At 66.4% G+C, this 56,240-nt stretch carries 53 protein-coding genes (2 of these 53 only partly in view); 21 read left to right on the top strand and 32 right to left on the bottom strand.

Annotated elements, in window-relative coordinates; genetic code table 11:
* Together fliM and fliL are read right to left on the bottom strand one after the other, a co-directional pair.
* Positions 1-290, bottom strand: partial view of a flagellar motor switch protein FliM gene (fliM, locus tag QX010_RS15865; protein ID WP_315804293.1) — the beginning only. It extends 913 nt beyond the left edge of the window; 290 of the gene's 1,203 nt are visible here — the first part of the coding sequence; the start codon lies at positions 288-290; the stop codon falls past the left edge of the window.
* A gap of 20 nt (positions 291-310) precedes the next feature.
* Entirely contained in the window at positions 311-805 is a 495-nt protein-coding gene (fliL, locus tag QX010_RS15860; RefSeq protein ID WP_315804294.1) for a flagellar basal body-associated protein FliL, read from the bottom strand.
* 376 nt (positions 806-1,181) lie between these two features.
* Here fliL and flgF point away from each other — a divergent pair, with 376 nt between their 5' ends.
* The 4 genes from flgF to flgH are packed head-to-tail and all read left to right on the top strand — an operon-like array spanning position 1,182 to position 4,629.
* Positions 1,182-1,946: a flagellar basal-body rod protein FlgF gene (gene flgF / locus QX010_RS15855; protein ID WP_316180437.1), complete on the top strand. Its 765-nt coding sequence runs from the start codon at positions 1,182-1,184 to the stop codon at positions 1,944-1,946.
* Between the two features lie 22 nt (positions 1,947-1,968).
* Positions 1,969-2,757 carry a flagellar basal-body rod protein FlgG gene (gene flgG, locus QX010_RS15850; RefSeq protein ID WP_315804296.1) on the top strand — a complete coding sequence of 263 codons (789 nt, stop codon included), beginning with the start codon at positions 1,969-1,971 and terminating at the stop codon, positions 2,755-2,757.
* Between the two features lie 22 nt (positions 2,758-2,779).
* Positions 2,780-3,844, top strand: a complete 1,065-nt coding sequence (gene flgA / locus QX010_RS15845) for a flagellar basal body P-ring formation chaperone FlgA (protein WP_316180435.1) — start codon at positions 2,780-2,782, stop codon at positions 3,842-3,844.
* A 5-nt stretch (positions 3,845-3,849) separates the two neighbouring features.
* On the top strand, positions 3,850-4,629 hold the full coding sequence (flgH, locus tag QX010_RS15840) for a flagellar basal body L-ring protein FlgH (RefSeq protein WP_315804298.1): 780 nt from the start codon (positions 3,850-3,852) through the stop codon (positions 4,627-4,629).
* Between the two features lie 358 nt (positions 4,630-4,987).
* Here the strand turns inward: flgH and QX010_RS15835 are convergent, their stop codons facing one another.
* From QX010_RS15835 to QX010_RS15815, 5 genes are all read right to left on the bottom strand, one after another.
* Positions 4,988-5,779, bottom strand: coding sequence for a 2-keto-4-pentenoate hydratase (locus tag QX010_RS15835; RefSeq protein ID WP_316180433.1), 792 nt, complete (start codon positions 5,777-5,779; stop codon positions 4,988-4,990).
* A gap of 142 nt (positions 5,780-5,921) precedes the next feature.
* Positions 5,922-6,959 carry an aldehyde reductase gene (locus QX010_RS15830; RefSeq protein WP_316180431.1) on the bottom strand — a complete coding sequence of 346 codons (1,038 nt, stop codon included), beginning with the start codon at positions 6,957-6,959 and terminating at the stop codon, positions 5,922-5,924.
* A 102-nt stretch (positions 6,960-7,061) separates the two neighbouring features.
* Entirely contained in the window at positions 7,062-9,119 is a 2,058-nt protein-coding gene (locus tag QX010_RS15825) for a sensor histidine kinase (protein ID WP_316180429.1), read from the bottom strand.
* A gap of 238 nt (positions 9,120-9,357) precedes the next feature.
* A complete protein-coding gene (dksA, locus tag QX010_RS15820) occupies positions 9,358-9,723 on the bottom strand; it encodes an RNA polymerase-binding protein DksA (RefSeq protein ID WP_170323279.1) in 366 nt (121 codons plus the stop codon).
* A gap of 228 nt (positions 9,724-9,951) precedes the next feature.
* Complete coding sequence (locus QX010_RS15815) at positions 9,952-10,563, bottom strand: NAD(P)-dependent oxidoreductase (protein ID WP_316180427.1); 612 nt, start codon at positions 10,561-10,563, stop codon at positions 9,952-9,954.
* A 143-nt stretch (positions 10,564-10,706) separates the two neighbouring features.
* On the opposite strand from QX010_RS15815, the gene QX010_RS15810 reads away from it, so the two are divergent.
* Positions 10,707-11,081: a helix-turn-helix domain-containing protein gene (locus QX010_RS15810; protein WP_316180424.1), complete on the top strand. Its 375-nt coding sequence runs from the start codon at positions 10,707-10,709 to the stop codon at positions 11,079-11,081.
* A gap of 16 nt (positions 11,082-11,097) precedes the next feature.
* Here QX010_RS15810 and QX010_RS15805 read toward each other — a convergent pair whose 3' ends face one another.
* Positions 11,098-11,511 (bottom strand): flagellar assembly protein FliX, encoded by a 414-nt coding sequence (locus QX010_RS15805; RefSeq protein ID WP_316180422.1) that lies wholly within the window; start codon positions 11,509-11,511, stop codon positions 11,098-11,100.
* Between the two features lie 271 nt (positions 11,512-11,782).
* Between QX010_RS15805 and QX010_RS15800 the strand changes: the two genes are divergently transcribed.
* The 4 genes from QX010_RS15800 (at position 11,783) to QX010_RS15785 (ending at position 14,439) form a co-directional block, all read left to right on the top strand.
* Positions 11,783-12,907, top strand: a complete 1,125-nt coding sequence (locus QX010_RS15800; RefSeq protein WP_315738786.1) for a flagellar basal body P-ring protein FlgI — start codon at positions 11,783-11,785, stop codon at positions 12,905-12,907.
* On the top strand, positions 12,907-13,293 hold the full coding sequence (flgJ, locus tag QX010_RS15795; protein WP_316180420.1) for a flagellar assembly peptidoglycan hydrolase FlgJ: 387 nt from the start codon (positions 12,907-12,909) through the stop codon (positions 13,291-13,293). The genes QX010_RS15800 and flgJ overlap by 1 nt, the downstream gene beginning before the upstream one ends.
* 56 nt (positions 13,294-13,349) lie before the next feature.
* Positions 13,350-13,835 (top strand): hypothetical protein, encoded by a 486-nt coding sequence (locus QX010_RS15790; RefSeq protein WP_316180418.1) that lies wholly within the window; start codon positions 13,350-13,352, stop codon positions 13,833-13,835.
* A gap of 217 nt (positions 13,836-14,052) precedes the next feature.
* Positions 14,053-14,439 carry a hypothetical protein gene (locus QX010_RS15785; protein WP_316180416.1) on the top strand — a complete coding sequence of 129 codons (387 nt, stop codon included), beginning with the start codon at positions 14,053-14,055 and terminating at the stop codon, positions 14,437-14,439.
* 490 nt (positions 14,440-14,929) lie between these two features.
* On the opposite strand, the gene flaF is transcribed toward QX010_RS15785, so the two are convergent.
* The 4 genes from flaF to QX010_RS15765 all read right to left on the bottom strand — a co-directional run bounded on the left by flaF (position 14,930) and on the right by QX010_RS15765 (position 20,060).
* Positions 14,930-15,295 (bottom strand): flagellar biosynthesis regulator FlaF, encoded by a 366-nt coding sequence (flaF, locus tag QX010_RS15780; RefSeq protein ID WP_315715999.1) that lies wholly within the window; start codon positions 15,293-15,295, stop codon positions 14,930-14,932.
* 372 nt (positions 15,296-15,667) lie between these two features.
* Positions 15,668-17,239: a flagellin gene (locus QX010_RS15775; RefSeq protein WP_316180414.1), complete on the bottom strand. Its 1,572-nt coding sequence runs from the start codon at positions 17,237-17,239 to the stop codon at positions 15,668-15,670.
* 229 nt (positions 17,240-17,468) lie between these two features.
* The gene (locus QX010_RS15770) at positions 17,469-19,013 is read right to left on the bottom strand and encodes a flagellin (protein WP_316180412.1); all 1,545 of its coding nucleotides are present in this window, start codon (positions 19,011-19,013) and stop codon (positions 17,469-17,471) included.
* Between the two features lie 297 nt (positions 19,014-19,310).
* Positions 19,311-20,060, bottom strand: a complete 750-nt coding sequence (locus QX010_RS15765; RefSeq protein WP_316180410.1) for a histidine kinase dimerization/phospho-acceptor domain-containing protein — start codon at positions 20,058-20,060, stop codon at positions 19,311-19,313.
* A 669-nt stretch (positions 20,061-20,729) separates the two neighbouring features.
* Between QX010_RS15765 and QX010_RS15760 the strand changes: the two genes are divergently transcribed.
* The 5 genes from QX010_RS15760 to QX010_RS15740 all read left to right on the top strand — a co-directional run bounded on the left by QX010_RS15760 (position 20,730) and on the right by QX010_RS15740 (position 25,670).
* Complete coding sequence (locus QX010_RS15760) at positions 20,730-21,452, top strand: Crp/Fnr family transcriptional regulator (RefSeq protein ID WP_315800638.1); 723 nt, start codon at positions 20,730-20,732, stop codon at positions 21,450-21,452.
* Positions 21,453-21,689: 237 nt separating this feature from the next.
* Positions 21,690-22,079 carry a response regulator gene (locus tag QX010_RS15755; protein WP_008968243.1) on the top strand — a complete coding sequence of 130 codons (390 nt, stop codon included), beginning with the start codon at positions 21,690-21,692 and terminating at the stop codon, positions 22,077-22,079.
* Between the two features lie 223 nt (positions 22,080-22,302).
* A complete protein-coding gene (locus QX010_RS15750) occupies positions 22,303-22,626 on the top strand; it encodes a response regulator (RefSeq protein ID WP_316180408.1) in 324 nt (107 codons plus the stop codon).
* Positions 22,623-25,178 carry a hybrid sensor histidine kinase/response regulator gene (locus tag QX010_RS15745; protein WP_316180407.1) on the top strand — a complete coding sequence of 852 codons (2,556 nt, stop codon included), beginning with the start codon at positions 22,623-22,625 and terminating at the stop codon, positions 25,176-25,178. Before QX010_RS15750 ends, QX010_RS15745 begins: the two co-directional genes overlap by 4 nt.
* A 246-nt stretch (positions 25,179-25,424) precedes the next feature.
* Positions 25,425-25,670 carry a hypothetical protein gene (locus tag QX010_RS15740; RefSeq protein WP_006614403.1) on the top strand — a complete coding sequence of 82 codons (246 nt, stop codon included), beginning with the start codon at positions 25,425-25,427 and terminating at the stop codon, positions 25,668-25,670.
* A gap of 128 nt (positions 25,671-25,798) precedes the next feature.
* Here the strand turns inward: QX010_RS15740 and QX010_RS15735 are convergent, their stop codons facing one another.
* On the bottom strand, positions 25,799-26,404 hold the full coding sequence (locus tag QX010_RS15735) for a helix-turn-helix transcriptional regulator (protein ID WP_315800640.1): 606 nt from the start codon (positions 26,402-26,404) through the stop codon (positions 25,799-25,801).
* 314 nt (positions 26,405-26,718) lie between these two features.
* On the opposite strand from QX010_RS15735, the gene QX010_RS15730 reads away from it, so the two are divergent.
* Entirely contained in the window at positions 26,719-27,870 is a 1,152-nt protein-coding gene (locus QX010_RS15730; protein ID WP_315800641.1) for a hypothetical protein, read from the top strand.
* A 35-nt stretch (positions 27,871-27,905) separates the two neighbouring features.
* Here QX010_RS15730 and ipdC read toward each other — a convergent pair whose 3' ends face one another.
* From ipdC to QX010_RS15710, 4 genes are all read right to left on the bottom strand, one after another.
* Positions 27,906-29,543, bottom strand: a complete 1,638-nt coding sequence (gene ipdC / locus QX010_RS15725) for an indolepyruvate/phenylpyruvate decarboxylase (protein WP_315800642.1) — start codon at positions 29,541-29,543, stop codon at positions 27,906-27,908.
* Positions 29,544-29,699: 156 nt separating this feature from the next.
* Complete coding sequence (locus tag QX010_RS15720; protein ID WP_315800643.1) at positions 29,700-29,891, bottom strand: hypothetical protein; 192 nt, start codon at positions 29,889-29,891, stop codon at positions 29,700-29,702.
* A gap of 141 nt (positions 29,892-30,032) precedes the next feature.
* Entirely contained in the window at positions 30,033-30,944 is a 912-nt protein-coding gene (locus QX010_RS15715; protein WP_315800644.1) for an acyl-CoA acyltransferase, read from the bottom strand.
* A 191-nt stretch (positions 30,945-31,135) separates the two neighbouring features.
* Positions 31,136-32,356: a hypothetical protein gene (locus tag QX010_RS15710; RefSeq protein WP_410051955.1), complete on the bottom strand. Its 1,221-nt coding sequence runs from the start codon at positions 32,354-32,356 to the stop codon at positions 31,136-31,138.
* A 147-nt stretch (positions 32,357-32,503) separates the two neighbouring features.
* Here QX010_RS15710 and QX010_RS15705 point away from each other — a divergent pair, with 147 nt between their 5' ends.
* Entirely contained in the window at positions 32,504-33,688 is a 1,185-nt protein-coding gene (locus QX010_RS15705) for a glycosyltransferase family 4 protein (protein WP_316180405.1), read from the top strand.
* Here the strand turns inward: QX010_RS15705 and QX010_RS15700 are convergent, their stop codons facing one another.
* From QX010_RS15700 to QX010_RS15665, 8 genes are all read right to left on the bottom strand, one after another.
* A complete protein-coding gene (locus QX010_RS15700) occupies positions 33,689-34,867 on the bottom strand; it encodes a glycosyltransferase (protein WP_316180404.1) in 1,179 nt (392 codons plus the stop codon). It abuts the gene before it with no gap.
* Positions 34,860-35,882, bottom strand: coding sequence for a polysaccharide deacetylase family protein (locus QX010_RS15695; RefSeq protein ID WP_316180403.1), 1,023 nt, complete (start codon positions 35,880-35,882; stop codon positions 34,860-34,862). Before QX010_RS15695 ends, QX010_RS15700 begins: the two co-directional genes overlap by 8 nt.
* Positions 35,879-37,399, bottom strand: coding sequence for a lipid II flippase MurJ (locus QX010_RS15690; RefSeq protein ID WP_316180401.1), 1,521 nt, complete (start codon positions 37,397-37,399; stop codon positions 35,879-35,881). Before QX010_RS15690 ends, QX010_RS15695 begins: the two co-directional genes overlap by 4 nt.
* A 181-nt stretch (positions 37,400-37,580) precedes the next feature.
* Positions 37,581-38,738: a glycosyltransferase gene (locus QX010_RS15685; RefSeq protein WP_316180400.1), complete on the bottom strand. Its 1,158-nt coding sequence runs from the start codon at positions 38,736-38,738 to the stop codon at positions 37,581-37,583.
* Entirely contained in the window at positions 38,735-41,005 is a 2,271-nt protein-coding gene (locus QX010_RS15680; RefSeq protein ID WP_316180399.1) for an exopolysaccharide transport family protein, read from the bottom strand. The genes QX010_RS15685 and QX010_RS15680 overlap by 4 nt, the downstream gene beginning before the upstream one ends.
* A 26-nt stretch (positions 41,006-41,031) precedes the next feature.
* Positions 41,032-42,186, bottom strand: coding sequence for a glycosyltransferase (locus tag QX010_RS15675; RefSeq protein WP_316180397.1), 1,155 nt, complete (start codon positions 42,184-42,186; stop codon positions 41,032-41,034).
* Between the two features lie 370 nt (positions 42,187-42,556).
* A complete protein-coding gene (locus QX010_RS15670) occupies positions 42,557-43,249 on the bottom strand; it encodes a DUF2848 domain-containing protein (RefSeq protein ID WP_316180395.1) in 693 nt (230 codons plus the stop codon).
* Positions 43,250-43,321: 72 nt separating this feature from the next.
* Positions 43,322-44,647 (bottom strand): DUF3422 domain-containing protein, encoded by a 1,326-nt coding sequence (locus QX010_RS15665; protein ID WP_316180394.1) that lies wholly within the window; start codon positions 44,645-44,647, stop codon positions 43,322-43,324.
* 631 nt (positions 44,648-45,278) lie between these two features.
* Here QX010_RS15665 and QX010_RS15660 point away from each other — a divergent pair.
* The 3 genes from QX010_RS15660 (at position 45,279) to QX010_RS15650 (ending at position 48,615) form a co-directional block, all read left to right on the top strand.
* Entirely contained in the window at positions 45,279-46,253 is a 975-nt protein-coding gene (locus tag QX010_RS15660; RefSeq protein ID WP_316179866.1) for an IS110 family transposase, read from the top strand.
* 821 nt (positions 46,254-47,074) lie between these two features.
* Positions 47,075-48,379, top strand: a complete 1,305-nt coding sequence (locus tag QX010_RS15655; RefSeq protein WP_316180392.1) for a sorbosone dehydrogenase family protein — start codon at positions 47,075-47,077, stop codon at positions 48,377-48,379.
* Positions 48,380-48,441: 62 nt separating this feature from the next.
* Positions 48,442-48,615, top strand: coding sequence for a hypothetical protein (locus QX010_RS15650; RefSeq protein WP_316180390.1), 174 nt, complete (start codon positions 48,442-48,444; stop codon positions 48,613-48,615).
* A gap of 153 nt (positions 48,616-48,768) precedes the next feature.
* Here the strand turns inward: QX010_RS15650 and QX010_RS15645 are convergent, their stop codons facing one another.
* Positions 48,769-49,584 carry an NAD-dependent protein deacetylase gene (locus tag QX010_RS15645; RefSeq protein WP_410051954.1) on the bottom strand — a complete coding sequence of 272 codons (816 nt, stop codon included), beginning with the start codon at positions 49,582-49,584 and terminating at the stop codon, positions 48,769-48,771.
* 110 nt (positions 49,585-49,694) lie between these two features.
* Between QX010_RS15645 and QX010_RS15640 the strand changes: the two genes are divergently transcribed.
* Positions 49,695-49,847 carry a hypothetical protein gene (locus QX010_RS15640; RefSeq protein WP_316180387.1) on the top strand — a complete coding sequence of 51 codons (153 nt, stop codon included), beginning with the start codon at positions 49,695-49,697 and terminating at the stop codon, positions 49,845-49,847.
* A 6-nt stretch (positions 49,848-49,853) separates the two neighbouring features.
* Here QX010_RS15640 and QX010_RS15635 read toward each other — a convergent pair whose 3' ends face one another.
* From QX010_RS15635 to QX010_RS15615, 5 genes are read right to left on the bottom strand one after another with little or no spacing between them, the layout of a single operon-like run.
* Complete coding sequence (locus QX010_RS15635) at positions 49,854-50,759, bottom strand: polysaccharide deacetylase family protein (protein ID WP_316180385.1); 906 nt, start codon at positions 50,757-50,759, stop codon at positions 49,854-49,856.
* A gap of 4 nt (positions 50,760-50,763) precedes the next feature.
* A complete protein-coding gene (locus QX010_RS15630; RefSeq protein ID WP_316180381.1) occupies positions 50,764-51,561 on the bottom strand; it encodes an ABC transporter permease in 798 nt (265 codons plus the stop codon).
* The gene (locus tag QX010_RS15625) at positions 51,561-52,427 is read right to left on the bottom strand and encodes an ABC transporter permease (RefSeq protein ID WP_316180379.1); all 867 of its coding nucleotides are present in this window, start codon (positions 52,425-52,427) and stop codon (positions 51,561-51,563) included. The genes QX010_RS15630 and QX010_RS15625 overlap by 1 nt, the downstream gene beginning before the upstream one ends.
* Positions 52,428-52,429: 2 nt before the next feature.
* The gene (locus QX010_RS15620; protein ID WP_315800662.1) at positions 52,430-53,500 is read right to left on the bottom strand and encodes an ABC transporter ATP-binding protein; all 1,071 of its coding nucleotides are present in this window, start codon (positions 53,498-53,500) and stop codon (positions 52,430-52,432) included.
* Positions 53,497-54,531, bottom strand: coding sequence for an extracellular solute-binding protein (locus QX010_RS15615; protein WP_315800663.1), 1,035 nt, complete (start codon positions 54,529-54,531; stop codon positions 53,497-53,499). Before QX010_RS15615 ends, QX010_RS15620 begins: the two co-directional genes overlap by 4 nt.
* A 197-nt stretch (positions 54,532-54,728) precedes the next feature.
* On the opposite strand from QX010_RS15615, the gene QX010_RS15610 reads away from it, so the two are divergent.
* Complete coding sequence (locus QX010_RS15610) at positions 54,729-55,466, top strand: GntR family transcriptional regulator (protein WP_316180377.1); 738 nt, start codon at positions 54,729-54,731, stop codon at positions 55,464-55,466.
* Between the two features lie 15 nt (positions 55,467-55,481).
* Here QX010_RS15610 and QX010_RS15605 read toward each other — a convergent pair whose 3' ends face one another.
* A protein-coding gene (locus QX010_RS15605) for an adenylate/guanylate cyclase domain-containing protein (protein ID WP_316180461.1) crosses the window boundary here: on the bottom strand, positions 55,482-56,240 show its final stretch. The gene runs 1,335 nt beyond the window's last position; 759 of the gene's 2,094 nt are visible here — the last part of the coding sequence; the start codon falls outside the window, past its right edge — the gene reads right to left on this strand; it ends in the stop codon at positions 55,482-55,484.

Below are 56,240 nucleotides of genomic sequence, written 5' to 3'. Positions count from 1 at the left end.
GAATCGATGATCGCGCGAATGCCGGAATGGTCGTCGAGACTGACCTCGCCGGCGGTGAAGCCGAGGAGGTTGTCGATCTCCTCCTGCGACAGCACCCGCTCGCCGCCATTCTTGGTCGCGCCGAAATCGCGGCTGCCGTCCTCGACCATCGCGGCCCATTGCAGGGCCATCGATTCGGTGAGTTCGTTGGCTGCTGCGGCTTCCGCGGCCTCTGTGGGATCCTCCGAGTCGAGCGAGGCTTCCCATTGCGCGGCTATCGCATCTTGGTCGACTTGATCGTTGCCAGCCATGATCGTTGCGCTTCTTTGCCTTACTGGACCACGATTTCCTTGAACAACACCGCGTTGACCTGGTTGGGCGCCAGCGCGACGTTGACCCGCTTGGTGAGCTCCTCCTTGAGCCGGAACAGGCCCGCCGAGCCGTTGAGGTCGCTCGGCCGGAGCTCGCGCAAATACGTCTGGAAGATGTCGGTGACGCGCGGAAGCGTCGGCTTGATCGTCTCGACCTGCTTCTCCTCCTTCACCTCGAGCACGATCTTCACTTTCAGATATTGGACGCGGTCACCGGGATTGCCGACCAGGTTGACGAGAAGGTCCGGCACCTCGACGAAGGCCGGCGGCTTCGGCGGCGGCGCCGCCTCGGCGTGATGCTCGTCGTTCTTGTGGCTGAAGAAGAAGAAATAGGCCGCGCCGCCGACGCCGAGCAGCGCCAGCGCGCCGACGACCATGATGATCAGCTTGAGCTTGCTCTTCGGCGAGCCTGCTTGCTCCTCGCCTTCGCCTGCTCCGGCTTCGTTCTCGGCCATAGCTTTCGGATCCTTCCGGAAAATCGAGCCGATGCCGCCAGAAAGCTTAATGACGCGAAACCAACGCTCCCAGCGCATCTGCGCTTTGTTGAGGGAACGCTACGGTAACAATGGTTAACGGAAGCTTTCTTTTGCCGAGGCGGTGGGAAAAACTTGCCGGGCAATTATGGTTAGCGAGACGTTATTGCCGGGTGTTCCGAACCCGCACTGAAATACAAACCGTTGATTTATCGATAGTTTCAGAGTTGGCACGGCTTTCGCTGTACCCCTTGCGAACCCGCCGGCTTGGGAGAGCTGAAAGGTTCTGGAAGACCCGGTCGAGACCGCCTTGGGAGAGGTGCCGCGAACGGGATTCGTTAAGAGGGGAGATCGACCGGTGGAGAATGCGCTTCTCATCGGATTGTCGCGGCAGATGGTGCTGGAGCGACAACTCGACGTCGTTGCCAACAACGTCGCCAACGTCAACACCAACGGCTTCAAGGCCGATCAGCAGCTGTTCGAGGAGTATCTCTCCTCCGGCGCGCATGAGGACAATTTTCCGGTAGCCGGCCGCAGGGTCTCCTATGTGCAGGACCGCGGCACCTATCGCGACTTCTCGCAGGGCTCGATGCAGCGCACCGGCAACGCGCTCGACGTCGCCGTCACGGGCGACGGCTTCCTGACGGTGCAGACCGCGGCCGGCGAGCGCTACACCCGCGATGGCAATCTGCACATGAACAACCTCGGCCAGCTCGTCACCGCCGCCGGTGACCTGGTGCTCGGCACCGGCGGTCCGATCGTGTTCCAGCAGACCGACCACGACATCAACATCTCGCCCGACGGCACCGTGACGGTGGTCGAGGGCCTCAACCGCACCGACTCGATCCGCGGCAAGCTGCGCATCGTCAACTTCGCCGATCCGCAGGCCGCGCAGAAGCAGGGCAACAACCTCTACGCCGCCGCCGCCGGCGCCACCGCACAGCAGGACACCAAGTCGACCGTGCAGCAGGGCTACATCGAGAAGTCGAACGTCAGCGCGGTCGGCGAGATGAGCAAGATGGTCGAAGTGATGCGTGCCTACACCCAGGTCGCCAACATGCTGCAGGTCCAGAGCGACCTGCGCAAGAACGCGATCGAGAAACTCGCCGACGTTCCGGCCTGACAGATCTTGAAGGAGACGTGACATGCAGGCGCTTCACACCGCTGCGACCGGAATGGCGGCACAGGAACTCAACGTTCAGGTGATCTCCAACAACATCGCCAACCTCCGCACCACCGGCTTCAAGAAGCAGACGGTGGCGTTCCAGGACCTGATCTACGAGCACATGCGCCGCGTCGGCGCGCAGTCGTCGGACCAGGGCACGATCCTGCCCGTCGGCATCGACATCGGCGGCGGCGTCAAGACCGTCGGCACGCCGCGCTCGATGACCCAGGGCACGCTGTCGCAGACCGGCAACGACCTCGACCTCGCGATCTCGGGCGAGGGCTTCTTCAAGGTGCTGATGCCCGACGGCACCTTCCAGTACACCCGCGACGGCACCTTCCAGATGGACAATCAGGGCCGCATCGTCACCGCCCAGGGCAACCCGGTGCAGCCGACCATCACGATCCCGCAGAACGCCTCGGGCATCACGGTCAACGCGCAGGGCCAGGTCTCGGTGACGCTGCCGGGCTCGACCACCTCGAACATCATCGGCCAGCTCCAGATCACGCGCTTCATCAACAAGGCCGGCCTGCAGCCGGTCGGCAACAACCAGTTCACCGACACCCCCTCCTCCGGGCCGCCGCAGGACGGCGTCGCCAACCAGGACGGTCTCGGCAGCATCACCCAGGGCAGCCTGGAGCAGGCCAATGTCGACGTCGTCAGCGAGATGAGCGAGCTGATCGCCGCGCAGCGCGCCTACGAGATGAACGCGAAGGTCATCTCGGCCGCGGACCAGATGCTGCAGTCGACCACGGCGCTGTTCCGCTGAGGTTCGAAGGGAGATCACCGTCATGACCCGTACCGTCCGTCCCTTCCTTCTTGCGGCTGCCCTGCTCGCCTCGACTGCGCTCTCGGCGCTGGCCGGCGAGGCCGACGACCAGATCAAGGCGCCCGTGCTGCGCTCCACCGTGAACGTCACCGGCGACATCGTTCGCGTCGGCGACCTGATCGACAATGCGGGCGTCGCGGCCAACATCGCCGTCTACCGCGCGCCCGACCTCGGCACCACCGGCGTGCTGCCGGCCGCGCAGGTGATCGCGACCCTGCGCACCCACCAGGTGATCGGCGTCGAGGTCCGCGACATCAAGGAGGTCGCGGTCACGCGGCTGGCGCGCGCCGTCGATGCCAAGGAGATCGGCGCGGCGGTGGCCCAGGCGCTCGATCACCGCAACGGCCTTGGCGATGCCGCCAACCTCAGCATCAGCTTCGACCAGCCGGTGCAGGACCTCAAATTCGAGGCGTCGATGTCGGGCACGCTGGCGCCGACCAGCGTCCGGTTCGACCCACGCAGCGGCCGCTTCGACATCACCTTGGAGCTCGGCCAGGCCAATGGCGCTGGTACGACCAAGCTGCGCTACACCGGCACGGCGATCGAGACCGTCGAGGCCGTGGTGCTGACCCGCAACATCGATCGCAACGAGATGATCCGCTCCGGCGACCTGCAGACCGAGCGACGGCCGCGTGCCGAGCTCGGCGGCGGCGAACCCGCCTCGCGCGAGCTCGCGGTGGGCATGCAGATGCGCCGCCCGGCGCGCGCGGGCCAGGCGCTCAAGACCACCGACCTCGCCAAGCCCGACCTCGTGCAGCGCGACCAGGCGGTCACGCTGATCTTTCAGACCGCCGGCATCTATCTCACCACGCGCGGCAAGGCGCTGGAGTCGGGCACCGAAGGCGATGTCGTCAGCGTGCTCAATCTGCAGTCCAAGCGCACCGTGACCGGCCGCGTCTCGGGTCGCGGCCAGGTCTCCGTCGACATCGCCGTCGCCAAGCCGGCGCAGACCTCCGAAGCGGACATCGCCGCGCCCGTGGCCGTCGCCAGCCGCCTTCCCACCTCCGCCACCCCGAAAGCCGAGTAAGTTTCATGTCGAAGTTCAAGTTTGATGATCGGGGCGCATCGAGCCTGCGCCGGGTCGCGCTGATCTCGGTCTCCTTCGCGGTGCTGTCGATCGCCGGCGGATGCTCCTCGATCGACCGTCTCAGCCAGATCGGCGAGCGGCCGAAGCTGACGGAGATCGACAATCCGACCACGCAGCCGGGCTACAAGCCGGTACAGATGCCGATGCCGAAACCCGAGACCGTGTCCTACGCGCCGAACTCGCTGTGGCGTAACGGCTCGCGCGCCTTCTTCAAGGACCAGCGCGCCCGTCAGGTCGGCGACCTCCTGACCGTCACGGTCAGCATCTCCGACAAGGCCAATTTCGCCAACGAAACCCAGCGCAGCCGCACCAACAAGGAGGATTCGGGCATCACCGACTTCATCGGCGCGAAGACGCTCGGCGTGCAGGCGCAGAAGGTGCTGCCCGGCCGCATCCTGACCGCCGACGGCACCTCGTCCTCCGACGGCAAGGGCACCATCCAGCGGTCGGAGTCCCTGACCACCAGCGTCGCCGCGGTCGTGACCCAGGTGCTGCCAAACGGCAACCTCGTCGTCGAAGGCAAGCAGGAGATCCGGGTCAACTACGAGATCCGCGAGCTGATCGTGGCCGGCATCGTCCGCCCCGAGGACATCCAGAGCGACAACACCATCGACTCCACCAAGATCGCCCAGGCTCGCATCTCCTACGGCGGCCGCGGCCAGATCACCGACATCCAGCAGCCGCGCTACGGCCAGCAGGTGATGGACATCCTGCTGCCGTTCTGAGGCAAACCTCAGCATCAAGGACCGGGCGGAGCGCCGCCCGGTCGCACTGGAAGCCGCCCATGCGATGACCTCGCAAGGCGCGAATCGAAACGAGGACCAGGACACACGACCGAAATCCCTCCCCAGGCGGGAGGGTCGGACAAGGGATTGGCCGAGCGCGATATGGGTCATGGCGCATGACCCCGCAGCCGCCGCCCTTCTCTGAAAACGAGCTCCCACATTGCCCAATGCGAACCTAGGCGCGGCGGGTGATGTATACGCGGCCTCCGGTAGCTCCCCTGCCGGAGGCCGTGTTCGTTTTAGTTGTCACACCCGAGCTGATGGACGCCAGCTCAAAGCGTTCCAGCGCCACCTCGGCTCACACGAACGCGGCCTCGACCACGCCGAGGCCGTCCAGCTCCATCCGTACCCGGTCGCCCGCGCCCAGCCAGATCGTCTTGACCAGGCTGCCGGTCAGGACGAGCTGCCCGGCCTCGAGCCCGTCACCACCCGCGGCGAGATGATTGGCAAGCCAGGCCAGCGCATGGACCGGATGTCCCAGCACATCCGCGCCTGTGCCCTCGCCGACCAGGGTGCCGTTGACGATGGCACGGCCCTGCACAGCGGCCAGGTCCGCCACGGCAGCGCGTGGGAGCGCCGGGCCGAGGACACAGCCGGCAGCAAAGAAATCGTCGGCGACCAGCGTCGGCGCTCCCAGCGTCTGCCATTGCACATAACGGTCGTCGACGATCTCGATCGCCGCATGACAATCGCCGATCGCCTCGACGACACGATCCATGGTGAACGGCGCGTCCAGCGGCAGCAGGTCCTGCTTGAGCCGCACGGCGATCTCGCATTCGACGCCCACGCGAACGAAGTCGGCCGTCCGCAATTCGACACCTGTCTGGTGAATACCGGACGCGAACACTCCGCCGGAACAGGGATGCGGAATGCCAAGATAGTCCTGCATCACCTTGCTGGTGCAGCCGATCTTGTAGCCGGCGAAGTCACCGGCCTGCTCGGCGAGCAGCCAATGGACTTCGCGCTGGATCTCATAGCCGGCCGCTTCATCCTTCGGCTGAAGCTGAGGCGGCAGAGCCCCCAGGGGCGCCCGCTGCTTGCGGGCATCTACGATCAGTCGCGCAGCGGCAAGGATCTCGTCTGCTCCCATGGCCCTTCAACTCCCCTGGCCCGCGGCCCGAACCGGCATCGCAGGATCTATGGTGAACGGATTGTTTATAAACGAGTTTTGGACTCCCATCTCAGCTTCACCAACAATTTGAGACGGCGCGGCCGCGGCGCAAGCGGCTCGTTCAACCGATTTCACGCTTCACGATACCGAGTTCGAGCAGACTTTCCGCAGTGGCGACGATCGCGTCCTCGTTGGAGCGTGGACTCCAGCCGAGCAGACGCCGCGCCTTGTCGGCGCTCGCCTCGCAATAGCGCCCAAGCAACGGCCGTACAGCGCGCAGCTGCGGCACGGCCAGACCGAGCAGGCGCGCCAGCCAATCAGGCAACTCCCGCCGAGGCGCCCGCCGTCCGGCTGCGCCCATCCGCGCGCGCAGGACCTGCGCGATTTCCAGCAGCGAGACGCTCCGGCCCGCCATCGCCAGGAAGCGCTCGCCTTTGGCAGCCTGTGTCGTCATCGCACGCAAATGCAGGTCGGCGACGTCACGCACGTCGACCAAGCCGAAGTTGATCCGCGGCACGGCCGGAGCCTGCCCGGACAGCAACGCCTGGACCATGGTGATCGAGGTCGAGAAGTCCGGCCCCAGCACCGGGCCGAGCACGGCGACGGGGTTGACGGTCGCGAGCTCCAGCGCGCCGCCATCAGTGGCGATGAAGTCCCAGGCGGCACGTTCGGCCAGGGTCTTGGACTTCGGATAGGGCTGCACACCGGGGCCGTCGAGATGGCTCCAGTCGGTCTCGTCGAACGGCCGGCGGCGTGCCCCATGGCCGTAGCCGATCGCGGCAAAGGACGAGGTGACCACCACGCGCCTCACACCGGCATCGCGCGCCGCCCGCAGCACCCGCAAGGTACCATCGCGGGCCGGCACGATCAGCGCGTTCTCATCCTTCGGCACGGAGGCCGGCAGCGGCGAGGCGATGTGCAGGACATAATCGCATCCGTCCACCGCGGCCAGCCAGCCCTCATCTCTGGTGAGATCGGCGGCATGAAACGACAGCGGCCCGGTGTCGATCGCACCGCCGCGCCGGAGCATGGCCAACACCTCGTTTCGTCGATCGAGATCGCGCAAGGTCGCGCGGACACGGTGACCCGCGGCCAGCAGCTGCAGGACCGCATGCGCCCCGATGAAGCCGGAGCCGCCGGTAACCAGAACCTCGCTCATCGAATTGCCTTCTCCGCGCAGGAATCCCCGCGCTGGAATGGCACAGCGCGATGGCGAGGCCATGTCGGGACCGGCCGCGCAGCGCTCTGCGCGCGCCGGCGCTCAGCTCGCCTCCGTTGCGGCCACCGAACTCTCGCCAGGCGTTTTGAGCCAGGGCAGCTCGAACTGGCAGGTCAGCCCGCTCTCGGCAAACGTCCGCTGCAGATGCCTGACGGTGCGGGTCAGCAGCCGGCTGCCGAAGCCGACCACCGGCGGCTCTGTTGCCGGCGGGCCGCCGCTCTCCTGCCAACGGACATGCAGCGCGTCCTGCGCCAGCGACCAGCTGACATCGACGTGACCGTTGGGCGTGGTAAGCGCGCCGTATTTGCTGGCGTTGCAGGCCATCTCGTGGATGACGAGCGCCAGCTGCGTCGTCAGCTCGACCGGGACCAGGACGGCGGGGCCGCTGGTCGCGAGCTGATCCGGTGTGCCGGCGAACGGCGCGACCTGGCTCCTGATGAGCGCGGCGAGATCGGCGCCCTGCCAGTCGTTCTCGGCGAGGCTGGTGTGCACCGTCGCCAGCGCATGCAGGCGCGAGGTGAAATCGCGGACCTTGGCGTCGTGGCGCGGCAGCAGCTGATGCGCCAGCGACTGCACCACGGCGAGGCTGTTCTTGACGCGATGGGCGAGCTCATGCACCAGCAGCTCGCGCTTGCGGTCGGCTTCCTTCGCGGCCGTGACGTCGATGTTCACGCCGATCATGTACGGATCGCCGCCGCCCTCGCCGCCCAGCATGCGGGCGCGCGCCTCGATCCACCGGATCGAGCCGTCGGGCAGCGGCACCCGCCATTCCGAATCGAGCTCCCCGGTGATCAGCGCCTGCTTGTTGTCCCGGTCGGCACGCGCCTGGTCCTCGGGATGCACCAGCGCCAGCCAGGCGTCATAGATCCCGGGGAACGTGCCCGGCGCAAGCCCATAGAGCTCTTCGATCTCATCGGACCAGTGGCTGGCGCCGGATCTGCCGTCCCAGGTAAAGGTGCCAAGCCGTCCGTATTTCGCGGCGAGCTTGAGCTGCCCGGCCGTGCGCGACGCATCGTCCCTGGCCTGGGCGAGCATCCCGAAATTCTCCTGGATGACGCGTGCACTCTCCGCCTGCGCCCTTTCGGCCGCAGCCAGTCGGGCGTTGAGCGCCCGGACCTCCGGGGGATCGGCGGGCGCGGCCTCGCCGGGGATGGCGCTCTTGACGGCGATGCTTTCGAGCGGCCGGGCGATGCTTCGGCCGATGCCGGCCGCCAGCAGCAGCGCCAAGGCACAGATCGTCGTCGCCACGATGGTCGCGGTCTGGACCGTCGAGGAGATCGCCTGGGCGAAGGCCGCCTGCTTGATGCCGACCCCGACCGTCCAGTCGCTCAGTTGGGGACGCGCATTGGCGTTGATGACCCGATCGCCCTCGATCGACGGAAACTCCGCAATCCCCTCGGTCTTGGCCGTCGCCCGCCAGCCGGCCGACGCCGGCTGCCCGGTCGTGGTCGCGTTCTTCGGGATGCGCGAAACGTAGCGGCCCTGGCCGTCCATGATGCCGACCAGCCAGTCGGCCGGCAGCTGCTGCTGGGCCAGCAGCCGGGTGTAGCTCGCGGCCGGCATGGCAATCGAAAGGCAGCGGAACGGCTTACCGTCCTTGAAGACGGGGACATCGACGGTCGCCACCCACGCGCCGGAGTTGGGGCCGGTAAAGATGTCCGAGATCGACGGCCGCCCCGACTGAAACGCCCGCTCCTGCGAGCGCCGGCCCTCGGGAGTGCGCTCGCCGAGCGGCTTGCCCGGCGTTGCGATGGTGTTGAGCAGCAGCCGGCCGCTGGCGTCGGACACGATGATCCAGCCTTCGCCGCTGACCGCACCGACACGGCGCGCCTCTGCCTCGAAGCTGCTGAGATCGGCAGCGCTGAGATCAGGCGACTTCGCCAGCACCTCCGCGAGCGCGATGTAGCGCCGCAGTTCGGCGTCGACGGCACCGGAGATCGTTTGCGCGGCATAGGACAGGCCGCGCCGGATCGAGGCGTCGGCAGATTGCGCCATCGACACGATGACATAGGCGATCAGCCCGACGCAGGGCAGGAACAGAATGCCGGCCAGCAGAAGGAGGCGTCCCTTGATGCTCAGGGCGCCGTAGGAACGCTGCATCGTTGCCAGCGCGCCTCTGGCTATATTCGGCTCGCCCATGATTCCCCGCGGCGTTCCGAGATGGAACCGCAGATAATTCAGCAGACGCCGAAAAGTTCCGGATGTTTGGAGAACAAAGGCGCTTGCGTTCGCTCCCGCACAGCCTGTGCGGACCGCACGAACACGTCTCGGCCGTCAACACTGCGGCCGCACCCGGCAAGCGGCCGCAATCCCTGCTCGTTCAGGTCAGCGTCGCGATCTACTCGTCGCGATAGACCTTTTCACGCTTCTCGTGGCGTTCCTGCGCCTCCACCGACAGCGTCGCGATGGGACGGGCCTCGAGCCGCTTCAGCGAAATCGGCTCGCCGGTCTCCTCGCAATAGCCGTAGGTGTTGTCCTCGATACGCTGGAGCGCCGCGTCGATCTTGGAGATCAGCTTGCGCTGGCGGTCACGGGCGCGAAGCTCGATCGCCCGGTCGGTCTCCGACGACGCGCGGTCGGCGAGGTCCGGATGGTTCACGTTCTCCTCCTGCAGAGCCTGCAGGGTGAGCTTCGATTCGCGCAGGATCTCCTCCTTCCATGCCAGCAGCTTGGCGCGGAAATAGTCGCGCTGGCGTTCGTTCATGAAAGGCTCTTTTTCGGAAGGTTTGTAGTTCTTCAACTTTTCCAAGGTCAGCCCATCTGTACGTGCTGGCGCCGGTTTCGGCACCGGCGGACGGAATACGCCCGTTCGCGGCCGCGTTATATAGCGGCCTCATGTGACAGACAATATTTCCATCGGCACGGGCGCCCCGCCGTTCGGGCCGTTGCACAGGCAAATTCGACCCCGGCCGGCGGGACGCCGTGGATGGCCTCAGTAACCGACCGTGAAACGGGCCCGCCGGTGCGCCGGACGCTCGATTTCGTCGGCCATCGCGACCGCGAAGTCCTCGAAGGTGACGAAACTCTTGCCGTCGGCATCGACCAGCAGCTGGTCCGTTCCGAGCCGGAACTTGCCGGTCCGGGCGCCGAAATCGATCATTGCCGAGGGCGACAGGAAGGTCCAGTCGAGCTCCCTCTCCTGGCGCAGACGGTCGAGGAACGCGGCGCCCTTCTCCGCTTCGGCCTTGTAGGCGGCCGGAAAGCCGGGCGTCGTCACCAGCCGCACACCCGGCGCGACCTCGAGCGAGCCGGCACCACCGACCACGAGGTAACGCGATACGCCGGAGTCCTTGGCGGCTCCGATCAGGGTCTCGACATCGCTGACCAGGAAATGGATCGCGCTGATCGCGACATCATGGCCGGCCCAGAGTTTCGCCAGCGCGGCGCGGTCGTTGGCATCGCCCTGCACCGCCGTGACGTTGGCGCGCTTCTCGATCTTGTCCGGGTTGCGGGCGATGCCGGTGACCTGGTGGCCGCGGTTGGCCAGCTCGGCGGTGATACGGGATCCGGCACGGCCGGACGCGCCGGCGACGGCGATCTTCATGGGGCAGCTCCTATGTTCGAGATCACGAGGTCGGATCCGAGACTGGACGCAGCCACCTCGGTATCCGATAGTGACTAGATAGCCGAACGAATGCTGGTGTTAAGAGCGCACTTTAAGATCACCTGGTCACGCCGGAGTAACCGATGAGAGCCGCGAACGTCTACGCCGCCGACTGCCCGACCCGCCAGATCCTGGATCGCGTCGGCGACAAATGGGCCGTGCTGATCCTGATCCTGCTGCGCAACGAACCGTTGCGTTTCAATCAGTTGCGGCGGACGATCGAAGGCATTTCGCAGAAGATGCTCTCCCAGGTTCTGAAGAGCCTGGAGCGCGACGGCCTGGTGCGGCGGCGCGCGGCCGCGACCGTTCCGGTGACGGTCGAATATTCGATCACGCCGCTCGGGCTGACGCTCGCCGCCGCGGTCGATCCGCTGCGCGACTGGGCCGAGCGCCATCTCAAGGAGGTCACCGCGGCGCAGCGCCGCTACGACGCGCAGCAGCCGTCGAAGGCGGCCTGAACGCGCGCGATCCGTCTCAGCCCCGCCCGGCCTTGGCGAGCTCGACCTCGACGCGCAACTCGATCTCGGAGAGGATCGCATCCAGTCCCGGGTCGCCCGAGGTCTGCTTCAGGTCGGCCGCGGCATCGCGCAGCCGCAGCGCCATCGCGGTGTCGAGCCTGCCGGACAGCAGCGACAGCTTGAGATCATCGAGCACGTCGAGCGCGCGCTTGCCGCGCTGGACCGAGCGCTTGCGGCGCTCCGCCGGCTCCTCCTCGATGCCCTGCAGCGCCAGCAGCGCATCGATGTTCGCAGTCTGCTTCGGCGCGAGCGTCGCGCGCGTGTCCTGCGTGGTGCCGGCATCAGGCAGCCTGAAGCCGCCGGACGAGGTCTTCCGCGTCGCGCTCGTCGACGAGCCCAGCGTCGTGCCTTTCGGTCCGTAGATGCGCATCGATGGCTCCCGCAAGCTTCCGCCTCTCGACGGGGAGATTGGCTCCGTCGTGGTTAACGGTGCGTAAACGGCCCGGCAAATTCTGCCGGGGCGGCAGCTTCGTTCCCCCGGCGCGCCCCGGGATCGCAACAAGGCTCGCGATTGATTTCACACTCTTTCAAGGAGTTAGCCCGGAGCATCGCCCTGGCACGGCGCTCGCATAGTTGAACGTCGATCATGCGGTCATGGGAGTGGCCGAGTGATCACTTGAAGAGTTCGAGGGGAGCATAGGATGCGACGCGTCCGAACTACGCGCCTGTTTCAGGTCGCCTGCGCCGCCGTGCTGGCGCTGGCATCTACCGTCATGTCTGCGAATGCGACCTCGCGGATCAAGGATCTCGCCAATATCGAAGGCGTGCGCCAGAACCAGCTGATCGGCTACGGCCTCGTGGTCGGCCTCAACGGCACCGGCGATACGCTGAACAACATCCCGTTCACCAAGCAGTCGCTGCAGGCGATGCTCGAGCGCATGGGTGTCAACATCCGCGGCGCCACCATCCGCACCGGCAACGTCGCCGCAGTCATGGTCACCGGAAACCTGCCGCCATTCGCCACGCAAGGCACGCGCATGGACGTGACGGTCTCCGCGCTCGGCGACGCCAAGAACCTGCAGGGCGGCACCCTGCTCGTCACCCCGCTGCTCGGCGCCGACGGCAACGTCTATGCGGTGGCGCAGGGCTCGCTCGCGATCTCCGGCTTCCAGGCCGAGGGCGAGGCCGCCAAGATCGTGCGCGGCGTGCCGACCGTCGGCCGCATCGCCAACGGCGCCATCATCGAGCGTGAGATCGAGTTTGCGCTGAACCGGCTGCCGAACGTACGGCTTGCCCTGCGCAACGCCGACTTCACCACCGCCAAGCGCATCGCCGCCGCGATCAACGATTTCCTCGGCGTCAAGACCGCCGAGCCGATCGACCCGTCGACGGTGCAACTGAGCGTCCCGGCGGAGTTCAAGGGCAACGTCGTCGCCTTCCTGACCGAGATCGAGCAGTTGCAGGTCGATCCTGACCTTGCCGCCAAGATCGTCATCGACGAGCGCTCCGGCATCATCGTGATGGGCCGCGACGTGCGCGTGGCGACCGTCGCGGTGGCGCAGGGCAACCTCACCGTCACGATCTCCGAAAGTCCGCAGGTCAGCCAGCCCAACCCGCTGTCCCGCGGCCGCACCGTGGTCACGCCGCGCACCAGCGTCGGCGTCACCGAGGAAGGCAAGAAGTTCGCGGTCGTCAAGGACGGCGTGTCCTTGCAGCAGCTGGTCGACGGCCTCAACGGCCTGGGCATCGGTCCCCGCGACCTGATCAGCATCCTCCAGGCCATCAAGGCGGCCGGCGCGATCGAAGCCGACATCGAGGTGATGTGATGGCGACGTCCTTCATCGACTCCTATCATGGCCGCGTCGCCCTCAGCATGCCGACGGCGGCGGCGGTCACCGCGCCGCGCACCGATCTCGATCTCGCCGAGGCGCTGACCAAGGTCTCGCCCAAGGCGCAGGCCAGGGCCAAGGCGACGGCGACCGACTTCGAAGCGATGTTCCTCAACAGCATGTTCTCGCAGATGACCAGCGGCGTGAAGGGCGAAGGTCCGTTCGGCGACACGCCGGGCACGGGCGTCTGGCGCTCGATGCTGACGGAGCAATATTCCAAGAACTTCGCCAAGGCCGGCGGCGTCGGCATCTCAAACGACGTCTTCCGCACTCTCATCCTGCAACAGGCCGGCAGCAGCTCCGGCGCCAACGGCAAAGCGTAGATGTTCGCGTGACAAGCGCGTGGGCGGCAAACGCTCGCGCCGAAGGGAGTTATGAAATGACCGCACAGGGCCAGGCGAAGAAGACGACCTACACCGCCGCCACCAGCGCCGCCGAGGCACGCGCGCTCGCCGACGAGATGGTGAGCGTCATGAGCGAGCTGATCGCCGTCATCGAGCAGGAGACCGAGCTGGTCCGCGCCGGCAAGCTGCGCGAAGGCATGGCGTTCGGCCCGAGGAAGACCGAGCTGTCCCGTCACTACGTCACGGCCGTCGGTCGTCTGAAGGCGAGCCAGAATTTCATGAAGCAGACCGCGCCGGAGCTGCTCGCCACCCTGCACCGTCACCACGACACCTTCCGCGCCATGCTGCAGGTGAACCTGACCGTGCTGGCCACTGCGCACGCGATCTCGGAAAAGATCGTGCGCGGCGTCAATGCCGAGGTTCAGCGCAAGAACATCCCCAGCACCTATACCGCCGGCGGCCGCCGCGCCGCCCCGGGGGCGCGGCACCTCACCCCGCTCGCCGTCAGCCGGACGCTCTGAGCCTCACCGCCAGACCCCCATCTGCATCGCAGCGCCGCGCCGCGCCGCCTCACGGGCCGCGCGGCCATCGCCGCTTAACGCTCGGATAAGCTTAAAAGGCCCGGGCGAATCACAACGCGCCGTTCATCCTATTTCCTAACATAACGTTGATTGGTCATCGGCATAGTTGCAAGCGGGATGGGTTGGGAATTGACTCGATGGCCATGAGGAGGCTGCCATGAGTTCCGATTTCAGCGTAAGACCGGTAGGGACGCCAGCGTCCGTTCCGATAATTCCACCGTCGAGCCAGGCGGTGGTGAGCGCTGTTCCAACGGACCTTCCTCCCAGCCAGACCGTGACCGCGGCCGAGCCCGGCGCCCCCGTGCGCAACGACATCCCGGTCAACATCGCGAACGATCTTTCGGTGTCGCGCCAGGCCTATTACGATCGCGCCGCTGCCGCTCTGGTGTTCCAGGTGGTCAACCGCAAGACCGACCAGGTCGTGACCCAATATCCAGATGAGGCCGTGCTGCGCCGCCGGGCCTACTTCAACACGCTCGATCTGCAGAAGGATCTGCAGAAGGCGGACGTGCCGCGCGTCGTGGCGACCGATCGCACAGCCTGAGCCCCCGCGGGATCGAGCCGCTTCATTCCGCCGCCTGCACGCCGCCCCACCGGGCGGCGTTGCCGTATCGAGCGGCGCAGCTCTGGCGGATCAACTGCTCCGTATCGCGTAGGCGGTGTCGAGATAGGTCTGGCCCGAGGCGGCGTCGGTGACCACGTTCTCGATCTAGGCCTTGCCGTTGCCGGCCAGCGTGAACTTCGTATCGCCGATCCTGAACGCATTGTGCTTGATCAGCATGTCCTGATACTTGTTCACGCCGTCGCGCTGGTAGCGAACCTAGGCGTGAAAGCCCTCGACGTTGGCGATCGAGACCGTGAACGACGTCCCGTTGGCATATCTTCCGCGCCAGCCGCCCTGATGGAGCTCGGATCGACGGCCACGTATCTGCTGTTGCTTCGCGCCGTATTGAACAGGTTCGACTTGTCGGACGCAGACGGGATGCTGGCGATATCGGTCGCGATGGCGCGCCTCCCGCCCCTGCCCCCTGTGGTCAGCTCCGCCCGGACAATCCCGCGGCGATGTGGCAGTTGATGTCGATCAGCGACTTGAGCTTCGCCGGATCCGGATCCATCTGCATCTCGATCGTCTGCTTCATCACGAACACGCCGATGTTTGCGATGTTCTGGCGGATGTCGAGCGGATTCGGATTGTCGTCCGCCTCCATCGCGCTCATGAAGATCGTCCACAAGCGGCGATTGAAGAGCAGAGCCTTGTACATGTTGCGATCGGGGCCATTCCAATTGGCCTGGACTTCCTGCAGCTGCCGTGCCGCCTTCAACAGAGCCTGGGCTTCGATCTCCCGCGGTGATGCCGTCGTCTGCGACGTGCGGGCATAGGCTTGAGCGGCATATGACATCAACTACTCCGGACTGACGCAGGGACACGACCAAACTGCTCAGGTTTTGTACTTTGTGTGCCTTTAAAATATGGTTAGCGGCCGTTAGCGGAATTTGTTTCGTCGCGTCACGGAGCACCGCAAATCGCTTTGTTTGGTGCACCTCTTAATTTCTTGCGAACGCGCTGATTCAAAATGTCCGGACGAAGATCGTACGTTGTTCATCCAACCCGGCGGCGCGAACTACACGAACAACGGGCGTTCTCGCAGAGCTCAACTACCGCTCCCCGACATCGAACGGAGACCAGTGCCGGCACGCTCGGCATGGCCAAACGCAGAAGCGGCGGGCAAGGCCCGCCGCTTCGATGAGATATTATTCCAGCTCGTTCGCGCTCAGCGCAGGAGCTGCAGCACGCTCGCCTGCGACTGATTGGCCAGCGCGAGCGCGGACACCGCGATCGACTGGCGGGTCGACAGCGCCTGGCTGTTGGCCGCCTCTTCGTTGGTGTCGGCCAACGTCAAGTTCGACGAGCCGGTCTGCAGCACGTTGATCAGGTTCTTGTTGAAGTCCTGACGGACCTGCACGATCGACAGGTTCGAGCCGAGCGACGACGCCTCGGAGCGGATCGCCGTCGATGCGCTGTTCAACGTCGACAGCACCTTGTTGGCCGAGTTGCTGTCGAGGAAGTCGGTTCCGACGACCAGCGCCGACAGCCCGAGACCGGTGCTGTTGAAGGTCACGCCGGTGATGTTCAGCGTGGACCGTCCGGTCTCGTTGAACACCAGCTTGAGCGTATCGCCGTTGAGCAGGTTGATGCCGTTGAAGGAGGCGTCCTGCGCCGTGGTGTCGATCTGCGCCAGCACGTTGTTGTACTGGGCGATCAATCCGGCACGTGTGGTCTGCGAGTTGGTGTCGGCCACCGGCGTGGATGCGGTCACGCCGTTGAAGGCCTGGCTTGCCGCCGTGGAGGAGCCGGCCACCGCGCCGATCGTCGAGGACGCCGATTCGTTGGTGGTCAGGATCGTGAGCTGGCCGTTCGTGCTGAGGCTTGCCTGCAGATTGTTCGCCGCAAGCGCCGTATTGAGCTGCGCCAGAGTCGATATCTGCGAAGCGCCGGTGCCGAACGTTATGTTCGTGGCGACACCGCCTCCTGTCGAGGCTATGGTCAGTGTCTGTCCTGACAATGCAGGCGGATTGCGCGTCGTGGTCGCGGCCGTCAATCCGAGCTTGGCCAGGGCCGTGCCCGACACCGTCAGATCCTGCGCCGTGCCTGTCGCGAGAGTTATCTGGCCGCCGCTCACCGTGGACGGCGTCGCGGTCGCACCGGTTACGGAGTCGATAGCTGCAAGAAGGTTGCTGACGGTGTCGCCGACGCCGATATTGGTGCCGGCCGAGACCGAACCGGCCACGAAGGTGAACACCACGCCGTTGACCACGAGCGTGTCGCCGGTCGTGACGCTGCTCGCCAGGTCGTTCGAGGTGGAGCTCGCGGTGCCGGACAGCCTGGTGGAGCCGGTGATCGCGACCGCCGTGCTGGTGTTGTCGTTGTTGACCACAGAGCCGGTCACGAACTTGTTCGAGGAGCTGCCGAGCAGGTTGTTGGCCGTCGCCCCCGGAATGACCGCGGAGGTCACGCTCGACTTTGTCGTGTAGCCCGTGGGAGCCTGGAGCACCTGGCTTGCGATCGACTTGGCGCTGTCGACCAGCTTCTGCAGCGAGGTGAGACCGGTATTCGCAGCCTGGAGAACCTGGACACCGTTACCGATGCTGTCGAGCAGGTTCGCAATGTCGCTCGCGCGGTTGTTGAGCGATTGCGCGGTGAAGAATTCGGTGGGGTTATCGAGCGCCGTGTTGACCTTGTTGCCGGTGGCCAGGTTGTTTTGAGTCGTGGCCAGCAGCGATGCGGTGTTTTGCAGCGCCAGCAGGTTTTGGCGAACCGAAGCCGAGAGAACGATACCGGACATGTGTGTGAAACCTTCCTAGTTATTCACCAGGAGGTTCTAGTCCACCCACTTTTAAAACATGGTTAATGGCGCTTTAAATTTCTTGCTTAACGACTGGTTGCGATCCCTCAGCTCCACTCGCGTCCGGTTCCAGACCAGTATTGATACGGGCCGGACGGCCAAACCAGGCGAAAAAAAGCGGCGGGGTTTCCCCCGCCGCCTTGGTCGTCGAGATGCGATGCCTTGCGGATCAGCGCAGCAGCTGCAGCACGCTCGCCTGCGACTGGTTGGCGAGCGACAGCGCGGACACCGCGATCGACTGGCGGGTCGACAGCGCCTGGCTGTTGGCCGCTTCCTCGTTGGTGTCGGCCAAGGTCAGGTTCGACGAGCCGGTCTGCAGCACGTTGATCAGGTTCTTGTTGAAGTCCTGACGGATCTGCACGACCGACAGGTTCGAACCCAGCGTCGAGGCTTCCGACCGCAGCGTCGAGCTCGCCGAGTTCAGCAGGGTGATCACCTTGTTCGCCGAGTTGTTGTCGAGGAAGTCGGTGCCCGAGGTGAGGTTCGACAAGCCGAGACCGCCGGTGTTGAAGGTCACGCCGGTGATCGAGAGCGTCGACTTGCCGTTCTCGTTGAAGGTCAGCTTCAGCGTGTCGCCGTTCAGCAGGTTGACACCGTTGAACGAGGCGTCGGCCGCGGTCGTGTTGATCTGCGCCAGCACGTTGTTGTACTGCGAGACCAGGCTCGCGCGCTGCGTCTGCGCGGTCGCATCCGCCACCGGAGCCGCCGCCGTCAGGCCGTTGAAGGACTGGCTGGAGGCCGCCGCCGTACCACCGATCGCGCCGATCGTGGCCGAAGCCGCGTCGTTGGTCGTCGTGATCGAGATCTTGCCGGTCGTATCGATCGAGGCCTGCAGGTTGTTGGCTGCGAGCTTGGCGTTGAGATCGTTCAGCGACTTGACCTGCCCTGTCCCGAGGCCGAACGTGACACTCGTCGCCGTGCCACCTCCTGTGGCGCCGATCGTCAAGGTCTGTCCCGACAATCCGTCGCCGACGGCAGTCAGCCCGAGCTTGGCCAAGGTGCCGGTGCTGCCCGAGAGCGTCAGTCCGGACGCCGGCGGCGTCAGGGTGATCGCACCCGCAGTGATCGACGCGGTAACGCCGGTCTGGGTCTGGATCGCCGACAGCAGGTTGCTGACGCTGTCGCCGATGCCGATGTTGGTGCCGGTCGAGGACGTGCCGGTGACGAAGGTGAAGGTGGTGCCGTTGACGACCAGCGTCTCACCCGAGGTGATGCCGGTGGACAGATCGTTCGACGAGCTGCCCGACGTACCCGACAGCTTGGTCGAGCCGGTGATCGCCGCCGGCGTCGTGTTGTCGTTCTGCACGACCGAGCCGGTCACCGCCGTCGAGCTGGAGCCCAGCAGGTCGGTGGCGGTCGCGCCGGTCAGAGCCGCCGAGGTCACGCTCGACTTGGTGGAGTAGCCCACCGCGCTCTGCAGCACCTGGTTGGCGATCGACTTGGCGCTGTCGACGAGCTTCTGCAGCGAGGTGATGCCGGTGTTGGCGGCCTGCAGCACCTGCACGCCGTTGCCGATGCCGTCGAGCAGATTGGAGATGTCGGAAGCGCGGTTGTCGAGACCCTGGGCAGTGAAGAAGTTGGTCGGATTGTCGAGAGCCGAGTTGACCTTCTTGCCCGTGGAGAGGTTGTTCTGCGTGGTCGCGAGGAGCTGAGCCGTCGACTGGAGCGAGAGCAGGTTCTGGCGAACCGACGCAGAGAGTACGATACCTGACATTGTCATTCCCTTCTGGATGAACATGAGTAGACATCGCCGCACCGTTCTGTCGGCGATGGCGCAGACTGATCCGCGGAATCCTACCCGTTCGTTAAATTGACTTCGGAACGGCCCCTCGGGGCATCCGCTGCCGCCGTTAATGCTAATTGGCCGCTAATCAGCTCGATCAAATGCGCGCAGATCGCCGGAATTCGCGGTAAAATGGCGCGCAAACGCAGGCCTTGCGGCCGGCCCACGCCAATGCGCGGTGCGACCGTTAAGGCAGCGCTAACCAAGAGCTTGGGGAAGGGTGGCAGGTCAGGAGGGGGCGCGGTCGGCGCACGGGAGGACGATCTCGACGCTGGCGGCCGGGCCGTGCGGCTCCTTCAGCTCCAGTCGCCCATTCGAGCGCCTGACGAAGTCCTCGACCAGCCGGATCTCCGAGAATACCGCATCGGCTGGAGCCGCGTCCGCCGCGCCCGCTGACGCCGTCAACACGATCTGCACGTCGGAGGAGTTGCCGCCGGCGCCCGAGCCGTCGACCCTCATGCGCCTGGCCTGGATATCGATGCGGCCGCCATGCTCCAGTCGATGCCGCGCACCGATCGCAAGACACAGCAGTGCCGCCATCAGCTGACCCGGATCGGCGAAGACGGCCGGCACGTCCGCGCTCACCGATGTCGTCACCTCGACCCCGGTGCCCAATGTCGGACGAAGCAGGCGAGCGACGTCGACCAGGAGCTCGTTCAACTCCACCGCACATGGCTGCGGCGGCCGGCCCCTTGCGAACGACAGAAGCTGCGACGTCAATCGAGCGCCCCGGGTCGCAGCCTCGTCGATCAGACGCGCGACGGCCGCCAGTTCGGGCTTGTCCTCGACCGCCTCGGCGAGGATGTCGATGGTCCCCGTGATCACGGTGAGAATGTTGTTGAAGTCGTGCAGCAGGCCACCGGCAACCTGACCGACGATGGCCATCCCTGGATGGATGTCGGGCGTCGCTGCAGCCGGAATGTCTGCGCTCGGGCTCGGCAGCGACTGATTGGACCGCTGGTAGGTGGAAGAAGCCATGAATCCTGCAATACCTGTTTGGGGGGGAGGACGGCGGGGCTATCGGAACGCAAATGAACGGACGCCGCTGCAATGTTCAGCTTCGTCTTGACGCTCAGCCTTGGCGCTCAGTCTCATCGCTGACCATCGATCGCGCCCCGGCTGGATGCAGCATCAGTCGGACTCCTGCTCCTGCCATGACGACAACCTCGTCACCGCCAGTCGCAGGACACCGGCCGATGCCTCCACTCGCGACGAGAGTTGCATCCGACAGAAAAAGATCCGTCAACGAATCAGCGCGCTTATTAGCGATTTTGGCTTCAAGATGTCCGCTGTCAATTGCGGCGCTTGCTACGTGGTGCCGTGCCCGGCGGAGCTGCGGCGCCCGGAGCAACGAGACATTCGCCGCAAGCGTGCTGCGCTGCCTTCACGAGCCGAGGCGGGGGCCGATGCGTGCCGACTGTATACAACCGCGCGCGGTCAGACCAGCACATCGCACACACGTTGATGGCTTGGATCCGCAACGCGCATTCGCGCCCGTCTGCACGACAACGCACACAGCAGGAGCGAATGGTCTTTACTGGGAATATTACCCGCGATTCTTCTTGTCAGCGGATGGGACGCAGTTCTATGGAACCATGAGGGCATTGAGATCTGCGAGGCTTCGTTACTGCAATGCAGGAGATGGCTTTGGACCCCAGCTTGCGTTCTCCGAACGGCTTCCTGTCGTCGCTGTCCGACGATGATTTCGAGCTGATCCGACCCTATCTGCGGACCGTGGATCTGGTGCAAGACTCCGTTCTCGCCGAGGTCGGCGAAAAGCTGACACGCATCTACTTCCCCCATCGCGGTGTCATCTCGCTGGTCGTGAACCTCGCGCGCGGAGAGCGCGTTCAGGTGGCCATGATCGGTCGCGATAGTCTCTTCGGAAGCATGTCCCTGCTCGCAGGCAGCGATCCGGTGGTGCTGAACAGCGCGGCGGTCCTCGTTCCCGGTGCTGCATCGGTCGTCGATATCGACAGGGTCCGGGCAGCCGCCGAACAGAGCCCCTCGTTTCGCGCGCTGATGTTGCGTCACGCACTCGCCATCTACGTGCAGTGTCAGCAGACCGCCGGTTGCAACGCCGCCCACACCGTCGAGTCGCGTCTCGCCCGTTGCCTGCTGCAGACGCATGACCTTTCAGGCGGCAACAAGCTCTACATCACCCAGGAGTCCCTGGCGCAGATGATCGGTGCCCGTCGCAACAGCGTCTCGCTGGTGGCGAGCACGCTGCAGCAGGCCGACTTCATCCACTATAGCCGCGGCCATATCGAGATCATCGATCTGGACGGGCTGAAGAGGACGGCGTGTGAGTGCTACGGCGCCGTGAAGGCTCACTACGAGAATCTGGTCCGGCCGCGCAGCCTGCCGTAGGCAGGCGTCGTTCCGGCCGTCGCGCGCCGGCGCCTCGCCGAACGCCCTTGCCTCCGTACAACTACGGCCCATCGCATGATCCCCATCACCGATGCGGACGGAATTAACGCGCTGTTCAACGGGCGCTGATAATTGTCGACGTGCTGACGAGCGCGAGTTCCAAGAAGCGTCGAATAATCTTCGTGCTGATATATCTCGCCCGTGTTCGGCTTTTGACCAGACGCGCGGAGTAATGACATGGCCTTTGATCTGTCGATGCCGATCCTGGTGGTCGATGACTACGCCACTATGATCCGGATCATCCGCAACCTGCTGAAGCAGCTCGGATTCGAGAACGTCGACGACGCCAGCGACGGATCGGCCGCGCTCTCCAAGATGCAGGCCAAGAAGTATGGCCTCGTGATCTCCGACTGGAACATGGAGCCGATGACCGGCTACGACCTGCTGCGCGAGGTGCGTGCCAGCCCGGAACTGTCGAAGACCCCGTTCATCATGATCACGGCCGAGTCGAAGACCGAGAACGTCATCGCCGCCAAGAAGGCCGGCGTGAGCAACTACATCGTCAAGCCGTTCAATGCTGCGACGCTCAAGACCAAGATGGAAGCCGTGTTCGGCCCGGCCGAATAGCCGACCCCCCTTTGAATGCCCTGCGCGGCGGCCGGACCGGTGTCCGGCCGCTTTCTCTTTGGCGGACGAACTCCGCGCGGTTGACGTCGGCAGGACGCATACATCGCCGCCCCCTCCCCGTAGTCGTACGGAAACCAAAATTTACGAGGGGGTCAGAGCCGGCCGATAGACGTAATCCTGCTTGCCGATGACCATGTCAGGGTGGCAACGGGACAGGGAATTCATGCGCAACGAACTCCTCGTGATCGAAGATGCCGCCGTGCATCTTTCCATCTTGCGAAAGATTGCAGCCCAGGCCGGCCTCGCCACGACGGGCGTGAGCTCGGTCGACGCCGCCTCGCTCGTCCTGCACAAGAGGGACTTCGACTGCGTCACGCCTTACCCCTCCCTGGGAGACCGCTCCGGCACCGAGGTTCTCGAGCTCGACATAGCTCCCCCCTTCTCGACGCCGATCGACCTGATGCGGTTCCGGCAAACTCTCAAGCAGATCGCGCAGGAGACCGATCGCCGGCGGCTTTCAGAGCGGCAGGCTGGTAGCAGGCGATGAGCAAAAAGAAGCGCTTTCTGGGAGCGCCTGCAGCGATCGCGCTGATCCTCATCTGCGTCATTGCCGGCAGCAACCTCTTCTTCCTCACCAACCTGCGCGAGAACGCGCTTCAGCACGCCGAGGAAGATCTCAGCCGCCATAGCCTCACGCTGGCGGAGAACGCCGACCGTTCGGTGAAGTCCGTCGACCTCGTGCTCACGAGCGTGCGCGACTACCTCGTGCGCGGCGGCGCTATCGACGCTGCGACGTATCGCAATGTCGCGTCAGACCATCAGACCCACCTCCTGCTCAAGGAGAAAATCGCGGGACTGCCGCAGATCGATGCGGTGACGCTGATCGACGCACAAGGCAGGCTCCTGAACTTCTCGCGCTACTGGCCGATCCCGGACGTCAACATCGCCGACCGCGACTACTTCAAGGCGCTGAAGGCCGACCCTGCGCTGCAGACGTTCCTCAGCACACCGGTTCAGAACCGCGGCGACGGCACCTGGAACATCTATTTTGCCCGCCGGCTCGACGATTCCAATGGCAAGTTCATGGGCATGATGCTCGGCGCCATGTCCGTACCCTATCTGGAGAACTTCTTCGGCTCCACCGCGCAGGGTCTCGATGCCGCGGTATCGCTGGTCCGCGAGGACGGTACGCTGCTCGCGCATTTTCCGCCCACGAGCGAGATCGGCAAGCCGACCTCCGGCTTCGGTCAGCGCGCGCTGTCGGCCGGCGGCGTGCTGCGCGAGCCCTCCGCACGAACCGGCGAGATGCGCCTGCGGGCCGCAAAGATGCTGCCCAACTATCCCGCGATGATCGTGGTGTCGGTATTCGAGCACGACGTCCTGAAGGCCTGGCGTGACATGGCGACGCTTCTGGTCATCGTGTCGCTGGTGAGCGCGATGGCCGTGCTCGCGGCCGCGGTCCTGATCTCCCGCTGGTGGGAACGCCACGAGCACCTGATCGAGGCCGCCGAGGCCGCGAACGCGGCGAAGTCCACCTTCGTCGCCATGATGAGCCACGAGATCCGCACGCCGATGAACGCGGTGCTCGGCCTCGCCACGACGCTGCTGGAAACCAATCTCGATCCCGAGCAGCGCCGCTCGGTGGTGGCGATCCACAATGCCGGCGACAATCTGCTCGAGATCCTCAACGACATTCTCGACTTCTCCAAGCTCGAATCCGGCCAGCTCTCGCTCGAGGACATCGCCTTCTCCGCCGAGGCCCTGGTCCACAACACGCTCAGCATCATCGGGCCGCGGGCTTCCGCCAAGGACCTGAAGCTGAGGAGCGTCGGCGACCCATCCGTGCCGCCGGCGCTGGTCGGCGACGCCGGCCGCATTCGCCAGATCCTGCTCAACCTGGTTTCCAACGCGGTCAAGTTCACCTCGTCCGGCGAAGTGGTCGTCACGACGCGCTGCATCGAGCAGGATGACGAGAAGGCGACCGTGGAATGGACGGTGACCGATACCGGAATCGGCATTGCCGCCGACAAGATCGGCTCGCTGTTCGCGAACTTCGTCCAGGCCGACAATTCGATCAGCCGCCGGTTCGGCGGCTCCGGACTCGGACTCGCGATCTGCAAGCGACTGATCGAGCAGATGGGGGGTGACATCAAGGTCACCTCGACGCTGGGCAGCGGGTCCACGTTCTCGTTCCGCCTGACGCTGCCGATTGCCGAGACCGTCGCGGTGCCAGAGCAGAACGACGACGGCATCTACGCCTCGCTGCAGAACCGGATCGCGGCGTTCGGCCGGCCGCTGCGCGTCCTCGTGGTCGACGACAATCCGACCAACCGCCTGGTCGCGACCAAGATGCTCAAGGATTTCGACATCCAGACCGACACGGCCTGCGACGGCGCCGAGGCCGTCACCGCCGCCAGCCGCTTCAACTACGACCTGATCCTGATGGACGTCCGCATGCCGGAGATGGACGGCTTCCAGGCGACCCGGACCATTCGCGCGCGAGGCGAGCGCCGCTCCAACGTGCCGATCATCGCCTTCACGGCGAACGCCTTCATGGAGGATATCCGAGCCTGCCGGGAAGCCGGGATGAACGACTTCGTCGTCAAGCCGGCCCGCAAGAAAGCGCTCGTGGAGGCGATCCTGCGCGTGCTGCCCCTGCCCGTTCCGGTGCCGGTGCCGGAAACCGCGGCGTCGGACGCCCCGCTGGTGCCGGCTCAGCCGGATGCCGCGGCCGCCGACGTTGCCGCCGACACCGAAATTGCTCCCGAAGCGGCGCTGGACCGCGAAGCCTATGCCGAGCTGGTCGGCGAGATCGGCGACGAGGCAGCACAGGAGATCCGCGACGTGTTCTTCAGCGAAACGGATGCGCGGCTGAAGCAGCTCCGCCGGCTGACGCTCGACGGCGAGCGCATCAAGATCGGCCGCGAGGCGCACTCGCTGAAGAGCGCAGCCGGCACCTTCGGGTACCGCCGGCTCGCAACCTACGCACTCGCGCTCGAGAAGAGCGCGCCGCGCCTGTCCGCCAGGGAGTATGCCGAGCTGCTCGACAACATCGAGGCCGCCTACGCCGCCGCCCGCGCCCAGGAGCTGCAATATTGAAGCGGGGAGGCCGCAGGCCTCCATGGCGCATGCCGATCGGCGCGACGTCCCCGTACGGCGCACCGCGGCGACGAGGACGGGCTCGGACGATCGAGATGGCAAACGAGACGTTCACGACGCGGATTCGCCGAACCTGATCTTCATATTCCCTTACAATGGGTTGACGCCGTACTTCTACGGCTCACGATTTTCACAATCAACTAATCATGAGCTGCCAGACTTGGGGTCACATAGGAGATGTGTCCCATGTTTACTTTTGAAACCGCCGACCAGAAGGAAGTCAGGCGTTTCCGAATTGCGCAGTTCAACGGCCGGACCGCGACCGTGAAATCCGGCGGATCCACGATCACCGGCCACGTCCGTTCAGTCATGGAAAAGGAAGCGAGCGTCCCGCCGCGCTGGACCATTACGATTGTGCCGACGCCGCCCAAAGCCCAAGCGCCGCTGCGACCGACCTCCCGGGTTCGCCCCTTCGCCGAGGATTATTTCTGACAGCACGGACGTCCGCGTCCGCAATCAGCGCGTTCGACCGAGCCGGTCGGACGCCAATTGTCGTTGTCTGCGTTGCGGGGGCACCGCGGGGTGGAAGGCGCGAGCGCGGCATTCGCGCTCGTCCGTCGTCATCCGATCTGGTTGAGGAGTGCTGCGCGGACGAGTTCGGCGGTGTTGCGCGCGCCGACCTTGCGCATGGCTTCGGCGCGATGGCTCTCGAAGGTGCGGGGGCTGATGCCCATGCGCAAGGCGCCCTCCTTGTTCGAATGGCCTTCGCTGATCAGCTTGAGGACCTCGTGTTCGCGCGGGGTCAGCGACTTGCTGGCCCGGCCGGGCGGTCGCGCGGACGCCGCGCCCTGCTCGTGAGCCGGCACCGCCCGCGACAACGGTCCGAACTGCCCGTGCGCGCCGGACATCTGGTTGACCAGGGCGCAGACCCGCTCGGTCTGTAGCAGCGCATTGTCGACGACCACCTGGACATGCCGGCGCTCGCCGGGCGTCCTGGCAATCTCGTCACTGCGCTGCTTGATCTCCTCCATGTAGAGCATCAGCGCGGTCAGCGAACCGTTCAGTTGACGAGCCAAGGCGAGCGTGCCCCGGTCGTCCTGCTGTCCCACCGCAAGCGGGGCCGGGGCGCGCAACCGGGGCGCCGGGAGGCCCGGGTCGTTAACCTCCAGGCCGCCGGGAGCAGGTGCGACGTGATCGTCGGATAGGCTGTTGTTCAGCTGTGCCATGCCTCATTCTGGCGCCACAGCGACTTTAACATGGTTAATTCTGCCGCCCGTAGCAATACGGGCTTCTCCGGCAACTCGCGCAACCGTCGATACTTTCTCCCGAAAGTTGCAAGCCGAAATAGTTAAGCCGGTGCGCGATGCCGGGCTTCGGAAGACCGTCCCCGGCGTGCGCGGCGGCGCCTGTCCAAGACGCCGCGCATTCCTACGATTGTTTACTGACATTAATTTCGCACCAACTGTTTCGTGCTTCCATGCGTTCCGTGCCCGTCCGTGGAGACGAGCGACCTTGACATGTAGCTGACAGCCTGACGCCAATGGGACCGGTCGACCGGATCTGGGAATTCCTGCAGCGGTTGTCACCGCTGACACGAAGCTGTCTGCTCAGCGAGCTCGAACGGCTGGAGCTGAGCGGCGTCGACATGCCGGGATCCGCCGACCTCCAGGCGCGGCTGCGCGCCGAGATCCGCAACAACAACGGCGCCGGCGGCCACCGCACCATCAATCCGTCGCGCTACTTCTTCATGCCGGTCGAGCAGCTTCTCATCGACGGATCGCCGGAGCATGCCAATGAGGGCCGCATTGCCCGCGGCTCCCTCACGCCGATCTGGGAATGGATCTCGCGCGATCTGCTGCCGACCATGGCGCGCGACTACAACGCACAGATGAAGGACCTCATCGCCGCGGACAAGCAGCGCGAGATCCGCCAGACGGCGAGCGCGTTCCAGACCAAGGTGACGAAGTCGCTGGAAGGCACGCTGGCGCGCGCCGAAGGCATCGAGCAGGTCCGCAGCAAGCTGAAGGCCTATACGGCATCGCCGTCGGTGTTCGACGACGTCGTGAAGCTGATGAAGGCGCTGCGCGCCCGTGAGGAACTTGCAAAGTTCGCCGATTCGTTGCCGGACCGGATCGCGGAGTTCGACGATCCGCAGGTGAAGAAGATGGTGCTGCTGCTCGATGCGCTGCGCAAGAAGCAGCCGGAAGCCGTGCCCTTTGCGTTGACGCTCGTCGCCAAGCGTCTGAAGGAGCCGTGGCAGGTGATGCGGCTGGCGACGAAGGCGGCGCGTTCGAAGAACATCGCCGACGTCATCGCGGCACCCTACGCGATGACCGTGCCGATGGTGCTCGACCAGCTGGAGGACAAGCGGCTCGCGCTCCGGATCGCGCTGAAGAACAACCGCGTCGTGACCGCCAAGGAAATCCTGACCAGCATCTATGACATCGAATATGCGATCCAGGTCCGCATCGATCGCATCGAGGACTCGGACTGGGGGACGCGCCTGAACGCCATCATGGCCAATACCGACAAGATGGTACAGGCCGAGGTCAAGCGCTTCCCCGAAGAGGTCGGACACGTGCTCGGCTCGAACAGGCTGCGCAGCCATCGCACGTTCGGCGGCCGCCTCACCTATTTCGCCTGGAAGGGCCGCGATGCGATCAAGACGGTGCTGCGGTCGGCAACCGGTTGACGGCCGCGCGTTCGAAGCGGCCCCTGGACCGATCCTCAGCCCTGCGCCATACGCTCCCGCGCCGACTTGAAGCCCGCCACGAAGCGCGCCAGCGTGTCCGAGGTCTTGCCGCGCGGCAGCATCACTTCGATCAGCGAGAACCGTCCCCGACGATGCACCGCGCGCTCCAGCGCGGCGACCAGTTCGCCGCGGGTGGCGACGCGCTCGCCCGTGCCGCCGATGGAATTGGCGATGTCGGCATAGTGCCAGTCGTCGAGATCGTTGAACCGCGACTCCGGCTGGAACACGCGCAGCATCTCCCAGCTGCAATTGTTGAACAGCACGACGATCGGATCGAGGCCGTAGCGGCGGCAATTGCCGAGCTCCCATCCGGTCATCTGGAACGCGCCGTCGCCGACCAGGATCAGCGGACGAAGCCCGGTCGCGGCCACGCCGATGCCGGCCGGCACGCCGAAGCCCATCCCGGCGTAGTAGCCCGGCGCTGCCAGCGCCGTGTTGTCGATCTCCATCGCCGTGAACAGGCAGTCGCCGATATCGGAGGTCATCGGCATCCGGCCATGGCGATCGAACATGTCGTTGATCGCGGTCGCGATGTCCGAAGGCGCGATCGGCGCGCCATCGGCAGCCAGGCCACGCGGATACGCCGAGCGCTGCCGCGGCAGACCGGGAGCCGCAGCCTGCGGTGCCGCGCGCTCGTCCAGCGCATCGATCAGATCGCCGAGCGGCATGTCGCGATAGGTGTGATGGCCGATCTGGACCTCGCGGCTGGCGGCCAGGATCATGCGGCGCGGGTCCGGCGCCCGGTTCGACAGCGCGAAATTGGTGTCCGAGAGGATGACGCCGAGCATAAGCACAAGATCGGCATTCTCGACCAGCTCCGTGATCGCCGGATTGCCCGCGGCGCCGAGATAGGTGCCGGCGACGACATCGTCGGCCCTGTCGAGCAGGCCGCGACCCATGAAGGTCGTCACGAGCGGCAGGCGGAGCTTGCGCGCCAGCGCGGCGATCCTGTCCTCGACGCCGTAGCGGCGGATTTCGACGTCGACGACGATCACGGGACGCTCTGCCTGCGCGATGCGGGCGAGGATCTCCTCGACGCACTCGTCGAGCGCCTCGCGGCTGGCCCGCCGTGGCGGCAGCGGCGCCACCGGCTCGACCTCGGCATCGACCATGTCGCGCGGAAATTCGAGATACACCGGCAGCGACATCTCCTTGGCGCTGCGCAGCACGCGCGCGATCTGCGCCGGCGCCGTGGCCGGATCGCTCAGCACCGCCTGATCGCAGGTGATCTCCTTGAACACCGCGAGCTGCGTGTCGACGGTGCGGGCCTGATGATGCAGCAGGAAGCCGGAGACGCGCTCACGCGCACCGGGCGCGCCCGCGATCACCACGACCGGCGAGCGTTCGGCATAGGCGCCGGCGACCGCGTTCACGACGTTGAAGGCGCCGGCGCCATAGGTGACGACGGCGACGCCGAGGCCGCCATGATAGCGCGCCGCCGCATCCGCCGCGAAGCCGACCGCCGGCTCATGGCTCAGCGTGACGCTCGGCAGGATGTTGCTCTCCTCGATGACCTTGAACAGCGGCAGCACGAAGTCGCCGGGAATGCCGAAGATCTCGCGGGCGCCGTGGTCCTTCAGGGCGGCAAGCAGCGCATGGGCAAGAGCAGGCATCCGGATCCCCTGAGCGTAGCGTGACGTTCAGCCGGTGCTACACGATGAGGGCCGGACTGCCAACCACCGGCCGCTCGGTCGGCGAGCCATGCCGTCCGGATCGCCCCGTCCAAACTTCATGAGGGAGCGCCAAGGCCCAAGCTCACCCGCGCCGCATCAGTTCGCCGTCAGCAGCAGGGCCTGGGCGGAGGGTGCGCCGCCATGCGGCATGGCAAGCGTAACCGTGAACAGGATGGCGACTGTCATGATCATGCACAGCTTCATCATGACCGTCCTGCGATCGGTGATCGGCAGGAACAGGAAGAACAGCAGCATCGCCGCCAGCGCGAGTTCGAAAACGTAAGACATGGATGACCTCCTCCGTTGCCAGGAGGATGGCGCATGCCGGAAGCCCAGACTGTGCGTGCCGTCACATCGGTCCCATGGTCCACGCGAGCCAGTATCCCGGCCTCCGCAGCGGGACCGCGCAAACCAATCGATTGCCACCTCTCAGCCGTCGAACAGCGCGGCCTCGGTAAAGGCGAGATCGCCGAGCCGCGGCGGATGCGGCCCTTTGGCGTATTTGCGTCCGCGCTTGTCCGAGTACCAGCCGGCCAGCCCTGCGATGGGCGCATTGGCATCGAGCCGCACCAGCAGGCCGCCGCGCCGCAGCAGCAGCCAGCCGATGTTGCCTGCCAGCCGCACGAGGTCGGCGACATCCCGGCAATACAGCAGGCGATACACCGGCAGCGCATTCATCACCCGGTGCTTCTGAAACACGAACGGATACGCCGCATCGGCCGCACGCGCGACGAGACTGAGACATCCCCACTCCGCATGCTGCCGCAACAGCTCGGCCTCGTCGGGAGACAGCCCGTGCAGATTGTCCGCGGAGAATTCATCGACACGGACATCCGGGCGCGGTCGTGACAGCGCCAGCGCGGCATAGACCTGTCCCTTGCAGTAGACCGAAAAGCCCTGAGCCTCGACCTGCGGCCAGGTGTGCGGGGCCGGCGTGATGTTGAAATAGGTCACCGTCTTGTCGCGCGTCGCCGCGCGCACCAGCATCGAGCTGAAGGCACGGAACGCCGGCTCGACATACCAGCTCGAGACATTGGCCCTGACGATCGGCTCACCGCCGATGCGGAGCGCGGAGAACAGCAGCAGGATGACGCCGACGGGGACCCCGCCATGGTCGAGACAATAGCCGAACGCCGGATAGCCGGCCGGCCGCGGGCGCGCCGCGTGGCGTTCGAGTCCGCGCAACCAATAGGCCTCACTGCGAAAGGCGAAGCCGCGCGTCAGCAGTGCGGCGACCGCCGGCAGATCCGCCGCGCCGATCTCCCGGATGCGAACGCCGGTCACGGCCCGCGCGGGCGCCGGCCTGTCGTTTGCAATCTCAGCTTTTTTGATTGGCTGCATTCCAGCATCACCCGAGAGAGGTCCAGCACACCGTCGCGTGGCGGGATCGTCATGGCGGCAATTATCGTAAAAGGCTTTGGCGGCAGTGAACCACGTCTTGCTGGCCTTACTTTTCAGTTAATGGAATGCGCGAGCCATACCCGTCACGCTTCGATCAGCGTCGACATGATCGTCGCGAACGGCGCTGCCGCTCACGGCCGCGGGATGCGAAACATGTAGGTTTCATCGGCATTGAGACCGTCGACGAAGAAGCGGCCGGGTTTCGCCTCGATCCGGCGCCGCAAGCCATCCCAGCCCCAGACCTCAAGGCTGCGCGTCCATGTCGGCAGGTCGAGCTCGACCGCGCGCCCCGGCTGGTCGGTCCAGCCGGCAATGTTCTGCCACACGATCAGATCGGCGTCGGCTCCGCGCAGCGTGTACAGCGCCAGCCGCCGGTCGATGGACACGATCTTCATGTGGCCGGCGAGCTGCAGCACCGTCTTCACCACGAGGCTGCGCGCCTCCGGGGTCCAGGGATCCTTGCCCGTCGCCATCGCATAGGCCAGGCCGTCGACATCGGGCGTGTCGCCAAGATTCCACGGAAACGCCAGCACGGATACCGGCGAGCGGCCGTCCTTGCCGACCACCGCGAGCTGGTCCCAGATCGCATTGAGAAACAATCTCGCCGCGTCCGGCTCGCTGTCCCACGCGCCGGCGCGCGCGACGTTGAACTCGGTGGCGTAGAAGTTGATGTCGCGGCTCAGCCCCATCGCCCGCTTGATGCGGTCGAAGCAGGTCTGCACCGAGAACTCGCGGCCGTGGGTCATCGGATACCATTTGTCATTGTAGTAGGTATGCAGGTCGATGCCGTCGAGACGGCCGTCCTCAAGCAGATCGGCGATCGCCGGACCGTAGCCGCGCAACGTCGCATCGCCATGCGAGTTGCAGGTGGCGAAGCCTCCGGGAACCACCCGCAGCTTGGGGTCGACGCTGTGAACACCGTCGGCAAGTCCGGCCAGCGCGTCGTGATAGTCCTGGCGCGGAATCGTGGCCTGCACATCGGGCTCGTTGATTGCGGTGAAGACCGTAGCACCCCAATCGGGAATACCGTTTTCGCGGCCCCAAGCGCCACCGGGACGGAAACGTCTTGCCATCGCCTGCCCAGCCGCGAACCAGTCCTGATAGGACCCGATCGGCTGCGGTGGATCGAGGCTCTGATAGCTGCCTTCATACTCCAGCAGGATCAGCGGCATGATACCGCTCTTGTGCGCTTCCAGCATGGCGGCATCGAAATCGTGCGGTGTCGGTACCCGCGCCAGCGTCCGCCAGCCGTAGGAGTCCATTCGCCCCATCCTGGCACCGACGCCGTGCAGCGCCTGATAGATCTGCGTGCTCCTGCCGGCCAGATGCGTGACCAAATTGCCGCCGCCGATGCGCTCGTCGATCCGCAGTGCCGAGGCGTTCGTTTCGCCGGCGCGGACAGCGCTCGGCCATGGCGACGTGACAAACGTTAAAAGGGCTGTGCTAATGACCAGCAGATTGGAACGAAGTCGCAATGTCTGATCCCTTAGATGTCCGTTATGACGTTTGAGATCGTCCAGGTCGTTCAAGAGATAAGCAATGCCGGCGGCGTGGAAACCGTCGCTATCGAGCTGGCGCGCGTTTTCGGCCGGAATGGTTTATCGAACGTCGTGCTCGCGAGCACCGTCGCGGACAATCTCGAGCACACGATCAGGGTCGAGCGCGTCGCGCCGTGGCTGGCGCGGATTCCGACGCGCGGACTGTTCCGGCACATCGGCCGCGCCATCGTCGTGCCGCTGTTCACGGTGGCCGCGACACGGGCGCTGGCGCGGCACCCCGACGCCGTCGTCGTCAGCCACGGCGACAGTCTCAAGGGTGACGTGCTGATCGTGCATGCCGTCAATGCGCAGAGCCTGGCCGAGAAGCGCGCCGCCGGCAGCTGGCGCTGGATGCTCAACCCGATGCATCTGTGGGTCGCGCTGCGCGACCGGTTCATGATCGGAGGCCTGCGGTATCGGGCGTTCGTGGCGGTGTCCTCCCGCGTCACCGCGGAGCTGCAGCGCTTCTTCCGCGTGCCGGCCGCCCGCATCCACGTCATCTCCAACGGCATCGATCTCGCGCGCTTCAAGCGCGACACCGCCAGCGGCCAGGCGATCCGGCGTGAGTTCGGCATCCCGGACAATGCGCGCCTGCTGCTGTTCGTCGGCCACGAATTCAACCGCAAGGGACTGGCGCATGCGATCGGCGCGCTCGATCGGCTCGGCGACGACGTCTGGCTGCTGGTCGTCGGCTCGGACAATCCCGCGCCCTACCGCAGGCTGACGCGCAACGCCCAGCAACGACTGATCTTCGCCGGCTCACGCTCGGACATGCCCGCGCTGTACTCGGCGGCCGACGCCTTCGTGCTTCCCACGAGCTATGAGACCTTCTCGCTGGTCTGCATGGAGGCCATGGCCTGCGGAGTGCCAGTGTTCGCAACGCCGGTCGGTGGCATCGAGGATTATCTGCACGACGGCGTCAACGGCTTCCGCATCACGGCCGATGCCGTCGATATCGCGGCCAAGCTCGCCTCCGTCTTCGCCGACCCGGCACTGATGCGCCGGCTGCAGGACGGCGCCCGGGCGACCGCGCAGACCTATGGCTGGGACCAGATCGGACTGCAATACATCGAACTGCTCAAGCAGATCGATGCCGCCAAGCGACAGCCTGGCCACGCAGCGATGGCGCTGCCGGTGAAGGCCTAGCTAATTCGTCTGCAGCCGCTGTGGGCGGGCGAGGCCGGATGCGGCTCTCGACTGATGCGCCGCACGGCATGCCGTTTCAATCGCCGCCGCGACCGCTTCATAGGTGAAGCGCCGGAGCACGTTCGCGCGGGCCGCTTCACTGCGAACGGCGAGCTCCGCCCGCCGGCCGCTGAGCTCATCGATGAGCCGACACAGGCTGCCGGGGTCCCGCTCCGGCACGATCCAGCCGCCGTCGCCGACGACATCCGGAATCGCTCCGCAGGTCGATCCGATCACCGGGATGGCACAGGCCTGGGCCTCGATGATCACCCGGCCGAACTGCTCGCGCACCGCGTCCGTGGTGCGCGTCAGCAGCAGCAATGCGTCCAGGCCGCGCAGAAAAGCCGCGACCGCAGCGGGTGCAGCCCAGCCCTGGATGGTGACGCGCCCGACCAAGCCAAGTTCGGCGACGCGCCGGCGGAGATGCGGCTCGTGCGGACCTTCGCCCATGATGCTCAGCGTCGCCGCCGACTTGCTGAGCGCGAGCGCTTCGAGCGCATCGTCGAGTCCCTTCTCGACCACCAGCCGGCCGACATAGCCGAGCCGCAGCGGCGAGCCGGCCCTCGCATTCGATCGATCGTCCGCCGGCATGAAGGTCGCGAGATCGACGCCATAACCGATCGGCGTCACCGGCCCCGTGTAGCCACACGCCCTCACGACCTCGGCCGCATCGGGACTGCGTGACAGGATATGAGCGGTGCGGCCGAGGACGAATTTGCGGATCGCCTCGAATGGTGGCGGCAGCCGTTTCAGGATGTTCTGGTCGACCTCGAGCACGAGCGCCGCACGGCCACGCAGCATCTGCGCCTGCAGCGCGACGATGCTCCAGGGCTCCTCCCAAAGGTGAATCACGTCGGGATCGAGCTCGCGCAAAAGGCGGCGCAGCGCCGGATAGAAGTGCAGGTACCATTTCATCGGACCCGCATCCGGAAGCCGGATCGGGAGGCGATGGATGGGAAACCCTTCGTTGGAGTGAGCCGCGGTGATGGTGCGGCCGAATTCCTTCCAAACTTCGGGCACCACGAGATGCAGCTCGACGTCGGGCCGGGACGCGAGATGGCGGTAGCGCAGCCGGCCGGCCTCGCTGCTGGTGGCCGGATGCGCAATCGAGACGATCCGCAAGCGTCCCCTGCTAGACACGGCCCATCACCTTCGCTGCAGTCCCGCTGAAGCCCGTGAGATGCAGCTCCATCGCCGCCAGCGTCCGATGCGCGCCATTCATGGTGTTACGCGGAATCGAGAACGCATCCTGCCCGGCTTTGACGAGGCCCTTGCGGGTGGTGGCAGCACTGGCAAATCCGGCCTGCCGCGCCAGCGCAAAGTCCCGCGGTCCGCAATCGGCGGCGCGCCCGTAGGGAAACGCGAAGTGCCGGACGTCGATGCCGAGCCGCTCGTTCAATCGCAGCCGCGCGCCGGCCAGCTCGCGCAGGGCGTCTTCGGAAGACAGCGACGAGATGCGCGCATGCGACACGGTGTGAGCTCCGATCTCGACCAGGGGATCGGCTGCCAGCCCTTCCAGCATGTCCCAGGAGATCGCATGTTTCCAATGCATCGCCTCGATGTCGATGGCGTTGGCGGCACAGAACGCGGCGTAACGATCCGCGGCCTGCGGGCCATCCCAGCGCGAGACGACCTGCGCGAACACCGCGCGGCGCTGCTCGTCGCTCGACAGCGCGATCCTCTCATCGTCGACCGTGACATGGCCCCTGTGCCGCAGCGTGTCCTCCAAGCCAGCGGCCCACAGCGGCAAGGTGCCGTCGGGAATCCCGGTCGTCACGAACAGCGTCACCGGCACCTTGTGCCTGCGGAACACCGGCACCAGCAGCTCGCACGTATCGCGGTAGCAGTCGTCGATCGAGAAGTTGACGTAGCGGCCGGACGGCTCGGCGCTTGCAGCCCGGCGCAGCGCCTCGCTGATCGTCACGATATCCCAACCCTGGTCGAGGACATAGCCGAGGAAGCGATCGAGAAAGTCGACATCGACGTAGAAGTCGCGATTGGGCAGACGCTCCCACTGCTCTGCCGGCGCGGTGCGATGGAACGTCAAACAGCAGCCGCGCGGGCCGAGCACACGATCGACGGCCTTGGCAACAGGAAGGACGAAGGCACCGGATGCCATCATCGCCTTGGCGGCAGCGAGGGCCAGCAGGGTCAACTCAGCTCTCCCTTCATCTTGAACGTACGACGAACATGACGGAGCGCCGTGCCCACCACGGCCGGCAGCAGGATGCCGATCGCAAAGGCCAGGCAGAGCAGATACGCCAATCCGCCGGCGAACAGGCGCGGCAGCAGGCCCGGCACGGAAGTCTGAATCATCAGGCCGAGCACGACCATCAATGCGGTCGGCAGCAGGGCCAGGCCGATCACGAGCAGGAGCTTTCGCGCATCGCCGAGCACGAACACCACGCCCGACAGCAGCACGAGGCTACGGATCGCTTCGCCAACGCCGAGCAGCTGCATGCCGGCCGCCGGGGACGGATCGAACAGCGGCATCAGCAGGTTGAAGCCCATGTTGGCGAGATAGGCCGAGACGATGATGACCGCAGCGACGCCGTTGCGCCCCGCGCCATTGAGCAGACGGATCAAAATCCAGCCGAGGGTCGCAGCCCAGACGCCGCAGGCGATGCCCTTGAGCGCATGCGAGGTCAGCAGCAGGGCCTCGTCGCCGAACGCGCCGCGGAAATAGATCAAGCGGACGATGTCGGTCGAGAAGACCAGCAGGAACGCCGAGGCCGGCAAGGTCAGCGCGAGCAGCGGCCGCAGCAGCGCCTCGGTCTGCGCGCGCGGATCGCGCGGGGCGTGCTGCGACAGCACCGCCATGCCGAGCGGCTGGCTGATCAGCAGCAGCGCGCTCTCGGTCAGCGAGCGCGCGTAGTCCAGCGACGCGACGGCGCCGGTCGTCAGCCGCGATGCCGTGAAGCGCTCGATCCAGACGTTGCCCTGCTCGGCCAGCGGCAGCGCCAGCAGGACGCGCAGCCGGAGGAAGAATTCGAACCCCTTCTCGATCACCATGCCGACGGTCAGGCCGGAGACGCTCAGCGCGCCGTCGCGCCAGAGCGTCAACAGGCCCCAGGCGGCGAGGCCATTGAAAGCAACGGTGAAGGCGCAGGCGAGCATGTAGGCGTCGCCGGTCAGAACCAGCAGGCCGATGCCGCCGATCACCGCGACGTTGAGCAGGCTGGCACGGACATTGGTCAACCGCGTGCGGCCGAGCGCGATCTCGCCGGCGGCAAGCACGTTGAGCACCGCCGAGGCCGGCATGCCGAACGCCATCATCCGCACGAAGTGCAAGGTGAGCTCGCGCCCCTCCGCCGAGAAGCCGCCGACGACGGCGTTCACCCAGAGCTCACCGAGCAGCAGGATGATCGCGGTCACCAGGCTCGAGACGACGGCAATGACGATCGTCAGCGCACCGAGGCTGCGCGCGGCATCAGGCCGCTGCAGCGCCTCGCGATGCATCGGGATCATGATCGCCGGCACGCTCTCGTTCTGCAGGAACGCGAGCGGGATGAGCACGGCCGCCATGGCGGCGCGGAAGCCGTCGGCGACGAGCGAGGCGCCCAGCACATGCGCCATCAGCACCTCGCGACCGAAGCCGAGCATCTTGCTGGCCAGCGCACCGCTGATCAGCAGCGCACTGAAGCGCTTGAGCGAAGGACCGGAGGCGCTCATGCGGCCCCCTCCGACACGGCTGGCGGCCCCATCCGCAGCGCAGGGACTTGTCCGTCCTCGAGCAGTTTCGGCCACGGCAGCACTGGCGCGAGAATGGCGAGGGTCGGGCCGAGCGAATCGCAGTCTGCGACGAGATCGGCCGTACACCGCTCGGAGGACGGGGCAGATGCAACGATCGTGCTCACACCGCCGCTCCCGCGCCGACATTGCGGATCAGAAGCCCGATCGAGTCCAGCATGCGTGCAAGACTGTAGTGGGTGCGCGCGCGGCGCGACGCGTAGTCGAGCTGTGGCGCGAGGATCTCGGGTTCAGCCAGCACCGCGTCCAAAGCCCCGGACAGCGCACGCGCATCACCTGGCGGCACGAGCAGACCGGCCCGGCCATGTTCGAGGATGTCCGGCGCAGCGCCGGCGTCAGTGGCAATCACCGGCACGCCGGCGAGCATCGCTTCGACCAGGGTGCGGCCGAACGGCTCGGGATCGATCGACGGATGCACCATCGCGTCCATCGCCTGCATCAGCAGCGGCACGTCGCTGCGATGTCCCAGGAAATGAACGCGGTCGCCGAGGCCGAGATCGGCAACGAGCCGTCTCAGCTCAGCCGCGTAGTCCTGCTCGCCGAACAATGCGTCGCCAACGATGACACCGTGCACGTCCGGCAATTCGGCCAGCGCCTCGATCAGAACATGCTGCCCCTTCCACCGCGCGAGCCGGCTGAACACGCCCACCAGCGGTCCCGACGGCAGGCCGAGCCGCTGCCTCAGCTCCTGGCGCGACGCGGGCACGGGTTCGACGGCGAGACCATTGGGCACGACCTCGACGAGAGAGCGTCGACCTCCGGCCGCGATGAAGGCGGCGGCGGCGGCTTCGGAGGGGACGACGACCTTCGCCGCGAAGCGGTTGGCGAGAAAGATCTGCATGCGACGCTGCAGCACGCCGAAATGAGCCGGGCTGATGATGTCGTGCAGATGCCAGATCAATGGCCGCCGTGCCGCGATGTTGGCGATGGCCGACAGGACAAAGGCCTTCTGCGAATTGGCATAGAGGACGTCATGCTTGCGTGCGACATGCGCGAGCTCCGCGGTGATCGCCGCGAGTCTGCCGAACAGCGGCAGCGCCTTGAGCCACGAACTGTCGCGTCTGAACTGCCCCAGGCCGCGGCCCCAGCGCGACGTGATGACCGGCATGCGACGCTCAGCCAGCGCCTTGCCGAGCGGGCCCGGCTCGAACAGGAACACCGCGGAATCCCTGCGGCCCTGGACGACATCGAGCAGGATCAGCTCGGCGCCGCCGATCTGCCCGGTATGATCGACGAACAGGACACGCTCGGTCGACATCACCCGGCTCCGGCGTAGGCTGCCACGGGCGCGGTCTGGACCACAGGCGCGCTGCGGTGCTCGACGTCGGTCATGGTGACGACGATGCCGACATCGCGGGCTCCGAGCGCCCTGCTCCTGTTCACCGTCGCGACCGCCGGCTCGATCAACGACCGGTCGCTGCGAACGCAGACGATCGCCCAGTCCGTACCGGCAAGGAAGTCGTTCCGTTGCGACGGCAATGGTGTGTCGACGATCACGGCATCATAGCCATCGAGACCAGCGAGGAGACCGTCGAGGCTGATCGCGTCGAGAATGTCGCCGACCGGACCGGTCGCCTCACCAACCGGCAGCACGTCGAGCGAGGGATGCGCGGTGGGCAGAACCATGTCCCGGAGCGGCGTCCCGCGCTCCAGCGCGCCGACCCATCCGGGGTTTGCCGGCAGCGCCATGATCTCGGCAAAGGCGGGATGCGAGACGTCGCACTCGACGACCAGCACGCGCCGGCCTGCGGCCGCGAGGTGCTCTGCCAGCGCACAGGTCGTGGTCGTCTTGCCATCTGCTGCATCAGGAGAGGTCACGACGATGCGCTGCGATCGGGCGGACCGCTTCAAACCGAGTTCGTGGACGAGCTCATGCAGCGTGTGCTGAAAATCAGCGTCCTCGGAGGCGAGGCGCAAGACGCGCGGGATCGCCAGCGGTTGATGGCCCTGCAGGATGGCGCCGAGCGCCGACATCTCACGCAGACTCTTCAGGCGCGGCAGGCAGGCCAGGATCGAAACGTCGGCGACGCTCGGGAGATGAGACCCTCGTTCGGGCGCTGCCGGTGGCTTCGCCGCCTCCGGTGCGGTCACACGCTCGGCCAATTCAGGGACGATGGCGGGAGCCTCGTCGACAGCGGGCGTCTCGACCTGCCCGGCCGGCGCTTCCGGAGCGACGGGCACGGGCGGGCTGATCAGGCGCGCGCCGAGCTTATCGGCGAGCAGCGCAGCGCCGACACCGAAGATCAACGCGAGCGTCATGCCGGCGGCGAGGAAGGGGATCTTCTTCGGGAAGAACGGCTTGCTCGGCAGCTCAGCGAGGCTGACGAGACGCGTGCTGCCGCGCAGGACGCGCCGTTCGGTCTCGAGCTCGCTCGCTTTCTTGTAGAGCTCGGCATATTGCTGGCGCTTGATCTCGGTGTCGCGCACCATGCTCTCGATGGAGGCCTCGTCCAGCGTGGCCGAGCCGGCCTCCGCCTTCGCCGCGTCCATCTGCTTCTTCAGCGAGGCCACCAGCGCGGTGTTGGCATCGTACGTCTTCTGCGCGCTCGCCGCGATGCTCTGCATCTCTGCGACCAGCCGCTGCTGGATGATCGCCTGCTCGCGCGTCAGCGCCAGGATCGAGGGATGCTTCGGCCCGAGCACGCCGGTCGCGCTGGCGAGCTGCGCGCTCACGGTCGTCAGTTGCTGCTTGAGATCGGCGATGGTGCGGCTCTGCAGCACCGACGGAGCGTCGGTCGGCCCGCGCTCCTGCTCCGACTTGATCTCCTGCAGCCGCGCCGCGGCGTCGGCGCGCGCGGCCTCCGCCTGCGACAGCTGCTGGCCGATGCTGGTCAGCCGCTCCGAGGAGATCGGCGCATTGGCGCCACGCATCAGACCCTTGGTGCGGCGGAACTTCTGGATCTTGTCGTCGGCCTGACGCAGTTGCTGGTCGAGCTGCTTCAATTCCTTCCAGAGCCAGGAGCTCGCGACCTCGCGGCTGTTGGCGCCTTCGGTGCGCTGGTCCTCGAGAAAGGTCTGCGTCAACGCGTTGGCGAGCGTCTTCGCAACCTCGGGACTGCTCGACTGATAGGAGATGTTGATGACGCGCGAGCGGCCGGCCGAGGCGATGCTGAAGCGGCTGTCGACATGATCGATGAACGCGCCCGGATCGGTCTTCAGGCGCTGGCACGCATCGGCCGAACCCATGAGACGGCCGCGCTCGCATTCGCCGACCACGGCGTCGACCACGCCGGGCGACGACATGATCTGACGCAGCAGGCGCGGCGAGCGGATCACCAGGAGCTGGCTTTCCATGTCGGCGGGATCGCCGATCTTCTGCGCCCACGCCGCCGAGGTGTTGGCACCCGGCTCCTGCTCGGCGATGATCACCGAAGCGGTGGCGAGATAGCGCACCGGCAGCAGCACGAGTGCGGCCACGGCGAGCGCGAGGACGGCGCCGGCCACGATGGCGAACACGCCGCGGCGGCGCCAGATCCGGGCGACGGCGTCAATGCCGGACAAGGCCTCGCCAAGAGCCGCCTGCCTCATGATCTGCACCCGCGCCACATCCAACACTACGCAATCAGCCGCGTCGCGCGGCCCTGATGTCCCGCACGGAAACTGTCGATCTCCTCGTTGACCGCCGCGACGAACTGGCTGCGGAAACGCTCGGCCGAGAAGAAGCCGGCGCGCTGGCGGCAATCGAGACGCGAGATCGACTTCTCCTTGGCCGCGAACGCACGCACGCAAGACGCGATCGCCTCGGGCTCGGGCGACTCGAAGAACATGCCCGTCGGGCGCGGCCCCGTGGTGAGGATCGACTCGCGCGCACCGCCGCGGCCGAGCGCCAGCACTGGTGCGCCTTCGGACTGCGCCTCGACCGGAATGATGCCGAAATCCTCCTCCGCCGCGAACACGAAGGCGCGGGCGGTGGTCATGAGGTCGCGCAACTGCTTGTCGGGCACGAAGCCGGCAAACTTCACGTTCGGCCCCGCGATCGCCTTGAGCCGCGCGGCTTCCGGACCGTCACCGGCCACGACCAGCTCGAGGTCCGGCATGGTGTTGAAGGCGCGCACGATCGGCTCGATGCGCTTGTAGGGCACCAGCCGGCTCGCGGCGAGGAAGTGGTTGCCGACCGGGAGGATCGCCGCGCGCTGCGCGATCGTCACCGGCGGGTAGATCACCTTGGCGTCGCGGCCGTAGATCTTCTTGATGCGGCGGGCGACGAACTGCGAATTGGTGAAGATGGCGTCGGGGCCGTGCGCGGTGCGGGCATCCCAGATCCGCATCTTGTGCAGCAAGGCGCGGGCGATCAGCCCCTTGACGCCGGTGGCGTAGCCGCTCTCCTGCAGATACTGGTGCTGCAGATCCCAGGCATAGCGCATCGGCGAATGCACATAGGCGATGTGCAGCTGCTCCGGCCCGGTCAGAACGCCCTTGGCCACCGCGCAGCTCGAGGAGATCACCAGGTCGTAGCTCGACAGGTCGAGCTGCTCGATCGCGAGCGGCATCAGCGGCAGATAGGAGCGGTGATACTTCCGCAACAGCGGCATCTTCTGCAGGAAGCTGGTGCGCGACATCTCGAATCCCAGCTTGGCGCGGTCCTCGGGACGCAGCAAGTCGAACAGCGTGAAGACGTCGGCGCCGGGATAGCAGCGCAGGATCTCCTGAAGGACCTTCTCGGCGCCGCCGAGAACGTAAAGCCAATCGTGGACGATCGCGACGCGCATCGCACTCTCCCAATTCCCGGGGTATTTAATAAAACCCTTAAGGGAGACGTTCACGCGCACAAACCCAATCCTAAACTTCTAGTTAATCGCCCTTCTCCTCCGACCCGTCGAATCCGCTGCTAACAAGTAAGGATCAGTTAAGGATCGGCAAGACGCATCGCGCCTCAGATCGTGACAGGCGTGTGCCGGACCAGAACGCGAAACAAGGCTTTGGTCCGCTTCGGCACACTCGGGCACCCTAGGCGGTCTTGCTTAACAGGCCCTTGCCGATTGCAACGCCCGCGCGCGCCGTGATCGGTGGAGCCAAACCGCGACGACGCGCCGCGGCCCGTTCGTTAACCTCTGCCGCCGCACACGAACGTGATCGCGATCAGCCGGCGATGGCGAGCTGCTCGACCGCGTAGCCGTGGCGGATGGCGCGGTTCAGCACGGGATCGACCAGCTCGAAATCGAAGCGGTCGGCCGGGCGGATGCCGCCCTTGGCGGCAAAGGTGCCGCCGAACATCGCGGTGCCCTCGGGCAGGCCGGCCTCACCATAACGGCGGGCGATCAGGTCGACGGGCGCCAGCATGCCGCTCAGCGCGCCCTCCTGATACAGCACGCGCTCGCCGTCGATGGTCGCGAACGCGCGCAGCGTCAGCCGGTCCCAATGCGCGGCGACGTCGTCGACCAGCCACAGCTCGGGCGCGACCGGCTTGTCGCACATCTGCTTGGACACGGTGATGTTGTAGGTCTCGACCTTGCGGTCGGTATGATCGGAGCCGACGCCGACCAGCAGCCGTCCGCCCGCCTGCACCAGCACGAACTCGACCTCGCCGGAGGAGTCGCCGCCGCTGACCTCGATGCTGTCCGACGTCGTCAGCCGGCTGGCCGCGGCCTCGTAATAGATCGGCGTCGTCGCGGGCCTGGGAATGCCGAGCTCTTCCAGTTCGGCGATGTGCTTGTCGCGGGCGACCGGATCGCGCCCGGTCCAGCCGGCGATGACGAGGCGGCTCAGCTTGATCCGCTGCCGCGTCGCCGCACCATCCGCGTGAACCAGGACATCGATCGTCGCACCGCTCATCGTCTCATCGCCTCTTGCTGACCAGCCCGCCGCTTAGCCGTCCGGCCGCGCGCTGGCAAGCCGCCCCGCCGTTCACTCCTGCTCGGCCTTCTCCGCCTCGTGATCCTCCTTGAGGTGCCGCTTGCGGATCTGATGGGTCGTGAACCAGATCAGCGCGATCGCGGCCGGCACGAAGGCGGCGGTGGCCAGCGTCGGCTCGACCGGCAGGCCGGTGTCGTGCGCGCCCTTGGCGAGATAGCCGAACAGGCTGACGACGTAGTAGCCGATCGCGGCCACCGACAGGCCCTCGACCGTGCTCTGCAGGCGCAACTGCAGCTTGGTGCGCTCGTTCATCGAGCGCAGGAGATCGCGGTTCTGCTGCTCCAGCTCGACATTGACGCGGGTGCGCAGCAGATCGGCGGCGCGCGCCAGCTTGAGCGACAGGTTGGACTGCCGGCCCTCCAGCGCGTTGCAGGTGCGCATCGCCGGCGCGGTGCGCCGCGCCAGGAACGACGACCAGCTCGAATACGGCGCAACCGGCTCGCCCTCGATCACCGCCAGACGGGCCTGCACCAGGTCGTAATAGGCGCGGCTGGCGCCGAACCGGAACAGGCTGCCGGTGGCGCCGCGCTCCAGCAGCGCTTCGAGCTCGGTCAGCTCGCGTAGCAGGTGGTTGTTGAGCTTGAACGATTGCGCGCCCTGCATCTCCGCGAGCACCTCGACCAGCCGCCGCTCGATGCGGTCGACGTCCGGCGCCAGCGCCAGCGCCGCCGGCAGGCCGAGCAGCGCCAGGGTGCGGTAGGTCTCGAGCTCCAGCACGCGCTGCACCAGCGCGCCGAGCCGCTCCGGGGTCGGGCCTTCGGCGCAGACCAGGATGCGGGTGAAGCCGTCATCGTCGAGACGGAAATCGGAGGCGACCGCGCCGGCGCTGCCCTTGATCGTCACGATGGCGAGGCTGCTCTTGTCGAAGATCTCCTCGGCGCGCGCCACCGGATCGGCCGCGTTCTCGACCTCCAGCTTGACCGCGACCAAGAGCTCGCCGGCCTGCGGCAGCGCCGCGATCAGCGCCTGCAGCTCGGGCGCGATGGCCCCGAAGCGGCGCGGGCCTGAGTCCGCGGGCGGGCTCCAGATCCAGGTGAGCGTGGCGAATTCCGAATGCTGCTCGAAGCGCAGCCTGACCGGGCCGAGATCGACCTGGTGATGCTTGACGCCCGGCTCCGGCGCCGGCGCGCCATGCTGTGCGCAGAACGCGGCAAGGCTGGCGCGGTCGACCGCCGGACTGTCGCCTTTCGCCATGAAGGCGAAGCGGATCACCAGCACCGGCTGCGTCAGCGGCGTGAACGGCCGCGCATGCACCTCGTTCAGCACGCTCTCGCGCAAGGCATGCGGCGTGAAGGCGGACCTGTCGAGCGACGTCATCGGGAGAGTCCGCTGTTGAGAGCGACACCTGACGCAGATGATCGCGCTGCGCCTGAATTGATCACCCCCGTCATGCCGTCCATCCTCCTGACGTCCATTGTCGCCCGGCCGCCGACGCGCCGGCAGCGTGTGACAGCAGTGTAGCGCAATTCGATGACGGCGCCACGGCCGCGGCCATGTCGGGCGCGTCGGCGGCTCTCTCGGCGCCACCGCACGTCGACCCTGATGCACGCAGACACACCAACACCTCCCGCGGCGCGATCGCACCCGGGATTGATCTCAACGAACCCTCCGGAAATGCCGAGGGCGCAGGGAAGGCCGGACCTCGACTGAGGCCCGTGGCCCCCGTGCGGAAAAATTGCACGGGGCAGGAACCACAGGTTCAGCCGGACAGACCCGGCCCTCCCTGCGCGATGGGTTTAACGGCTGCTCCGTGCTCTTGTGTGTTCGAAACCTGCCAGAATGTGCGAACGGGCGGTTCTGACCAACCGCCCGTCGCTGGATCTGAGCCCGATCGTGCTCAAAGGCCCTAGAGCCTGTCGGGGAGCGTGGGACAGGTCCGGTGTCTTCCTTCAACCCGAACAGTTGCACGGGCTTCGAGCCCGCACCTTGCAAGGAAGGGAGCTGGATGATGGCACAGAATGATCTCGTTGTCGCGGGTGTCGATGTCGCCAAGGATAAGGTCGATGCTTGTACCCGAGCGCCCGGGTCCAAGCAGATGTTTGAAAGGACGAAGGAAGGCCAGCGCGACTTCGTGGCGTGGCTGCGCCGGCACGGCGTCACCAAGGTCGTGATGGAGGCCAGCGGCGGCTACGAGCGGGAGTGGGCCAAACTGGTGCGAGCCGCCAAGATCGACGTTCGTATCGTCGATCCAAAGCGGGTGCGGAGCTTCGCTCAATCGGCCGGGCGCCTGGCCAAGAACGACAGTATCGATGCGGACACGATCGCCTGGTTCGCCGAGACCTTCAACGAAGCTGCGGTGCAAGCCTACGATGCCGCCCGAGAGAAGCTTCAGCAGATGGTCAATGTGCGCCAAGCGACGAAAGATATGCTGGTCAGACTGAAGAACCAGGGCGAGCATAAATTGCCTGTAGAAGTACAGCGTCTGCATACGCGCATCGTCAAGGCGATCAGCGCCGAGCTGGCCGAGCTCGAGGCAGAGATCTCCGCCCTGATCGAAAGCACGCCGCATTTTGCGGAGCTCGCCGAGATCATCGAAAGCGTTCCGGGCATCGGCCGCACGACGTGTGCTACGCTGATAGCAACCATGCCGGAGCTCGGCCAGACCAGCGACAAAGCCGTCGCGGCGCTGCTGGGTGTTGCGCCGTACGATGATGACAGTGGCCGGCGTCGCGGGGATCGGCACGTCAAGGGCGGACGCCGCAGAACTCGCAACACATTCTACATGGCCTGCGTGGGCGCCGCGACGCGGTGCAATCCAGTCCTGAAGGCCTTCTACGAGCGCCTGCTCGCCCAAGGTAAGTTGAAGAAGGTCGCGCTGACCGCCTGCATGCGCAAGCTGATCTGCATTCTCAACGTCATGGTCAAACGCCGCCAAAAGTGGAATCCGGCGCTCCACGTTGTGAACGGGTCGAGCGCCTCATAGCCGCTCGGGCTCCGCCCGAGCGCACGCCAAGCCAACAGACCGGCGAGCGGACGGGGTCAAGGCCGTCAGCCGCCGAAGGCGGTGGCGCGCCTTCGCGCCAGCCTTGAGGCCGGCCGATCACCGGTCTACAAAAAAGACAGTTGCTCCCCGGGGACCGGCTTGTTTGCCCCCGTCGCCTGATGACACGTCATGTCATCCAGGCTTGGCGCCAGCGTCGGGGCGCCAGGACCACACGGCTTGACCGTCCGCGAGCTGCCAATCGTCCAGCGCATCAGCACCTGACAGGCCCGCGGCCACCACTCCCCGCCTCTACGTATCGTGACGACGCGTACGCCCCTCTGCATGAGGACGGGATGCGGGGAGTAGAACATGATTTCGGGAAAATAGCAATACGAATCTTTTCCGGCATGGTGAGAGCTTTTGCACCAATCCCGTTCCTGCCGCCCCGCACGACCTCCGCACTCTCTCACCCTGAGGAGCCTGCCGCAGGCGGACGTCTCCGCCAAGCAGTGATCGATGCGGTGCGCGAAGCTGCTGCGGCCAAGCTCGCCAGTGTGGCCGCTCGCGAGCGGATCTCGGAGAGGCGGATATCTTCTGAACGTCTCACATCGCTCGTGGGGCCCCCCACCCCCAACCCCTCCCCGCAAGGGGGAGGGGAGCCCGGCATCTCACTTGATGGCTGAAGTCCGCCGGGTTTCCGCAGCCCCCGTCCGCGGCCTACGCAGTTGTCACGACAGGCATCGTAGATCATAACCGCTTGACCTTCTCGCCGTCTCGCGATGGCCCTCACCCACTGTTTGTCCAAGCCGCACAGGACTCCCATGACCACGCTCTCCTCGATCGTCGCGCGCGGTGTCGCGCTGGTTGGCAATGCGGCGCTGCAATGGCGCAAATTGCAGGGGGAGACGCCGGCGCCGGCGTGGGGGGCGCAGCCGCAGATTCCGCTAGCGAAGCCGCAGGGGATGCTGCCGACCTTGAAGATGCCGACGGCGCGCGGCTGGCGCGATGGCGAGAAGCCGGTAGCCGCGGCGGGGCTGAAGGTGAATGCGTTCGCCACCGGGCTGGATCATCCGCGCTGGATCTATGCAATGCCGGACAAGTCCGTGCTGATCGCGGAAGCGACGCAGGTGCCGAGCCCGGTGCGCAACATGTTCGGCTACGCGATGCAGGCGACGATGCGCCGCGCCGCCGCGCTCGGCGTCAGCGCCAACCGCATCACGCGGCTGGTCGATGCCGACGGCGACGGCACCGCTGAGCGCCGCAATGCGTTCATGGAAAATCTCAGCCAGCCGTTCGGCATGGCGCTGGTCGGCGACACCTTCTATGTCGGCAATACCGACGGCATCGTCGCCTTCCCGTACAGCGCGGGCGCCGATCGCATCACCGCGCAGGGCCAGCGGCTGACGAATTTCAAGCCGGGCGGACACTGGACGCGCAGCCTGCTGGTCAGCCCCGACGGCACCAAGCTCTATGCCGGCGTCGGCTCGCTCACCAACATCGCCGAGCTGGGGTTCGAGGTCGAGGAGGGCCGCGCCTGCATCTATGAGCTGGACATCGCGAGCGGCGCGAGCCGCATCTTCGCGGCCGGCCTGCGCAACGCGGTGGGGCTGGCGTTCGAGCCGTCGACCAAGGTGCTGTGGACCGTCGTCAACGAGCGCGACGGGCTCGGCGACGAGACGCCGCCGGACTACCTGACCTCGGTGCGCGAGGGCGGCTTCTATGGCTGGCCCTATTGCTACTGGGGCAAGACGGTCGACGACCGCGTGCCGCAGGATCCGAAGCTGGTCGCGACCGCGCTGACGCCGGACTACGCGCTCGGCGGCCATACGGCTTCGCTCGGCCTGTGCTGGCTGCCGGCGGGCACGCTCCCGGGTTTTCCGGATGGCATGGTGATCGGCCAGCACGGCTCGTGGAACCGCAGCAAGCTGTCCGGCTACAAGGTGGTGTTCATCCCGTTCGAGAACGGCAAGCCGTCGGGCCCGGCACGTGACATTCTCTCCGGCTTCCTGGCGCCCGACGAGAGCTTTTCCTATGGCCGCCCGGTCGGCGTGACGCTCGGGCCGGATGGATCGCTGCTGGTGGCGGACGACGTCGGCAACTGCATCTGGCGCGTGACCGGGGCGTAGCGGAACCGGGCCGGCCTCGAGCCGTTGTCGCCGGGACAACGGACAGTCCCGAGGAGAGCGCCATGGCCGACAACGTCAATCCGAACCAGAAGCAGCCCGGCGAGAAGCAGGAAGGGCAGTATCACTACAATCCCGGCAACCAGTCCGGGAAGACCATCGACGTGGGCAAGTCGGAAGACCAGCAGGTCAACAACAAGGACCGCATCGAGCAGCGCGAGGAGCCGCAGTCGCGGTGAAATCCTCGGACTTCACCTCTCGTCATGCCCGGGCTTGACCCGCCTGCGCGGCCGAAGCCGCTTCGGCGCGGCGGAGGCCCGGGCATCCATCTCCTTGCGACGAGTGATGGATGGCCGGGTCGAGCCCGGCCATGACGCTGAGAGAGTGCAGCCCTACCTCTCCAGCAGGAACGCCAGTGCTTCGTCGCAGGGCGCTTCGACCTTCAGCGACAAGAGATCATCCGCGCGGGTGCGGCCGAGATTGACGGCGGCGATGGGGATGTTGCGGTCGGCGGCGGCGCGGACGAAGCGGAAGCCCGAATAGACCATCAGCGAGGTGCCGACGACGAGCATGGCGTCGGCCTGCTCGACATGCTCGCGCGCGGTGGCGACGACCTCGCGCGGCACTGTTTCGCCGAAGAACACGACGTCGGGCTTGAGGATGCCGCCGCAGGCCCGGCACGCGGGCACCGTGAACGTGGCGAAATCGACGCCCACGAGATCGGCATCGCCGTCGGGCGCATCGGCGGCGTCGTGCGCCATCCAATGCGGATTGGCGCCGGCCAGTTCGTCCTGGAAGTCGGCCCGCGACAGCATGGCGCCGCAGCCCATGCAACGGACGCGGTCGAGCCGGCCGTGCAGGTCGATGACGTTGCTGGTCCCGGCGGCCTGGTGCAGCCGGTCGACATTCTGCGTCACCAGCAGCGCGCAGCGGCCCTGCGCCTCCAGCCGCGCCAGCGCATGATGCGCGCCGTTCGGCTGGGCACGGCCGAAGCGGCGCCAGCCGACCATGCTGCGCGCCCAATAGCGCCGGCGCGTCTCGTCGCTGCCGACGAAGGCCTGGTAGGTTACCGGCGGCGTGCGCTTCCACTGCCCATCATTGTCGCGGTAATCGGGAATGCCGGAATTCGTGCTGCAGCCGGCGCCGGTGAGCACGACGATGCGGCGGTGGCTGTCGAGGAAGGATTTCAGCGCGGCGGGATCGACCATGACCTCGCAGATGTAGGTGGCCATGGCGGCCTGCGCCAGAGCGCCGCGACGCGGCGCTCTCGGTCTGAACCATTGCTCGTTCCCGGCCTTATCCCGTGGGAGGACCTGCCATGACACCACGCAACGGGCATGATCGCGGACTCCGGCCGCTCGACGGGCCGGCCGACGACGCTGACATGGACGACGAGCGCGACCTCGCCACCGGCGAGGGCGGCACGATCGAGGTGCCGCCGACCGACGACGACATCGCCAACGACGATTGACGCCGCTCAGGCCGGCGGCGGCACCGTCGCCAGCCAGTGCCGGGCGATGTCGGCGCGCGGCGCGATCCACGCCGCGCCGCTGCGGGCGATGTGCGCGAGGATGCGGTCGAGCGCGCCGATCCGGCCGGGACGGCCGATCATGCGCAGATGCAGCCCGATCGACAGCATCTTCGGCGCGGTCGCGCCCTCGCGCACCAGCCAGTCGAAGGCATCGATGACGTAGTCGGCGAAATCGCCGCCGCGGAAACGCGAGCCGTTGAAGAACTGCATGTCGTTGCTGTCGAAGGCGTAGGGCAGCACCAGATGCGGCCGGCCGCAGACATCGACGTAATATGGCAGGTCGTCGTTGTAGGCATCGCTGTCGTAGAGGAAGCCGCCCTGCTCGACCAGCAGCCGCCGCGTGTTCGGCGAGCTCGCCGAGCGCGTGTGCCAGCCGAGCGGGGGCTGGCCGGCGACGCGCTGGATCGTCTCCACCGTGCGCGCGATCACGCGGCGCTCCTCGGTCTCGCCCATGCCGGCGTGGCTCTGCCAGCGCCAGCCATGCGCCGCGACCTCATGGCCGCGCGCCACGGCATCGCGGGCGAGCTGCGGCGAGCGCTCCACGGCGCGGCCGCAGGCGCTGACGGTGACCTTGACCCCGTGGGCGTCGAACAGATCCATGAGGCGCCACCAGCCCACGCGCGTGCCATATTCGAAATGGCTGTCGATGCAGGGGTCGGGGCCGTCGAGCCGGTGCACGACCTCGTAGATCGCCTCGTTGCTCGCATCGCCGTCGCACACCGAGAATTCAGAGCCCTCCTCGAAATTCACGACCAGCGACACCGCGACGCGGGCGTCGTGGGGCCAACGCGGATGCGGCGGCCTGCCGGCATAGCCGGTGAGATCGCGGCGGAAAGCAGGCTGTGACGTCATCGTGTCAATCCGCGGTTCCGGCCATGCGGTGCAGGCCGACCAGGCGATCGCTGATCAGCAGCAGCACGAGCGTGCCGGCGAGAATGAGGGTGGGGAGCGCAGCCAAGGTCGGATCGGGCGCCTCCTCGATATATTGCAGCATGCGGATCGGCAGGGTTTTCGAACGCACGTCGGTGAGGAAGATCGAGACCGGATAGTTGTCGAACGAGGCGAGCAGGCTGAACAGCCCTGCGATCAGGAACGACGGCGCCAAAGCCGGCACCATCACCCTGATCACGCTGCCGGCATAGGTGCAGCCGAGCGTGCGCGCCGCCTCGATCAAGGTGAAGTCGAAGCGGGAGAGCCCGGCGATCATGGTGCGCGCGACGTAAGGAAGCGTCACCACGAGATGGGCCACCAGCAGCGCGCTCCAGGTCGCGGTGAAGCCGACCATGCGGAAATATTGCAGCAGCGCGATGCCGAGCACGAGGCCGGGCATCATCAGCGGCGACACCAGCAGCGTGCCCAGCGCGGTCGCGCCGGGCAGCCTGCCGCGCGCGATGGCGATGGCGGCGAGCGTGCCGGCGACCATCGACAGCGCGGTCGACAGCACGGCGATCTGCAGCGACAGGACCAGCGACGGCCAGAAGCCGTCGAGCCGCCCGATGCGGCCATACCAGCGCAGCGACGCGCCCGACAGCGGCAGGTCGAACACCGGCGTCGGCGAGAACGAGGCGGCGGCGATCACGACCAGCGGCAGCAGCAGGAACAGTGCGAGGCCGATCGCGAGCACCCAGCAGATGACGATGGCGAGGCGCGACATCATTTCGGCTCCCGCGACAGCATCGCACTGAGCGCGACGACGATGATTGCGATCGCCAACAGCACGACGCCGGCGGCCGCGCCGAAGCCGGGCTCGCGCGCCAGCAGATAGGCCTTGGCGATGGTGGTGGCGAGGGTCGGATATTTCTCGCCGATGAGCAGCGTCGGCACCACATAGGCCGACACCGACAGCGAGAACACCAGCGCCACGCCGGCGATGATGCCCGGCAGGGTCAGCGGCAGGATGACGCGAAAGAACACGACCAGCGGCGAGGCGCCGAGCGTGGCCGCGGCTTCAGCGTAGCGGCCGTCGAGCTGCGCCACGACGGCGTAGATCGGCAGCACCATGAACGGCAGGAAGATGTTGACGGCACCGACGATCAGCGCGGTCTGGGTGAAGATCATGCGGATCGGATCCTCGATGATCCCCATTGCGATCAGCACCGTGTTGATGAGGCCGTCGCTGCGCAACAGGATGGTCCAGGCGAAGGCCTTGACGATGACCGAGGCGGCGAGCGGCAGGAACAGCGTGGCCAGCAGGATCGAGCGCAGCGGCCCACGTGCGCGGGCCAGCGCGAAGGCCGCGGGATAGGAGATGAGAAATGCGATCAGCGTCGTCAGCAGGCCGAGCCGCAGCGAATTCCAGATGATTCCGAGATAATAAGGCGTACCGAGCAGCCTCGTGTAGTTCGCCGGCGTGATGCCGCCGTTGGCGTCGAGCACGCTGACGCCGAGCAGCAGCGCCAGCGGCAGCACGAACACCAGTGCCGTTATCAGCAGCGATGGCGCGACGAAGCCGAACGCCGCGAGGCGCTCGCGATCCGGCGCGGTCTTGACGATGGGCGCGGTCAGCACGGCGTCGGTCATGGTCAGGTCTCGGCGGCGAAGGCGAAGGTTTCGGCGACGGGCCAGGCGAAGCGGACCTCGTCATGCACGCGCGGCACCTCGGCCTCGCGCCCCGACAGCTCGGCGAGCAGGCTCGCGCCGGCGCCGGCATCGACGTCCACGAGGGTCCGCGAGCCCTGGAACACGACCGACCGAACGCGGCCGGCCGCGGAGTTGGCGCCCTCTCCAACGCCGAGCCGCAGCTGCTCCGGCCGCGTCACCACGATCACCGAGGCCCCGGGCTGGAACGCGCCGCGCGCCGACAGACGGCCGACCGGCGTGACGACTTCCACCGTGCCGTCCTGCGCGCCGACCACCTGGCCGGCGATGCGCGTCGACAGCCCTACGAAGTTGAGCGCGAACAGGCTGGCCGGCCGGGCATAAAGCTCGCGCGGCTCGGCGAGCTGCTCGATGCGGCCCTTGTTCATGACCGCGACGCGGTCCGACATGGTCAGCGCCTCGTCCTGGTCGTGGGTGACGAAGATCGCGGTTGCCTTGACCTCCTGCAGCAGCCGGCGCAGCTCGACCTGCATCTCCTCGCGCAGCTTGCGGTCGAGCGCCGACAGCGCTTCGTCGAACAGCAGCACATCCGGCTCGACCGCGATGGCGCGCGCCAGCGCGACGCGCTGCTGCTGGCCGCCCGACAGCGCCGAGATGCGGCGGCTGCCGAGATGGCCGAGCTTGACCAGCGACAGCGCGCGCTCCACCGCACGATCGATCTCGGCCTTGGGCGTGCCGCGCACCTTCAGGCCGAAGGCGACATTGCCGGCAACGGTGAGATGCGGAAACAGCGCATAGCTCTGGAACACGACGCCGACATTGCGCCGGTGCGGCGGCACATGGGTGACGTCGCGCCCCGCGAGCGCGATCGTCCCGGCGTCGGGCGGTGCAAGGCCAGCGATCGCGCGCAGCAAGGTGGTCTTGCCGCAGCCGGACGGGCCGAGCAGGGTCACCAGCTCGCCGCGGCGGATCGTGAGATCGACGCGATCGAGCACGGTCGCGGCGCCAAACCGCTTGGAGACCCCGCTGATGACGAGATGCGGCGCGCCGGTCATGTCATCTCCTTGCTCCAGCGATCGACCCAGCCGGCGCGGTTCTTGGCGATGAAGGCCCAGTCGGGCGCGAACAATGTCGCGGGATCGGGATAGCCTGAAGGCAGCGGCGTGGCCTGGTTGGTCGGCGCGATGAAGGCCGTCTTGGCGAGGATGCTCTGCGCCTCTGGGCTGAGGTAGAAGTCGATCACGGCGTCGGCGAGATCGCCGGCCGGCGCGCCGCTCACCTTGGCGATGCCCGACGGCATCGAGAAGCCGCCATCCTTCGGGATCGCGAGGTCGACCGGCGAGCCGTCGGCCTTGCGGATCAAGGTGTAGGCCGAGAACTGGCCGCCGATCATCCAGGCCTCGCCCTGCTCCAGCAGATTGATGGCTTGCGGGGCATTGGTATAGACGTTCAGCAGGTTGGCCTTCAGGGTCTTGATCTTCTTGAAGCCGGCGTCGATCTCGTACTGCGCTTCCTTGTAGGGCTTGCCGGTCTCGAGATGCGCGGCCGCGAGCAAGGTCCAGAACCCTTCGGTGTTGGACAGCGACGGCACGACGATCTTGGAATCGTATTTCGCATCCCACAGCTCGGCCCAGCTGCCAGGTGCCGTCTTCATGCGCCTGGTGGAATAGGCGATGCCGGCCCACGGCTTCTGATAGTTGGCCCACATGCCGTCCTGGTGCACGGCATCGCCGACAAGCTTGCCGAGATTGGGGATCGCCGAGGACGACATCTTGGTGATCAGCCCCTCGGCCGCGGCCGGCAGCATCACCGGATCGTCCATGATCACCACCGAGATCTTCGGGCTTGCCTTGTCGGCCTGCATCTTCTGCAGATTGGTCAGCGAGTTGGTGCCCTCATAGAGCACCTTGCAGTCGAGCTTCTTCTCCAGCACCGGAAACAGGTCGGAGTTGAAATATTTGGCGGCGCCGGCGGGGCCGCCGATCACGATCTCTTTCGGGGCGGCGCGCACCAAAGCGGGCGCGGCGAAGGTGGCGGCGAAGGCCGCACCAGTCTTCAGGAGGCTGCGGCGGGAGAAGGGGTGCATGAGAGGATCCCGTGTGAGCTGTCGCGTGGCGTGTCACCCGAGATCAGCAAGCGTCGTGCCAAATGTGCACATTTCTTGATTCGGCAATGAGATCAGCGTTCTGAGCTACCTCTCGATCCGCATCGTGCCCGGCCACGGGCAGAATGTGCACATTTTTTGGAGGTGACGTGCCGCGCCTTTGGGCCTAGCAGTTCGCCATGGCGATGCGAGCGCAGCGAATCGGAAAGGCCAATCCCGCCGAGGACGAGGCGGTGTATCAGGCCATCCTGCGTGCGCTGCTGGAAGGCAAGCTCAAGGCCGGTACCAAGCTCGCCGAGACGCCGCTGGCTGACATCTTCGGCGTGTCGCGCGAGCGCATCCGAAAAGTTTTGCACCGGCTCGGCGCCGAGCGGCGGCTGGAGATGATCCCGAACCGTGGCGCACGGGTGCCGCGGCCGACGCTCGATGATGTCAGGCGAGTCTATGAGGCGCATCGCGTCCTCGAGGCCGGCGTGCTCAGCCAGCTGGTGCTGCGGGTCGATGATCTCCTGCTCGCCCGGCTCGATGCGCATCTGGCGGAGGAGCGCGCGGCGGCACAGCGCGGCGATCGCACGACCTCGGTGCGGCTGTCTGGCGCCTTCCACGTCCATCTCGTCGACTCCATCGGCAATCCCGAGCTGTCGCGCATGCTCGGCGATCTGCTCAGCCGCTCCTCGGTGATGGTGTCGGTGTACGAGCCGGCGGCGCAGTCGATCTGCGCGGTCGACGAGCACGGCGCGATCGTCGCGGCGCTGCGCGACCGCGACCTGATGCGCGCGATCGCGGTGTCGCGCGAGCACTTCCTGCATGTCGAAGGCCGGCTGCGGCTCGACCAGGACGCGGCGACGCCCACCCAGGATCTCGCCGCGGTGTTCGCCGGACGACGGCCGCTGCGTGGCAAGCGGCGCTCGGCCTAGCCGGGCCGGCAACCGCTACTTCGTGGTCAGCGCCGTCACCGGATGCCAATGATGATCCGGCCGCGTGCCTGCCAGGGGCCTGCAGCGCGCGATCATGGACTCGGCGGAGCGATCGCCGGGCTTGAGCGCGAGGACAGCTTCGAAGGCCGCGCTGGCAGCCGCAAAGTCCTGCGCGCGATAGTCACGCAGTCCGCGCGCGTAGTGCGCGATCCAGCGCATGTCCTGCGCGGCGACATTCTCCGCAAGCCCGACCAGTTCGTGGACGCGCAGGCCCTCCTCGCGGCCATAGACGGCGATGCGGTCGATCTCGCGGGTGAGAAACGCCTCGCCCGCCAGCCGCGCGGTGCCCTCGCCGATCAGGATGTCCGTGCCGTAGACCTTGTTGGCGCCCTCGAGCCGGCTCGCGACGTTCACGGCATCGCCGATCACCGTATAGTTGAGACGCAGTTCGGAGCCGATGTTGCCGACCAGCATGGGACCGGAGTTGATGCCGATGCGGATCGCGAGCGGCCGGCCGTCATCGTCGCAAAGGCCGCTGGCCGCGACCGCGTCCCGGCACGCCAGCGCGGCGCGGCAGCACAGACCCGCATGATCCGGCTGCGCGGCCGGCGCGCCCCAGAACGCCATCACGGCATCGCCGATGAACTTGTCGATCGTGCCGCCGTGATCGACGATGACGGTCGAGATCAGATCGAGATGGCGCGACAGCAGCGGCACGACGCGGTCGCCCATGCGCTCCGACAGGCCGGTGAAGCCGGCGATGTCGATGAACAT

Source organism: Bradyrhizobium sp. SZCCHNRI1009, assembly GCF_032487575.1.
Taxonomy (GTDB): Bacteria; Pseudomonadota; Alphaproteobacteria; order Rhizobiales; family Xanthobacteraceae; genus Bradyrhizobium.
The sequence above is the reverse complement of the archived record's forward strand: the minus strand, read 5'-3'. Positions and strand labels throughout refer to the sequence as shown.

Bases quoted from the DNA above. Each gene is read 5' to 3' on its own strand.
- fliL (WP_315804294.1), bottom strand. From the start codon at position 805: ATGGCCGAGAACGAAGCCGGAGCAGGCGAAGGCGAGGAGCAAGCAGGC.
- flgG (WP_315804296.1), top strand. From the start codon at position 1,969: ATGCAGGCGCTTCACACCGCTGCGACCGGAATGGCGGCACAGGAACTC.
- flgA (WP_316180435.1), top strand. From the start codon at position 2,780: ATGACCCGTACCGTCCGTCCCTTCCTTCTTGCGGCTGCCCTGCTCGCC.
- flgH (WP_315804298.1), top strand. From the start codon at position 3,850: ATGTCGAAGTTCAAGTTTGATGATCGGGGCGCATCGAGCCTGCGCCGG.
- QX010_RS15835 (WP_316180433.1), bottom strand. From the start codon at position 5,779: ATGGGAGCAGACGAGATCCTTGCCGCTGCGCGACTGATCGTAGATGCC.
- QX010_RS15830 (WP_316180431.1), bottom strand. From the start codon at position 6,959: ATGAGCGAGGTTCTGGTTACCGGCGGCTCCGGCTTCATCGGGGCGCAT.
- QX010_RS15825 (WP_316180429.1), bottom strand. From the start codon at position 9,119: ATGCAGCGTTCCTACGGCGCCCTGAGCATCAAGGGACGCCTCCTTCTG.
- dksA (WP_170323279.1), bottom strand. From the start codon at position 9,723: ATGAACGAACGCCAGCGCGACTATTTCCGCGCCAAGCTGCTGGCATGG.
- QX010_RS15815 (WP_316180427.1), bottom strand. From the start codon at position 10,563: ATGAAGATCGCCGTCGCCGGCGCGTCCGGCCGTGCCGGATCCCGTATC.
- QX010_RS15810 (WP_316180424.1), top strand. From the start codon at position 10,707: ATGAGAGCCGCGAACGTCTACGCCGCCGACTGCCCGACCCGCCAGATC.
- QX010_RS15805 (WP_316180422.1), bottom strand. From the start codon at position 11,511: ATGCGCATCTACGGACCGAAAGGCACGACGCTGGGCTCGTCGACGAGC.
- QX010_RS15800 (WP_315738786.1), top strand. From the start codon at position 11,783: ATGCGACGCGTCCGAACTACGCGCCTGTTTCAGGTCGCCTGCGCCGCC.
- flgJ (WP_316180420.1), top strand. From the start codon at position 12,907: ATGGCGACGTCCTTCATCGACTCCTATCATGGCCGCGTCGCCCTCAGC.
- QX010_RS15790 (WP_316180418.1), top strand. From the start codon at position 13,350: ATGACCGCACAGGGCCAGGCGAAGAAGACGACCTACACCGCCGCCACC.
- QX010_RS15785 (WP_316180416.1), top strand. From the start codon at position 14,053: ATGAGTTCCGATTTCAGCGTAAGACCGGTAGGGACGCCAGCGTCCGTT.
- flaF (WP_315715999.1), bottom strand. From the start codon at position 15,295: ATGTCATATGCCGCTCAAGCCTATGCCCGCACGTCGCAGACGACGGCA.
- QX010_RS15775 (WP_316180414.1), bottom strand. From the start codon at position 17,239: ATGTCCGGTATCGTTCTCTCGGCTTCGGTTCGCCAAAACCTGCTGGCG.
- QX010_RS15770 (WP_316180412.1), bottom strand. From the start codon at position 19,013: ATGTCAGGTATCGTACTCTCTGCGTCGGTTCGCCAGAACCTGCTCTCG.
- QX010_RS15765 (WP_316180410.1), bottom strand. From the start codon at position 20,060: ATGGCTTCTTCCACCTACCAGCGGTCCAATCAGTCGCTGCCGAGCCCG.
- QX010_RS15755 (WP_008968243.1), top strand. From the start codon at position 21,690: ATGGCCTTTGATCTGTCGATGCCGATCCTGGTGGTCGATGACTACGCC.
- QX010_RS15750 (WP_316180408.1), top strand. From the start codon at position 22,303: ATGCGCAACGAACTCCTCGTGATCGAAGATGCCGCCGTGCATCTTTCC.
- QX010_RS15745 (WP_316180407.1), top strand. From the start codon at position 22,623: ATGAGCAAAAAGAAGCGCTTTCTGGGAGCGCCTGCAGCGATCGCGCTG.
- QX010_RS15740 (WP_006614403.1), top strand. From the start codon at position 25,425: ATGTTTACTTTTGAAACCGCCGACCAGAAGGAAGTCAGGCGTTTCCGA.
- QX010_RS15735 (WP_315800640.1), bottom strand. From the start codon at position 26,404: ATGGCACAGCTGAACAACAGCCTATCCGACGATCACGTCGCACCTGCT.
- QX010_RS15730 (WP_315800641.1), top strand. From the start codon at position 26,719: ATGGGACCGGTCGACCGGATCTGGGAATTCCTGCAGCGGTTGTCACCG.
- ipdC (WP_315800642.1), bottom strand. From the start codon at position 29,543: ATGCCTGCTCTTGCCCATGCGCTGCTTGCCGCCCTGAAGGACCACGGC.
- QX010_RS15720 (WP_315800643.1), bottom strand. From the start codon at position 29,891: ATGTCTTACGTTTTCGAACTCGCGCTGGCGGCGATGCTGCTGTTCTTC.
- QX010_RS15715 (WP_315800644.1), bottom strand. From the start codon at position 30,944: ATGCAGCCAATCAAAAAAGCTGAGATTGCAAACGACAGGCCGGCGCCC.
- QX010_RS15705 (WP_316180405.1), top strand. From the start codon at position 32,504: ATGACGTTTGAGATCGTCCAGGTCGTTCAAGAGATAAGCAATGCCGGC.
- QX010_RS15690 (WP_316180401.1), bottom strand. From the start codon at position 37,399: ATGAGCGCCTCCGGTCCTTCGCTCAAGCGCTTCAGTGCGCTGCTGATC.
- QX010_RS15680 (WP_316180399.1), bottom strand. From the start codon at position 41,005: ATGAGGCAGGCGGCTCTTGGCGAGGCCTTGTCCGGCATTGACGCCGTC.
- QX010_RS15675 (WP_316180397.1), bottom strand. From the start codon at position 42,186: ATGCGCGTCGCGATCGTCCACGATTGGCTTTACGTTCTCGGCGGCGCC.
- QX010_RS15670 (WP_316180395.1), bottom strand. From the start codon at position 43,249: ATGAGCGGTGCGACGATCGATGTCCTGGTTCACGCGGATGGTGCGGCG.
- QX010_RS15665 (WP_316180394.1), bottom strand. From the start codon at position 44,647: ATGACGTCGCTCGACAGGTCCGCCTTCACGCCGCATGCCTTGCGCGAG.
- QX010_RS15660 (WP_316179866.1), top strand. From the start codon at position 45,279: ATGGCACAGAATGATCTCGTTGTCGCGGGTGTCGATGTCGCCAAGGAT.
- QX010_RS15655 (WP_316180392.1), top strand. From the start codon at position 47,075: ATGACCACGCTCTCCTCGATCGTCGCGCGCGGTGTCGCGCTGGTTGGC.
- QX010_RS15650 (WP_316180390.1), top strand. From the start codon at position 48,442: ATGGCCGACAACGTCAATCCGAACCAGAAGCAGCCCGGCGAGAAGCAG.
- QX010_RS15645 (WP_410051954.1), bottom strand. From the start codon at position 49,584: ATGGTCGATCCCGCCGCGCTGAAATCCTTCCTCGACAGCCACCGCCGC.
- QX010_RS15640 (WP_316180387.1), top strand. From the start codon at position 49,695: ATGACACCACGCAACGGGCATGATCGCGGACTCCGGCCGCTCGACGGG.
- QX010_RS15635 (WP_316180385.1), bottom strand. From the start codon at position 50,759: ATGACGTCACAGCCTGCTTTCCGCCGCGATCTCACCGGCTATGCCGGC.
- QX010_RS15630 (WP_316180381.1), bottom strand. From the start codon at position 51,561: ATGTCGCGCCTCGCCATCGTCATCTGCTGGGTGCTCGCGATCGGCCTC.
- QX010_RS15625 (WP_316180379.1), bottom strand. From the start codon at position 52,427: ATGACCGACGCCGTGCTGACCGCGCCCATCGTCAAGACCGCGCCGGAT.
- QX010_RS15620 (WP_315800662.1), bottom strand. From the start codon at position 53,500: ATGACCGGCGCGCCGCATCTCGTCATCAGCGGGGTCTCCAAGCGGTTT.
- QX010_RS15615 (WP_315800663.1), bottom strand. From the start codon at position 54,531: ATGCACCCCTTCTCCCGCCGCAGCCTCCTGAAGACTGGTGCGGCCTTC.
- QX010_RS15610 (WP_316180377.1), top strand. From the start codon at position 54,729: ATGGCGATGCGAGCGCAGCGAATCGGAAAGGCCAATCCCGCCGAGGAC.